The following is a 50,818-nucleotide window of genomic DNA, read 5'->3' as shown; positions in this document are numbered from 1 at the left end:
GGCATCTGGGCATGAGCGTTCATCGGCGAACCGTGGCTCACATTGGGCTGTGCGACATGCGGCATCGCGGGTCGCGCGGCGGTCACGCGCGGTGCTTCATGGCCGCGCGCCATCGGCTGGGCACGCATCGCGGCAGGGCTCGCGGCCCGTTCGTGCATCATGCGTGCCTGGGCATCGCGCGGAGTCCGCTCATGCGCGATGCGCTCGCTTCTTTCAACACGCGTGCGGTCGGCGGTAACAGCCGCGTCGCGTTTGGTGATCGCTGCGTCGCGCTTGGTGATCGCTGCGTCGCGCTTCGCGATCGCGGCGTCGCGCTTTGCGAGAGCGGCATCGGGCCGCGCGTTTGCGGCGTTACGTCCGGAGATCGCAGCGGCGCCCTTACCCCGCACGCCTTCCCGCTCAAGAGCAACCGCTCCATCGCGTGTGGCCGCTCGGCCGATGCGAGCGGCTCGCGGATCGATCGTCATTCGCGTCGCGATACTCCGATGCGAGGTCCAGTAATTATTCCAGTAAGCGTGGCGGTGGTACCACGGCCGGCCTGCATAGTAGCTGGACCAGTATGAGGTCAGCACGAACGGAACGACGGGCACATCGATCTCGTCGACATAGTCGGGCAGATAGACGTAGTGATTGCGATAGAGATATTCGAGATATTGCGACGACACCCAGCCGCGATCGTCGGAGAAGCTGACGTCGCACCAGGCATTGCCGCGCAGGCAGCCATGGATGTTGACGCGGGCGCCTTCGGGGACGCGATCGACGATTGGAAAACCCGGACCCGGTCCGGCGCGCAGGCCGGTCGAGACGGTGACGATGCCCGGCGCGGCCAGCGCGGCCGTCGGGGCCAGCAATAAAGCTGCAACTAAAGCGGTTCTGAGCCTCATGGCGTAGTCCTCCTTTGAGAGGCGGAACGCGCCAACGGAGCGGGCGTTCCGTGCACGAGGGGCTCATCCGTCGAAAGATTGAAACGCGCGTTGCGCGCGGTTCAATATTCATCCGCTGTTCATCGGCGCGGCGTGCAAGCGACGCGGCTGCAGCGTCAGCCGACCGGCAACATGAACGCTTCGAAATACGCCGCAAGCCCGACGAAGTCATCCAGCGGCAGCACGTTCGCGACATACTGGTCAGGCCGCACCACGACCATGCAGCCGGCCGCCCGATTGATGCCGCGCATGGCGAAGACGTCGTAGCCGCTCTTGAGATCCGGGCAGAACATCTTCTCGTAATCGAGCAAACCATAGCGGCCCTTGCGCGGGAGTAGCAGTGGCGGCATCGCCGCGATGGCGAGCTCGCGATGGCCCTGCTGAAACACCGCGCGCAGGTCGATCACGCCGTCGGTATCGGAGCCGTCGGGCGTATATCGCCGGACCGGCGACTCCCGGGACTCCGCGAGAAAGTTGCAGAGTGCGCGAATGGCCGAGCCTTCGGCGGCAGGATCTTCAGCGGGCGAAAACGCGTAGATTCGGAAGCGACCGTCAGCCTGTGCGGCATGACCGAGATGCACCGGCTTCGCATCCGCAAGCCGGATCACAGGTGCCGAGTGGAAACGCTTGCCGATTGTGAAGCCCTTTGCGAGATGCTGATGCGAACCTACGCCGGTGAGGATCGACGGCGTGTAATGCGTGGCCGTGCCCGCAGTGTAGCGGCCGTGCCGGACGAAATAGTCCTGCGTCCTCGCGGCATCGGCGCCCCCGGCCTTGGCAGCGGAGGCGAGAATGCCCGCCCATTCGCGGTCGAAATCGATCAGCTCCTTGGCGACGGCCTGGCGCTCGGCCGAATAGGAATGCAACAGGCTTGGCGCACATTGCTGCCGCAGCACCGCGGCGAGCTTCCAGCCGAGATTGAAGGCGTCCTGCATCGAGACGTTCATGCCCTGGCCCGCCTTTGGGCTGTGGGTATGGCAGGCATCGCCGGCGATGAAGATGCGCGGCAAACGCGCTGCGATCTCCGCCTCCGGCACGTCGTCGAACTTGTCGGTCAGGCGCTGGCCGATCTCGTAGACCGACCACCAGGCAATCTCCTTCACCTCAAGCGTATGCGGCTTCAGGATCCGTTGCGCCTTCGCAATCACGTCACCGGCGGTGATGTTGCGGTTGGCGACGCGTTCGCCGACATCGAGCTTGGCGAGCTCGACATAGATGCGGACCATGTAGCCGCCCTCCCTGGGAATGATCAGCAGGCTGCCGTCCTTGGCCGACTGGATCAGGGACTTGAAGCGGATGTCCGGAAAATCGGTCACCGCCAGCACGTCCATCACGCCCCAGGCGTGATTGGCGGAGTCGCCGTGCAGCTCGCGGCCGATCGATTTGCGCACCGTGCTGCGCGCACCGTCGCAGCCGACCACGTAGCGCGCCTTGACCGTCTCAACCTTGCCTTCGTTCCCCGCATCGAGGCGTTCGAGGCGGACGGTCACGGCGCCGTCGGCAGGCCCCGCGGCGGGATCAACCTCGAGATCGAGCAGGCGGCGGCTGTAATGGGGTTCGAGCCTGGCCGGCGATTTGCGCATGATGTCGAGAAAGCCGTCATGGATTCGCGCCTGGTTGAGGATGACATGCGGGAATTCCGACAGCCCGTCCTCGACGTCCTGCACCCGGCCGCTGCGGATGATGGTCTCGGGCGAGCGCTCGTCCGGCTTCCAGAACGTCGTCTCGTTGACCCAATAGGCCTCCTTCAGCACGCGCTCGCTGAAGCCATAGGCGTGAAACATCTCCATGGTGCGGCAGGCGATGCCGTCGGCCTGCCCGACCAGCAAGCGGTCCGGCTTCTGCTCGACGATGCAGGTCTTGATGTCTCCGAATTGCGCGAGCTGGGCCGCGAGCGTGAGGCCCGCAGGGCCACAGCCGACGATGAGGACATCGACCTCGTCGGGCACGGCGCCCACTGCGCCGGAAGCCTGAACGCGCTCGGCGGGATCGGCAATCTCCGGATCGCCCGGCTGAAATCCATTCAAATGGAATTGCATGGAAGCTTCTCCCGTCAACGTTCTCTTTGAGATTGATCAGTATGCTGACTATCAGTATACTTGTCAACGATCGCGCATCCGGCCCTGTCTCCCTGCTCGAGGAGGAGAATTCGGTGAAAGACAACAACGACATGCCCGGGCATCTGGCGCGCCGCTTCCAGCAGATCGCAGTCGCGGTCTTCCTGGCCGAGGTCGAAGACGCCGGCTTCGACCTGACGCCGGTGCAATACGCCGCGCTCGCCACCATCAAGGCCAATCCGCGGCTCGACCAGGTGACGCTCGCAGGATTGATCGCCTTTGACCGCACCACCATCACCGGCGTGATCGACCGCCTGGTGCAGAAGGGGCTGGTCGAGCGCCGCGCCTCCAGCCGCGACCGCCGGGCCCGGGAGCTCGAGATCACCGACGAGGGCCGGCGCACGCTGCGCAAAGTCACGCCGGCCGTGGAATCGGCCCAGCGCATCATGCTGCGCGGCCTCAGCGCGAAAGAGGGCGAAGAGTTGATGCGGCTGCTGCGCAAGGCGATCGCCGCCGGCAACGATTTGAGCCGCGCGCCCCTGCGCGACATGCAGGCGTAGAGCCCTCTGCCTCCGTATTTCTATGGAGTGCTTTTCGCAACGCCGCGAAACCTGGAACTAACCTTCAGCTGCTACGGTCCGCAACATTCTGCGTTTAACGCGCGATTAACTTTACGGTTCGGGGGTTTTCCGATGTTCAGGTGTCTCATCGCGGCGGCAGCTATCGCGTTATCGAGCGCTCCAGCGCTCGCGAACGGCCATGGCGGCGGCGAACCGCCTCCGCCGAAGCCCGAGGCGACGACCGCGCCGGCGAAGGTGGTCATCACCAAGCAGGGTCCCAAGCTCGTCGATCTCAAGGGCATGACGCTCTATTATTACGAGCACGACACCACCGGGAAGACGTCGAACTGCAACGGCAAGTGCACCGAGAGCTGGGTGCCACTCGCCGCAACGGCCGACGCCAAGGCGATCGGTGACTTCACCGTGATCAGCCGCAACGACGGCAGCAAGATGTGGGCCTATCGTTATCGTCCGCTCTACACCTCGCCCGCCGACAAGGCGCCGGGCGACGCCAACGGCAATGCCACGACGCTACAGTGGCGGATCGCCCGGCCCGCCGACTAGGGCGAGATCACCTTTCCGTCCCCGCAGATCAGTTGCTGAGGATGACGCCGTGCTGGTGCCGCGACGGATGATCGGCATCGACCAGCGCGTTCGGATCGGTTGCGATCACCGCTTCCGGTAGCGGCATCGGCTCGAGGCCGGCGAAGCGGCGATAGATCGCGCCCATGACAGCCCCGCAGAATGCCGCCGGCATCACGAGAAAGGCAAGCAGCGGCACCGCAAACGCAAGCAACAGCGTACAGGCGAATGCCGCACCGCCGCCAATCGCCGCGTATTCCCAGGCGTTACCGCGGCTCATGGCTCGCGCGACGTGGTGAACACAGAGCATGAAGATGCTCGAAGGGATGACCGAGATCACCATCATGACCATGAAGGTCTGCGCCGGGATCACCGCCGCGAAGATATGCGCGGTGCTCTTGTCCGCAAAGCCGTTCATCAGCAGCGGCAGCAGCGTGTAGGGCAGCAGGGTTGCGAGCACCGTCGGGATCAGCGCGGCAATGACGATACCTGCGAACGACGTGCGGACGCGGACCGGCCCGTTGAACACCAGTTGTGGCGACACCGGCGCAACGGCCCCGGCAGCCGCCCCGGCTGCGCGCGCAACCGGGCTCAGCCCGGCGAACTGACCGTAGAGGAATCCGCCGATCATGCCCGCGATGGTCGGCAACAGGCCGATCGTCACCACCGTCCCGTCGCCGGGCGCTGCCAGCTGGATGTGATGACGGATCGCAATGCCGTAGCTCACCGCCGCCATGACGCCGCCCATCGAGCCATAGGCGAGCCGGCTCGAGATCGTCCACTGACGCAGCAGAAGATGTCCCGTGAACAGCAAGGCGGCGTTCATTGCCATGCGGCCGGCATAGAACACCAGCATCTGATCCGGCGCCGGCACACCGACCGGATCGGTCACCTGCCCGCCCGCGATCGCGAAGACCAGCAGCACGGCTTCGACGATGGCCAGCGGAATCAGCGCGGCGAACAGCGCGCGCGCCGAATTCTTCACGAGATACATGCGAGCAACCCCTTGCTCGCTGCACGCTAGACGCGAAGCGTTACGGCGCGCGCAACACAATGGATAAAATTGTCCACAGGCGCACGCCAGTAATGTCGCACCGTCTTCGCGTGCGAGCTTACCCGCGCCAGCGCGAGCCCGTCTCGGCCTGCGCGTTCTGTCCGGGCGGCAGCACCACGACCATCGAATTCAGCTTCACCCGGTCGTAGAGATCGATCACGTCCTCGTTGCGCATCCGGATGCAACCCGACGAGATCGCCTGCCCGATATATTCCGGCTGGTTGGTGCCGTGGATGCGATAGAGCGTGTCCTTGTTGCCGGCATAGAGATAGATGCCCCGCGCGCCCAACGGATTGGCGGGACCGCCGGGAACCCGCGCCGGATACGGGCCGAGTCGCGCCTGGATGTCCGCCGTCGGAACCCAGTCCGGCCATTCCGCCAAGCGGCCGACCCGCGCGACGCCGGAGAACGCCATGGCTTCCTCGCCGACCGCAACGCCGTAGCGGATCGCCTTGCCTTCCGGCAGCACATAATAGAGGTAGCGCGCGTCGGTATCGACCAGGATGGTGCCCGGCTGCTCCTTGCGCTGGTAGTCGACGATGTGGCGGAGATATTGCTCAGGCACGTTCGCCTGGGCGTAAGGCGTGTGCGCGAGCAACTGACGGTCGCGCGGCGTCATGCTCGCATCCGTCGATGGCGAGAGTGTCGTCTGCATACAGCCGCCGAGCGGCAGCAAGGCAAGGACGAATAAAGCGAATAAAGATCTTGGCACCGCCGGCCCCCCGATAGCGGAAGCAGCGCCCCCAGCTTCCCCAGATGCTGCCAAAATCGTGCTGAAAACAAGGCCGCGCGGAACACATGCGCGTGTTCGACAACGTGGGTTCCATCACCACAAACGGCGGAAGAGCGTCGCATCATCTCCATCCCCTCGCCTTGCTTTGGTCAAACCCGGCTGGACTCGTGCGTCATCGGCCGGGCTCATCAGGTTTAGGGCTCGCCTCATAGATCGGCTCGCGCCAATGCGGACGACCAGGAATTAACATCCGGGCTTCAGACGCCTGGGCTTCAGAGGAGCTGCGATGCTCGCGACGCTGAACCCTAAGCAAATCGTCGATGAGATCGTGAAGGACACGGTCAAGGACAACGATCCGCACGACGCGATTCAGATTGCGCCCGACATTGTGTTGGCCTCCCGCCCCGTCAGCATTGCGCCCGCGCTGGCGCCCGACGTGGCGCCGCGTCCAGAGCCGAAATTCGCGCCGGAGCCCAAAATCTCGCTGGACCGCAAAATCTCTCTGGAGCCCAAATTCAGTCCTGTCGCGGAGCCGTCGGCCGCAACCCCACCTTCCGTCGACACCGCCATACGCGTCGCCGCGAGCGACGGTCACGCCCCGCGGAAACGATCTGCCATTGGCAGATGGCTGCGCGGTGCGTCCGTCGCGTTCCTGTTTGCGGGAGCAAGCGTCGCGGCCACCATCGCCTGGGAGCAGCACGGCGACAAAGCCAGGCAGGTGCTTGCCGAATGGACCCCGGCCTTGGTGTCGCTGCTGCCGTCGACATCGCAGAGCGCGCCGGTCGCTGCTGCGCAGGCCGCTCCGCCCGCAGAGCAGGCTGCCCCGCTTGCGGCACAAGTGGCCGTCGACCAGACGGCCGCTCAACCGCCTGCGACCCAGGTTGCGGCCACCACGCCTGCGGCAACACCTTCCGATGCAGCTCAGTCGGTGCAATCGATGACGCGCGACCTCGCCGCGATGGCGCAGCAGATCGAGCAGCTCAAGGCCAACATCGCAGAGTTGAAGGCCGGACAGGAGCAGATGGCGCGCGAGATGGCGAAGCCGCCCGCGCCGAAGCCGACAGCCGAGGCCAGGCCCGTCGATCCGCGCGCGCGCGCCGCTGCGGTCGCGCCACGAGCTCCGTCACCGCCGCCGGCTCACAAACCGAAACCGGTGGTGTCGCGGACTTACATGCCGGCTTCTTCGCTGGCGCCGCCCGCGCCTCCGCCGCCGCCCACGCAAGCTGCAGCGATGCCGCCGCCACCGGCCGCACCGGTCGCCACCACTCAAGCTGTCGCTGACGACGACGGACCCGTCGTGCGTCCGCCGATGCCGTTGCGCTAGACGCGCGCAACAGTCCTGCGCGACGACGTCGCACACGCTGTCCGAGTCGATGTGAAGCGTTGAGTCCGGGCAACTACGGAAAGCGATATTTCGCTCAAGAGAAAAGGCCGTCGGGATCTATGCCGGCGGCCTTCTCTTGCAACTGCCGGTTCCCGGAGCCCGGTTCTGTTGCAATTCCATGCTTCATGTTCGCGCCACGTATTTAATAAACTCTTAATGGCCCCACATGCTGCACATCATTTCTGCGCCTTAAGCACAGAGATTGCGCGGCCTGTTCATCCGTTGGATATCGACTCAGTGGTAGCATCCGACATGTGTTGAGACTTCCACCGAAGCTCAGCTCCTCACATCGGGGAATTCGGATGCCTTACTACTCCTTCGATCTTGTGGTTGGTGAAGAGTTCAGGAACCAGGGCGGAATCATTCTCGAGGACATCGAGGTTGCCTCCGATCGCGCCGATCAACTGGCGACCGAGCTGTCGCAGGTGAAGCCGGAGCTGCAGCAGAAGGGTTGCGCGGTGCGCGTCACCGATCGCGACGACAACGAGCTCTATCGCACGCCGCTCGATCCGGTGCCGGCCTGGCGCCGCTGACTATTCGTCGAACGACGGCGCCTCGAACCAGTTCGTCAGCGCCAAGCCGCCATCGACGACGAAGGAAGCGCCGGTGACGTAACCGGAGAGCTTGTTCGACAGCACCGCGAGCGCCATCGGTGCGAGGTCGCCCGCCTCGCCGAGACGCCCGAGCGGAATGTGCCGCGCCAGCGCGGGATCCGCAACGAACCCGCCGGCCGCGATCGCACCTGGCACCAGCGCGTTGACGCGGATGCCATGGCGGCCGAACGTCTTGGCCAGCTCCTTCACCAGCATCGCCATCCCCGCCTTCGCCGTCGAATAATGCGGAAGGTTGCGCGGCGTGCCCGCATGCAGCGAGGTGAGAAACAGGAACGAGCCCGGCCGCTTCGCCGCGATCAGCCGCTTGGCGAGCTCGCGCGCCAGATGAAAGCCGGCATCGAGATTGACGGCGTGCATCTGCTGCCAGGTCCTGCGATCGACCGCGAGCGCATGATCGGCCTCCCGCCGCGGCGGCGATGCGGCGTGGACCAAATGCGTGATCTCGCCCAATGCTGCGTGCGCGGCGGCAAGCAGCGCGTCGCACGCATCCAGTTCGGCGAGATCGCCGACCCAGGGTAATGCCAGTTCAGGCTTCGCGCTGGCGCTGATCGCAGCTGTCACGCGCTCGGCGTTCACATCGGCGAACACGGTCCGGACGCCCTCGCCGACCAGGGCCTGCGCGATCGCGCGGCCGATGCCGTTGCCTGCGCCGGTGACGAGCGCCATGTCACGGGCAGGGTCGAACGGCGTGCTGAACAGGCTCATGTCGTTCTCCGGATCTCGGGTGACGATAGCGCATCGCAGTGGCAAGCGACAAATTCGCCTCCGGCACCATTGCGGAGCCGCCCGCCGGACGCTAGCCTCCCAAAAAACGGAGGAGATATCCAAGGATGCGCACCGGTTTTCTGATCGCTGGCCTGTTGCTGATCGCAGCCCCCGCCCAGGCCGAAGACCACCCGCGATCGACCTACGTGACGCTGGTCTTGCAGGCCTTCGCCGCCAAGGTCGAATGCCCGGGCACGGATGTGGTCTACCAGGACCTGGTCCAGAAGGCGGAGCAGATGCACCTGCCCGAAGGCACCACCGAGAAGGTGCGCAAGGCCATCGCCTGGATGCACACCGGCGGCAAGATGGGCGAGAAGCAGGATGACGATTTGATGGCTGAGGTTGCGGTGGCGACCCAGGCGACCGATCTCAACCAGCGCCGCCTTGGCATGCCCAACTGGTGCGAGGCCCAGAAGACTAACCTCGCCGGCCTGATCCGCGCCAAGGGCGGCTAGCGGACCGGCAGTCGCTCCGTTAAGCACGCCGCGGCGAAGTTTGTCGCCGGCAAAAAATTGTCACAATTCTGGAAAGCATGCGGGGCCTCTTCGAATTCGAACAGGAACCTCTCATGCGGATGATCCATGTCGTTTTCGCCGGCACGCTCGCGGCCGCCACGGTGCTGACCGGCCCTGTGCTGGCGAAGAATACAGACAGCCAAAAAGCCGAGGGCAATTCGCCCTCCTCGGCCTGCAGCGCATATCAGCAAGCGCCTGATGGGACTTGGGAGCCGCTTCCATGCAAGGAGGCAGGCGACCGCAACCAATCGCAAACCCGCAGATCCCCATCGCAGGGAACCGAGCGCGACGGTCGTTGAGGCCGCTGTAGTTACGGCGATCAGCTGTGATGAGGCCCGCGCATGATCTTCATGGCGTCGGCGATGTGACGCCATTCCCTGGCCTCGTCGGCCTCGCCGCGGCCCTCGCAAGCCTGGGCCTGCTCGGCGGCCTTCGCGATCGCAGCAAAACCGTGCTGCTCGAGCATCTGCCGCGCGACGGTGTGGACCTGGACCTCGGACATCATGGGCGCTCTCCGTCTGATGAGGCCGCGGGGTCTGGCTCGACTCTCCCGCGGTCTTCAACAACGAATTCCCCTCCGATGGCGTTCCGCTTGCCGTCGATCACATCGGCGGACCCGAGAATGTGAGTGACCCAAACGACAAAGGCGGCCCGCCATGCCCGGCGGACCGCCTTCACCCACCCCAAAAGCTGGGAGTCGTCGGCCGCGTTGCCCCTACGCGACCGCCGCTTTCTTGCGCTCGAAATCGTTGGGCACCTCGATATCGACCTCGAGGGTCGAGACCTCGTCGCCGCGCTCGAGCCGCACGATGACCTTGGTCGGATCCAGCGTCACATGCTTGGAGACGACAGCGAGAATTTCCTCACGCAGCACACCGAGCAGATCGGGCTGGCCGCGCATTCCGCGCTCATGGGCCAACAGGATCTGCAGCCGTTCGCGAGCGACGGGTGCAGAGGCCTTGTTGCCGCGGAGAAGCCGAAGCAGACCCATGCTCATGCAGCCCTCCGACGCAGCAGGCGATCCATGAAACCCTTGCGCTCGGTCGGCACCTGCATCGGCACCGTGTCGCCGCACAGGCGGCGGGCCGCGTCGATATAGGCCCGCGCCGGTGCGCCGTCCGCGTTCGACAGCGTCACGGGCGTGCCGACGTTAGAGGCGCGCAGCACGTCCTGGCTCTCGGGAATGATGCCGAGCAAGGGGGTTGCGAGGATCTCGAGGATGTCCTCGATGGTCAGCATCTCGCCGCGCGCGGCGCGCGAGGGATCGTAGCGGGTGATGAGAATGTGCTTCTCGACCCGCTCGCCCTTTTCGGCCCGCACGGTCTTGGAATCGAGCATGCCGATGATGCGGTCGGAATCGCGCACGGATGACACTTCTGGATTGGTGACGACGACGGCTTCGTCGGCAAAGCGCATCGCCATGGAGGCGCCGCGCTCGATGCCGGCCGGGCTGTCGCAGATCACCCAGTCGAAGCGGGCGCGCAGCTCGTCGATGACCTTGCCGACGCCCTCTTCCGTCAGCGCGTCCTTGTCGCGGGTTTGCGAGGCCGGCAGCAGCCACAAATTCTCCAGCCGCTTGTCCTTGATCAGCGCTTGCGGGAGCTTTGCAACGCCCTGCACCACGTTGATGAGGTCGAACACGACGCGGCGCTCGGCCCCCATCACCAGGTCGAGGTTGCGCAGGCCGACGTCGAAATCGACGACGACGACCTTGTCGCCGCGTTGCGCCAGCGCCGCTCCCAAGGCGGCAGTCGTCGTGGTCTTGCCGACGCCTCCCTTGCCCGATGTCACGACCAGTACCTTGGCCATCTCTAAAATCTCCTTCTGGTCAGTTCAGCGCGGTAATTCGCATGGTGTTGCCCTGCAGGAACGCCTGGGCCGGCTTGCCGCGCAAAGCGGCGTCGATATCGTCGGCGGTCTGATAAAACCCATCGATCGCAAGCAGTTCGGCCTCGATCTTCTGGCAATAGATGCGCGCGCTGGTGTGACCGTTCACGCCCGCCATGGCGCGGCCGCGCAGCGCGCCATAGACGTGAATCGAGCCACCGGCGACGACTTCCGCGCCGGAGCCGACCGAACCGAGGATGGTGACGTCGCCTTCCGGGAAGATCACGGTCTGACCGGAACGCACGGGGTTTTCCAGCAACAGCGAGGTCGGCTTGGCCTTCGCTTCGGCCTTCTTCGGCGCGCTCGGCTCGACCACGCAGCTGCGGCCGCCCGAGAGCAGCGGCGGCATCATCGCCGTCAGCCTTGCCTCCTCCACGCCCTCGATGCCGAGCACGCGGATGTTGCGGTCCTGCAGGCTGGTGAGCAGATGGCCGATGCCGGACTGGCTGAGGTCGACCGAGGACAGGTCGATCACCACGGGCCGGCCGGCAAAGAAGCCCGGCGAGCGGGCGATGGTGGCGTCGATCTCGTGCAGCCAGTCCTGGACCGGAACCGTCGGCGTAAACACGAAGGCCACATAGGAGCGCCCGCGCAGGCGCACCATTTGGCGTTGAGGTTTGACTGCAGCCTCCATAGCGGCCGACTCGTTCCCTGTTATTGAATGGTTAACGATGCGGCGGATATGGTTAACGGCCGGTTAATTCTCCGTGGGATTACGTGGGGGAATGGGCGGTTGGCTGCCGCTCTCGTGTCCCGGACGCGCTGCAGCGTGCAGCGCTGCTGCGCAGAGCCGGGACCCAGGCCGCCCGGATCATGCTCTCGGCACAATGGGCCCCGGCTCTGCAGCGCACCGTCAAAGGACGCTGCGCTGCGTCCGGGGCACCAGAGGAGCGCGCGGCGCCCCTCTATTTCTTCACCTTGCTCGCATCCATCTTGATTGAAGGATCCAGCATCTTGGTCGTGAACGCTGTCGTCACGTCGAACGGCTTCTCCATGCCGAGATAGCTCTGGACCAGTTCGTAGTCCTTCTTCATCCGCTCGCCGTCGATCCAGCCGAGCCCCTTGGTGGTGGTGAACTCGTCCGTCATTAGGAACTTGATGCGCTCCCACTGGCGCTCCTGGTTCTCCTTGTCGAGACCGGAGACCTGGTCGAGCAGCGCCTTCAGGCACGGCGTGGCGTCGGCAACGCAGGCGGCAAAGGCTTTCTGCGTGACGCGCACAAAGTCTTCGACGACCTTCGGATTCTTCTGCAAATACGCGCCGTTGACGATCAGCGAATTGCCGTACGGGTTGAGCCCGATGTCCTTCCAGTTGACGTAGCCGAGGTCGGGCCCGAACTCGATCACCTTGAGATCATGCTCGTTGTAGAAGTCGCTGATGATGTCGACGGTGTGGCTCTTCAGCGCCGCGATCTTCGCGGTCGGTCCGACATTGACGAAACCGACGGAGTCCGGCGCAAGGCCCGCGGCCTTGGCGAAGGCCGGCCACATCACGCGCGAGGCATCGCCGGGCGGATTGCCGATCTTGTGGCCGGCAAAGTCCTTCACCCCGTTCACGCCGTAGCTCTTCAGCCAGTAGAAGGTCTGCCCGGTATTGGCGTAGACGCTCATCACGGCCACCGTGTCGGCGCCCTTGCTCTTGGCCACCAGCATGGTGGCGAGATCGGCGACGCCGAACGGCGAGCCGCCGGAGCCGACCTTGGCGGCGGAGACGCCTGAGCCCTTGCCGGTCTCGATCGTGAGGTCGATGCCCGCTTTCTCGTACCAGCCCTGCGCCTTGGCATAATAATACGGCGAGTGATCGGCCGTCGGCGTCCAGTTCAGGATCAGGTTCACCGCCTCGCCCGCGCTCGCCGGCACCGCCGGCAAACCGAGTGCCAAAGCCACAACAGCCGCCTGCAAACGCTTCATCGCATCTCTCCTCATGCCAAGCGACCCGGCTTGTCGCTCTCCCCTTGTGAGGCTACCAATGCAACAAGCCCGCCCTCAACTTGTCAACTGTTTGGTTGGAAATGCCCGCAAAACGATCTGGCGACACCGTGCCGCAGCGCCGCGACCCCGTCGCCACCCGCAAGAAGCTGCTCACCGCGGCGCGCCTGGAATTCGCCCGGCACGGCTTCGCCGGCGCCCGCGTCGACGAGATCGCCGAGCGCGCCGGCGTCAACAAGCAGCTCGTCTACCACTATTTCGGCGACAAGGACGCGCTCTACCTCGCCGTGCTCGAATGGGTCTATGAAGACATCCGCGAGCAGGAGCGCAAGCTCAATCTCGAGGGCCTGCCGCCGGAGAAGGCGATCCGCAAGCTGATCGAGGCCTCGTTCGACCATCTGGCCGCAAACCCTGATTTCATCGTGCTTTTGAACGACGAGAACCGCGGCGGCGCCCGCCATGTCCGCGGCTCGACCCGGCTGGAGGCGATGCATTCCCCGCTGGTCAAGAGCGTCTCCCACATCCTCAACGAGGGCGTGCGCGCGGGTGTGTTCCGCAAGGGGATCGACCCGGTCCAGCTCTACATCTCCATTGCCGGGCTCAGCTATTTCTTCTTCTCCAACACCCCGACGCTGTCGGCGATCTTCGGCAAGGACCTGTCGAGCCGTACCCAGCGCCGCGCCCGCCGCCGGCACGTCGCCGACCTGGTGCTGCAGTCGCTCCGCCCCTAATCAACCAACTGGTTGAAACTTTGTCCAAGGGCGGTTAGGCTTGCAACTGCTTGGGCTGAAAATTTGCGGCATCGTCGCCGCGGCAACAGGGAGCAACCGGTGGCAGGAGACGGCGCACGCACGGCACGCAGCTTTGCGGTCATCCTGATCGTGCACCTCGCCGTGCTTGTGCTCTGGCAGGTCGCGGTCGACGCCTTCCACGTCCCGAAATTCATCCTGCCCTCACCGCTGGCCACCGTGCAGACGCTGGGAACCGCGAACTACGCCTGGAGCAGCAACACGCTGGTGACGGCAGTCGAGATCCTCGGCGGCTTCGCGCTCGGCGCCTTCGTCGGCGTCGCCCTTGCCGTGATCTTCAGCTGGGCGCCGCTGCTGAGCCTCATGCTGCTGCCGCTGTTCGTGACGCTGAACATGATCCCGAAGGTCGCGCTCGGCCCCCTCTTCATCGTCTGGTTCTCCTACGGCATCGTGCCGAACATCCTGATCGCCTTCAGCATCTGCTTCTTCCCGATCCTGCTCACCACCGCGCGGGGCTTGCGTGAGGTCGAGCCTGATCTGCTCGATCTCGTCAAATCGCTGCGCGGCTCGCGCTGGACGCTGTTCCGCAAGATCCAGCTGCCGGGATCGCTGCCTTACATCTTCTCCGGCATGAAGGTCGGCGCCATCCTGGCCGTCGCCGGCGCCATCGTCGGCGAGTTCATCGCCTCCGAGCGCGGGCTCGGCTACCTCATGATCCAGGTGCAGTCCTCGCTCGACACGCCCGCGATGGTGATGGCGGTCGTGCTGCTGACACTGCTCGGGGTCGCGCTCTACGGCCTGGTCCTCGTCCTCGAACGCATGTTCGTGGTCGGCGATGCCAGGCAGTCTTAGCTTAAGGAACGATCCATGCTGCTCACCCGCGAGACCCTGCCGAAGACCATTCCCGATATCGCGGCGCTCGACGATCTGCTGTGCCGGCCGACGCAAGCGCTGATCGACGACCTCGCCAAGGTCGAGGGCGACATCATGATCCTCGGCGTCGGCGGCAAGATGGGGCCTACGCTGGCGGGCCTTGCCAAGGCCGCAGTGCCCGATCGCCGCGTCATCGGCGTCGCCCGCTTCAGCGAAGCAGGCGTGAAGGACTGGCTGCACACGCGCGGCGTCGAAACCATCAATTGCGATCTGATGGACGAAAAGGCGATCCAGTCGCTACCGAAAGCGCCCAACATCGTCTTCATGGCCGGCCGCAAGTTCGGCGCCGAGGGCGATCTGTCGCTGACCTGGGCGATGAACGCGCACGTGCCCGCCCTGGTCGCACAGGCCTTCCCGTCCTCGCGCATCGTGGCGTTCTCGACCGGCTGCGTCTATCCGTTCGTGCCCGTCGACGGCAAAGGCTCGGCCGAGGACATGGCGCCGAACCCGCCCGGCGAATACGCGCAATCCTGCGTCGGTCGCGAGCGCATGTTCGAATATTTCTCGCACAAATTCGCAACGCCCGGGCGCCTGTTCCGCCTCAATTACGCGATCGACATGCGCTACGGCGTGCTGCACGACATCGCGACGAAGGTGCTCACGGGTTCGCCGATCGACGTCAGCCTCGGCCACGTCAACTTCATCTGGCAGGGCGATGCCTCCGCGCAGGCGCTGCGCTGCCTTGCCCACTGCACCACACCGACCTCGCCGATCAATGTCAGCGGCCACGAGATCCTGGCGGTGCGCGATCTCGCGCAGAAATTCGGCGCCAGGTTCGGCCGCGCACCGGTGCTGACGGGCAAGGAGGAGCCGACCGCATGGCTGACCGACACCTCCAAGGCGGTCGCGCTGTTCGGCCTTCCCGTCGTCGACACCGAGCAGTTGATCGCCTGGACCGCGGACTGGGTCTCGCGCGCCATGCCGAGCCTCGGCAAGCCCACCAAATACGAGGTGCGCGATGGCCGTTACTGACGCCCCGCCCCTCCTCAAGCTCGGCATCGAGGACGCGATCGCCGGGCTGGCGCTCTCGACGGAAGCGCACTGGAACCAGACCGAGGACGACTGGCGCATCTTCCTGCGCGACGGAATCGTCTTCGGCATTCGCGACGGCATGCGGCTGGTCGCCACGGCGGCCCTGCTGCCTTATTCCGGCAACAACGCCTGGATCAGCATGGTGCTGGTCTCAGCGACGCATCGCCGCCGCGGCTACGCCACCCGTCTCGTCGATGCCTGCCTGGAGACGGCGCGTCGGAACGGCCTGACCAGCTGGCTCGACGCTACGCCTGACGGCGCGGCCGTCTACGGGCCGTTGGGGTTCACGCCGACGCTGCAATTGCGTCGCTTGAAGCTGGCGAGGCCTGCGGGCCCCGCCGCGCCGCCATCGTCATCCGCGACGCTCGATGCGCTTCGCGCACGAGATCAGCGGGCCACCGGTTTCGATCGGACCGCCCTCCTCGAAGCCTTCGCCCAACGTCCCGGCTCGCGCATCGTCGCCGAAAATGGCGCCATCGCACTGGTGCGCGACGGCCGCACCGCCCGCCATGTCGGCCCGTTGTTGGCCGACGACGCCGCGGCAGCGCTGGGCTTGGTCGACGCGATCGTGCGCTCCGAGACCAGCCCGCTGCTGCTCGACGCCATCGCCTCGCAGGGAGCATTCCTGGACGGACTGACCGCCTCCGGCTGGACCATCGAGCGGCCGTTCCAGCGCATGCGCTTCGGCCCCGCCACCGTCACGGGTGAAGACATGCCATTCGCCGTCGCCGGCCCCGAATTCGGATAGGACATCATGCATCACAGCCAGATCAACCGCGACGTCCGCCAGCTGATTGCCGACGGCACCGTGCTGCCGGCCCATCCCCTCGCGCTCACCGCCGAGCGCCAGCTCGACAAGACGCATCAGCGCGCGTTGACGCGCTATTACATCGACGCGGGCTCAGGCGGCCTTGCGGTCGGCGTGCACACCACGCAATTCGCGATCCGCGATGTCGGCCTCTACCGGCCCGTGCTCGAGCTTGCCGCCGAGACCGCGGCCAACTGGACCAAGCGTCCGCTGGCGATGGTCGCGGGGCTTGCAGGTCCGACCGCGCAGGCGGTCACCGAAGCCCGCACCGCCCGTGACATCGGCTATCACGCCGGCCTTCTCAGCCTTGCCGCGATGAAGAGCGCCTCCGAGGACGAAATCATCGCGCATTGCACGGCGGTCGCCGCGGAAATCCCGCTGGTCGGCTTCTACCTGCAGCCCGCCGTCGGCGGCGTCATCCTGTCGAGCCGGTTCTGGCAGCGCTTTGCGTCGATCGACAATGTCATCGCGATCAAGATTGCGCCGTTCAACCGCTATCGGACCCTCGATGTGCTGCGCGGCGTCGCGGCCGCCGGCGCGCTCGACCGCGTCGCGCTCTACACTGGCAATGACGATCACATCCTGCTCGACCTGGTGCTGCCGTTCGACCTGCGCGACAAGGGCGTCACCACGCGCACCTATTTCAAGGGCGGCCTGCTCGGCCATTGGTCGGTGTGGACCGCGAGCGCCATCAAGCAGTTCGAGCGTTGCAAGGCGGCGCGGCACAAGGACAGCGTCCCGGCCGACCTGCTCGCCCTCGATGCCCGCGTCACCGATTGCAACAGCGCCTTCTTCGACGTCGCCAACAATTTTCACGGCTGCATCGCCGGCTGCCACGAAATCCTGCGCCGCCAGGGCCTGATGCAGGGCCTGTGGTGCCTCGATCCGAACGAAGGCCTCAGTCCCGGCCAAAAGGAGGAGATCGATCGCGTCACGCGCGAGCACGCCGACCTCAGCGACGATACTTTTGTCGCCGCGAACCTGGACAAATGGCTGGCATGAGTCCACCCCCCTTCATCAGCCTGCAGGGCGTCCGCAAGGTTTATCGCAGCGGCGGCGCCGAATTCCTGGCGGTGTCCGACGTCACCATGGACGTGCAGGAAGGTGAGCTGGTCTCGCTGGTCGGGCCGTCCGGCTGCGGCAAGACCACGGTGATGAAGATCCTGGCCGGCCTGCACGGTGCCGATGGCGGCAGCGTGAAGATCGGCAATGCCGACAGCCCGTTCGATCCGACCCGCGACATCGGCATGGTTTTCCAGCAGGCCCTGCTGCTGAAATGGCGCACCATTCTCGACAACGTGCTGCTGCCGGCCGAGATCGTCGGCTTGCCGATGAAGGCCGCGCGCGAACGGGCGCGCGACCTGCTCAACCTCGTCGGGCTCGCCGGCTATGAGCAGAAATATCCGCGGGAGCTCTCCGGCGGCATGCAGCAGCGCACCGCGATCGCGCGCGCCTTCATCCACGATCCCAAGCTGATCCTGATGGACGAGCCGTTCGGCGCGCTGGATGCGCTGACGCGCGAGCAGATGAACCTGGAGATGCTGCGTATCTGGCGCGAGAGCGGCAAGACCATCATCTTCGTCACGCATTCGATCCAGGAAGCGGTGTTCCTGTCGTCGCATTGCGCCGTGCTGACCGCGGGCCCGGCGAAGATGGCCGATTATTTCCCGATCGACCTGCCCTTCCCGCGCGACCTTCCGCTGAAGACCACGGATGCCTTCGGCGCGTATGCACGGCGGATCTATGCAAAGCTTGGGCTGGGCGCGGCGCAATAGGGTCACGCCGTACCGACGCAATCAGTCTCGTAGCCCGGATGGAGCGAAGCGTAATCCGGGACGGTGCCGTTGGACGTGCGGGATTCCGGATTGCGCTACGCTCCATCCGGGCTACGGAGCTGGGCGCGGCGTCAACACCGCGCCCTCTTCTTCCGATCAGGTCTTGTTGCGCATCTTGCTGAGCAAATAGTTGTCGTAGAAGTTTTCCGCGATCTGCGTATAGAACAGCAGCTCCTTCATATACGCGTCGTGGCTCTCCTTGGTCCGCTTGAACAGATCGCTCTTGGCGGCGAGCTCGTTCAGATGGTCCTGGGTCGCGTTGTAGCAGGCCTCCAGCACCGGCTGCGGGAACGCTTTCAGCTCCGCGCCATTGGCGATCAGACGCTTCAGCGCCGCCGGATTCACGCTGTCGTATTTCTCGAGCATCCAGGCGCCGGCGGCCGCACCCGCCTGATTGACGATCGCCTGGTACTGCTTGGGCAGCGAGGCCCATTTCTCGTCATTGACGATCATGTGCAGCATCGCGCCGCCTTCCCACCAGCCGGGGAAGTAATAGTATTTGGCGACCTTCTGGAAGCCGAGCTTCTCGTCGTCATAGGGACCGACGAACTCGACCGCGTCGATCGTGCCCTTCTCCAGCGCCGGATAGATGTCGCCGCCCGCGATCTGCTGCGGCACGACGCCGAGCTTGGCCAGCACGTGGCCGCCCATGCCGGCGATGCGGAATTTGAGGCCTTTGAGATCGTCGACGGTCTTGATCTCCTTGCGGAACCAGCCGCCCATCTGGGTGCCGGAATTGCCGCAGAGGATGGCGTGCGCCTTGAACGGTTTCAGCGCCTCATTGGTGAGATCGGCGCCGCCGCCGAAGTGCCACCAGGATTCCTGATGGCGATGGTTCATGCCGAACGGCGCGCCGGTGGCATAGGCCAGCGCGGGCTCCTTGCCGATGTAGAAATAGAGCGGGGTCTGCGCCATCTCCACCGAACCGGTGCTGACGGCGTCGAGCGCCTGCAAGCCCGGAACGATCTCGCCGGCGCCAAAGGTCTGGATCTGGAATTTGTTGTCGGTGGCCTCGGCAACATATTTCGCGAAGGTCTGCGCCGTGCCGTAGATGGTATCGAGCGACTTCGGGAAGCTCGAGGTCAAACGCCATTTGATCTCGGGCGCGCTCTGCGCGATCGCAGGTGCAGCAACCAGCGTCGTCGCGCCGGCGACAGCACCACCCTTGAGGAATGTACGGCGTTTCATGATGGGCTCTCCCCTGAATCCAATTTTCAAACGTATGGGTTTTTCGGCGACGGTCTTGGCGGACCGTTTGCCTGTTCCGAGAGCAGAGTTCAAGATGCGTGAAGGCTTGTAGCCCGGATGGAGCGCAGCGCAATCCGGGACAGTGCCGCCGACGCACGCAATCCCGGATTACGCTTCCGCTCCATCCGGACTACGAGCGGTCCTCAGAGCAGCTTCGCGCTGACGAACAGCGCGCGCACGGCATTGGTCGCCTGCACCGCCAGCATCGCGTTACCGGCCGCGCCTTCCAGTGCGGCGACGGCGTCCTCATGCAGGGAACGGAATTCCATCCATTCGACCGACTTGAAGTTGGTCAGAAATTGATAGGCCTGGCCGACAGTCGCGATCGCCAGCGTGTCACCGTTCAACTTGATCTTGAACGTCGTACGCAGCGGGGTCTCGGAACTTGATGGATCACTACTCATGGGCTGCTTCTGGACGATGACGGCTTAACGAAGGGGAAACGGCAGCCCCACAGCAAGCAGGCAAATATCAGGAGTCGGTGCTCGCGCGCTGCGAGGCGGTCGCCGATCCGCTCAGGCTCGGCACCACGACGAGACGGTTGAACTCGCCGTTGTCCCAAGCCTTGAGGAAACGATCATAGTCCTTGATCGAGACGCAGCCGTTGGAATCACCACGCGGGCCCAGCATGTAGCTGTGGGTCAAAAGGCCGACGCGGCCGAGCGCGCTGGTGCCCTCGGTCGGCGTCAGGCGCAGCGCCCGAATGCCGTGGAACAGCTTTTCGCGCGGCTTCAGGTCGTAGATCGCGGGCGGGGTCGCACCGACCATGCGCTGATCGACATGATCGGGGTCGTCCATCAGCGCGCCCATGCCCGAATGGGCTTCCAGCGCGACGCCGCTCGGCAGGTACAGCGCCTTGGCCTTGATGTCATAGACCGCCGTCCGCGAATCGTAGCCGAGCGCGGCGAGATCCGGCGCCCTGCCGAGCAGGCCGTCGCCGGGCGTCAGCGACGCCAGCCTGATCTTGTCGGTGAATTTTTCGAAGAAGTTGCGGTTGTCGACCCTGGGGTTGGTCTCGGCATAGGCCTGGCTGGACGCGATCTGGGCGGAGAAGTCCGCCTGCGCCGGGCGCGAGCGCGGCATGGGAACGGCGTCGGCGCGCTGCGTGGCGGGCCTGGTCTCGTCGACCGTCTGCCGGTCGTCTTCGGTCAAGGTCGAGCGCCACTCGTCGCCCTGGAGCTTCTGGGCCAGCATCGCCTTGGCGTCGCGCAGCTTGAGTTGGACCGCGTTCAACGCGGAACGCTCCATCGTTCGCAGGCCAAGCTCCCGGGCAGACGGATTGCCGGACGCCGAAGCAAAGCGGTCCTCGAAAGACGGGCCATTGCCCGGCGGCAGTGCGGCAGTGACCAGCGAACTGGAATCGCCGATATCGGCAACCCAGGCCGCAGCCCCCAGTGCCAGCGCGACGGCGGCCAAAGACAGCAATATCGTCTCCGCTCGCCCGATACGGCGGCGCGACAACAGCCTCTCGGCGCTTGCGCGGTCGGAAACCATCAGATCCCCAAATCGACCCCCGGGGGGACCCACCCCCACCCAGAGACTCTATACCAGCTACCACATTGGGAGCCAAAAGTTAGGCATAATCGCGGCCGGCAAGGGCCCGACCAGGCATCCTAAGGTATCAAATGACCGATCCGTTCGATCTCCAGCGCTTTGTCCGGGCCCAGGACCCGGTCTATCGCGACGTTCAGGCGGAGCTGACCCGGGGGCGGAAACAGAGCCACTGGATGTGGTTTGTCTTCCCGCAAATCGCAGGTCTCGGCTTCAGCGTCATGTCGCAGCGCTACGCCATCGGCTCCCGCGCGGAGGCCCGGGCCTATCTCGCCCACCCGGTGCTCGGGGCGCGCCTGGTCGAATGCACCGGGCTCGTCCTCGCCGTCGAGGGCCGGAGCATCAACGCGATCCTCGGCGCGCCGGATGATGCCAAATTCCACTCGTCGATGACGCTGTTCGGCGCGGTGTCCGATCAGCCCATTTTCGGTGACGCACTCGCCCGGTATTTCGCAGGCGAACGCGACAGCGCCACGCTGGAGATCCTGTCGAAATTGGATCGGCAAGTTTAGCGCGTCTGATCAACGCCCCTGGAAGACTGCGGCACGACGCTCGATGAAGGATTGAATGCCTTCCTTCGCATCCGCGCTGCCGAGCACGCGGGCGCGAATTTCCGGGATGTAGGCGATCGCCGCCGCCTCGCCGCCTTCGACATATTTCGCCGCCGCTTCCTTGGTGACCTGGACGCCGAGCGGCGCATTGCCCGCGATGATCGCAGCGAGCGTCATCGCACGCTCGACCTGCTCGCCTGCCGGCACGACCTCCTGGACGAGGCCGATCGCATGGGCGCGCGCGGCCGAAAACTCGTCGCACAGGAGCAGATGGTACATCGCATCGCCCCAGCCCGCGCGCGAAAGGTAGCGGAAATGCGCGCCGCCAAGCGGCGCGATGCCGCGCTTGGATTCCATCTGGCAGAAGCGCGCGTCCGCAGCGGCCACCACGATGTCGCCGGCGAGCATCAGCTCGATGCCGATCGTGAACACGATGCCTTGCACGGCGGTCACGATCGGCTTGCGACAGCGCTTGGCAAGGCCGAACGGATCGACATTGCCTTCCCTGATGTTGCGCTTCTCCGCGGTCGGCCCGAAGAATTTCGGCATGTCGAGACCCGCGGTGAAATCCCTGCCCTCGGCGCAGATCACGCCGACGCGATAGGCCTCATTGTCGTGCAGCTCGGTCAGCGCATCGGACAATTGCTCCATCATCGCCGGCGTGAACGCGTTCTTCTTCGCGGCGTTGTCGATGATGATCTTGAGAACGTGGCCGTGCACTTCGGTCCGAATGTGTCCTTCGCTCATGCGCCTTCTCCATGATCGTGATGATGGTCAAAGGGTGCCCTTCCCGAAACTATGACATACGTCATATCTCAGCCTCGCTTGATTATGTCAATCGTCATAGTCTAGATAGCGGATGCCAATTACGGACCCCCGATGACCACCACACGCGACAAGATGATCGCCGGCGCCGCCGATTTGATGAGCCGACGCGGCGTCAATGCCACCAGCATGCGCGACGTCGTTCGACACACGGCGACCCCGCGCGGCTCGATTGGTCACCACTTTCCGGACGGCAAGCGGCAGTTGATCGCCGAAGCCGTGATCTTCGCGGGCACCCAGGTGTCCACTCCCCTGGAGAAGGCCATGCGCGACCGCGGTGTGATCGACGGCTTGCGGGCCTTTGTGGCTTCCTGGCGCCGCCGGCTGGAGGCAACCGGCTTCGAGGCCGGATGCCCGGTGCTCGCCGTCGCCGTCGACCGCTATGTCGGCGAGGTCTCCGACAAGGACGATGACGCCGCGCAGCAGCAACTGCTCGACCTCGCCGATGGCGTGTTCGCAGAGTGGCGGCAGATCATGCACGCAGCCTTGCTGCGTGAAGGGCTGGCCGCGGAACGCGCGGAGCGACTTGCAACGCTCGTCGTGGCTTCGATCGAAGGCACGGTTGCGATGTGCCGTGCCAGCCGCCGCGCGGACGCGCTCGATCAGGTCCAGGAAGAGCTGGAGATCGTGCTGACCGCCGCCCTCACCCGAGTCACCAGATAGATTTGGATACGCAACGATGGATTTGTCCCGATCAGGCGCGTCTCGGCGCCGACCTGCCGCCGCGCGCAGGACCTTATACGGTGGAGATGCCGCTGGCCTGGCTTGCCAATGAGCTGTCGCGGACCGGCATCGGCCTCAAGGCCGGCCAGACCATCAGCACGGGCACGCTGACCGGCATGCTGCGACCGAAGGCTGGCGAAACCTACCTTGCCGATTTTGGTCCGCTGGGATCGGTCAGCGCGACCTATAGCTGAGGCGGCTTCGTCGACCCGGAGCGTAAACCCGGGATTAACACGGGCAAACTATCGTCCGGGCAAAATAATTCTCCGTTATTTGCCGGACAGATCATGAAAATCGGTACGCTCCTGACCACCGCCATCGTCTCGCTCTCGACCGTGGGCGGCGGCCTCGCCGTCTACGTCGCCGTCACCAAGTACCAGACGATGGAGCGGATCACCGAAGCGGAAGGCCGGCTTTCGATCGCCCGCGCCGTCAGCGACATCCCGCGCTACCTCAATCCCGAGCGCGGCTTTTCCACCAACATCCTCTACGGGCCGGCGGCGGTGGACCCGGCGCTCCTGACCGAGCAGGACAAGCTGCGCAAGCAGACCGACGGCGCGCGCGACAAGATGAACGCGCTGCGCAAGGAGCTGCCCGGCTCTTTCGACGACGGCAACACCATCGGTGGCAATATCGACGGCATCAATTCGAAATTCACCGCACTCCGCGCGGCCATCGACAAGGCGCTCACCGGACCTGCGGAGGCGCGCAAGGACGCAGCCAAGAAGATCGTCGCCGACAACGCCGTGCTCAACGCCAGCGTGACCGCGCTGCTCAACGAGCAGGTCCGCCGCATGGCGATCCTGAACGGCGACGCCTACCGGCAGGCAAGCTACGCCAACACGGCCATGACGCTGCGCGACGTCGGCGGTTTCAACTCCAGCCTGCACAAGAACCTCGTCGGCGGCAAGAAGCCGGCGACCGACACCGAGAAGGCCGACATCGGTCGCTCCCAGGGCCGCAACGACCAGCTCGTGATGGCGCTGCTGGAACTGCGCGGCAATCCGGCTACTCCGGCGAACGTCGCCGCGGCCCTGGAGAAGTTCAATTCGATCTATGTCGAGGAGTTCGGCCGCGAGCTCAAGCTGGTCAAGGACGGTGCCATCAGCGGCAAGTACGAACACGACATGGAGACCTATTACGCCGCCACCCAGCGCGGCCTCAGCACCATCATCGAGGTCCGCGACGCCTTCTACGACAACGCCGAGCAGATCCTCGCCGGCGCCTCCTCTGCCGCGCGCACCAGCTTCATCATCGCGCTTGCCGGCCTTGCCGCCGTGTTGATCGCGAGCGCCGGTCTCATCGTGATGGTTCGCCGCCGCGTCTGCGCACCGATCGTCCACCTGACGAGCCGGATGTCGCGGCTCGCCGAGGGCGAGGTTGCGGACAGCATCCCCGGCGCCGAGCGCTCCGACGAGATCGGGGCGATGGCTGCGGCCGTTCAGGTCTTCAAGGACAACATGATCCGGGCCGACCGGCTGGCGGCCGAGAAGCAGGCCGAAAACGACGGCAAGATGCGCCGCGCCCAGGCGCTCGACGAGCTCACCCGCGCGTTCGAGGCCAAGGTCACCGAGCTCGTCGGCGGCCTTTCGCGGGCGTCCTCGACCATGGAAACCACCGCGCAGTCGATGACCTCGACGGCGGCCCAGACCAACAGCCAGGCCGCGGTGGTCGCGGCTGCCTCCGAGCAGACCTCGACCAATGTGCAAACCGTCGCCAGCGCCACCGAGGAGCTGACCTCCTCGATCTCCGAGATCGGCCGTCAGGTCGCGCAGAGCACCGAGATCGCGGCCCGCGCCGTCGACAACGCCCGCCGCACCGGCGACACCGCGCGCATGCTCGCTGAGGGCGCCCAGAAGATCGGCGACGTCGTCACGCTGATCCAGAGCATCGCCGAGCAGACCAATCTTCTCGCACTCAACGCCACGATCGAGGCCGCGCGCGCCGGCGATGCCGGTCGCGGCTTTGCCGTGGTCGCCTCGGAAGTGAAGTCACTGGCCGGCCAGACCGCCAAGGCCACCACCGAGATCTCCGAGCAGATCACGGCGATCCAGACCGCGAGCGACGAGACCGTGGCCGCGATCCGCAACGTCGCCGACGTCATCGGCGAGATCGACCAGATCGGCACCGCGATTGCCGCGGCGATCGAGGAGCAGGGCTCGGCCACCAAGGAGATCTCCCGCAGCGTCCAGGAGGCCGCCCGCGGCACCCAGGAGGTCAACACCAACATATCGGGCGTGCAGCGCGCCGCCGACGACACCGGCGCTGCCGCACGGGAAGTGCTGGTCGCCGCCGAGCAGCTCTCGACCCAGTCGCGCGATCTCGCCGGACAGTTCGACCGTTTCCTCGGCGAGGTCCGGGCGGCTTAAAGGCATGAACTCGTAGCCCGGATAAAGCGCAGCGAAATCCGGGATTCGAACGTCATCGGCACTGCCCCGGATTACGCTTTCGCTCCATCCGGGCTACGCAGCCGGGCCTAGTACGGCGGCGCCTTGCGCGCCCGCTGCGCCTTGGCGGCCTCGATCCACCACTGCAGATCGTCGGCAAAGCGCGGGAACGAGCGTTCCAGCGCTTTGCCGCCGTCGCCGATCGGTTCGCCGTCCTCGGACAGCGTCTGCGCGATCGGGCCGACGCCGATGGTGCTCGACACCACCACCATGCCCATCTCCGACAGCGTGCCGTGCCAGGCCGTAGACGCACGCGCGCCCGAGAGCCGGCCGGCCGAATAGCTCACGATCGCGGCCGGGCGCCAGAACCACTCCTCGAGGAAATGGTCGGTGAGGTTCTTCAGGCCCGGCTGAATGCCCCAATTGTACTCACCGGTGACAAAGACAAAACCGTCGGCGCCGCGGATCTGCGCGGCCAGCTTTTCCAGCGCCTCGGGCGCCGCGCCCTTGGGATATTCCTTGTACATGCGGTCGAGCATCGGCAGGCCGATCGCCTTGGCGTCGATGAACTCGACGTCGTCGCCGCGCCCGCGCAGCCGATTGATGACGAAATTCGCAAGGCGGATGCCCATGCGGTCGGAACGGTAGGAACCGTAGAGGACGAGAATGCGATTGCTCATGGCCGGGACGGTAGCACGAAACCGCCATGTGATCCTACCCCATTTGCCAGCTAGCGACCGCGCCCGCCTTCCAAAGTCTGCGACGGCGTCTCGCCAAATTGCTCGCGGTAACTCCGGGAGAAGTCGCTCAGATGCCAGAAGCCGAACGCCAGCGCGACGGTCTTGACGCTATCGGCGCCCGCCAGCAGCCGCCGGCGCACCAGCCACAACCGGCGCAGGCGCAAGTACCGGTGCAGGCTCATGCCGCGATAGCGGGGGATGACGTCGTGCATGGTGCGGACGGACAGCCCGAGCTTGCGCGCAATCTCCTCGCTGTAGATCGGCTGCGAGAGATCATCGGACAAAAGCGCACTGATCTCCCGGAATATCCTGAAGTTTCGCTCGTCATTGGGGCGCAGGGTCCAGCGCACCGAGACAACGTCTTCAAGTGCGTGGTCGACAGCTGCGAGCAAAGACTCCTTCATTGCTCTTGCCTTGAGGGGAATATCTGAGGCCCGCACGGGGTCCGAAGCCGCGGCTAGCACCTCACGTACGATGACGCGCAAACGATCCAAGCCCGCGGCGCTCGTCTCGAAAATCTTGAAGCTCTGCGCCGGTCTTGGCCAGCCGCGGTCCGCCACCTCCGGCCTGAAAACCACCGAAGCAATTTGCCGCTGCACCTCCTCGATGATGGTGTAGCCCGCGCCGCCGCTGCCGACGACGATGGCCGGGCGCGCACGCTGGGAGCCGTTGAAACGGATGGGAACGTCAAGCTCGTCCATGGTGAAGCCGACCGCCGTGCAATTCTCGACGAGCTGCGCGTCGACCACGCGCGGAAATGCGGTCGTCAGATTCACGTCGCAGCCGGGCAACGACAGAATGATCTGCTCGGCCGAAATCCTCCGCACGAACGGCGTGAATTCGAAGTTCAGGCCCCGGATGGCATTCCGAAATTCATCGACTCTGAAAAGCGAAATACTTTGGGTGCCAACCCGGGCACGTCATCAATACTGTTCATGGTGCCAGGAAATGCTGCGCCGCAATTGACGCGGGTCCGGCAGTGCCGGGTCCCTTCCCGCTTCGGTTTTTGCGTCAAACTGCGAGAATCAATCTCAACGTGTCCTGTCAAGTTGAGGAGGGTAAGACCGAAAGGACAAGCCGCGACTTCAGATCTCGCCGAATTTCGATAGCGTTTTTCGGGAATTCGTCGCGCAACCGGTACTGCGATACTCGACGTTTAAAATGCCATTAACGCGCTTAAGGCGCAATGAAGCTCGTTAGATTGTCAAATTCATTTCATTCAGGCTCCTGCCATGACGGCAAATTCGCCTGCCGATATTTTGGGTGAGTTGGAGGATGCGGTCGCAACCTGCCCGCTGGACCGTTGCGCCCGCATCCTCGAAGGCATTTTGCAGCTGCTGGCGGGCAGCCGCGACCGCTCCCAGGAATTGCTCGCCAATGTGGTCGATGGCGTCCTGCTGCGATTGACGGAGCGGGTCGAAGCCAGCGCATTGGTTCAGCTCGGCGTGGAGCTTGCGGAGCTCAAGGTGGCTCCGCCGGAGACGTTGCGACGTCTCGCCTCACACGACGATCCCGACGTGGCCTGTCCCGTTCTGCTCAAATCACAGGCGCTGTCTATGTCCGATCTCGAAACGATCGCGACGTCGAGCAGCGAACGACAACAACTGGCGATCGCTGCACGCGAGCATATCGAACCGGCGTTAGCTGACACGCTTGTCAGGCGCGGCGGCCGCGCCGTCCACCTTGCACTGATCGGCAATGCAGGGGCACAGCTCTCCGATGCCGCCTACCTTGCTCTCGTTGCGATGTGCGCAGGTGATGACGAACTCACAAAGGCCCTGGCACTCAGACCGGGGACGCCCGACCCGGTCCTTCGGAAGCTGCTGTCGGCCTCCCCCATCCCCAACGTGCGCGCGGAGCCAAGAGCTCCCTCCGCCCCGCCTACGCAAGCGGCCGCGCCAATTGTGCCCAAGCTGCCGGGTTCCGCCGCCTATGCAAGTGCGCGGCCGGAGATCGTCGCGCTCAACCGCATCGGCAAGCTCAACGATTCCACCGTGAACCGCTTCGCGATCCGCGGCGAGACCGCCAATTTGTTCGTGGCGTTGTCGGTGCTTTCAGGAGCGCCGATCGAGATTGTGGAACATGTCATGACCGACGACGATTGCGAAGGCCTGGTCATGGCCTGTCGGGCTTCGCGGCTTAACTGGCAGACCACGCTTGCCATCCTGAGCAACCGCAGCGGGTCTCGGCTTTCCTATGCCGAGCGCGTGCGCGCGCAACACCATTTCGAAGCACTGCTCTTGTCGACCAGCCAATGGACGGTGCGGTGGGGGGAAATCGCGGCGCGCACAGGTACGGGCGATCCGGGACATCGCAGCGTAAAAGCGGGGGTCAACCGATGAAGTTCGATGGTCGCAAGGCGTCGCGCGTGAAGATGGATCACCGCCAGCCTGTCAACCTGATGGGCTCGGACGGCACATGGCGGCGCAGTTGCTTCCTGCTCGACGTGTCGCAGACCGGGGCGAAAGTCGAGGTCGAGGGCACGCTGGACGTGCTCCAGGCCAAGGAATTTTTCCTGGTGTTGTCGTCGACCGGGCTAGCTTATCGGCGCTGCGAACTGGTCTGGATCGACGGCACCACCGCCGGCGTTCATTTCGTCACAACGGATGGAAAGAAGAAGTCCGTGAGCGCACCGCCGGCAAAGACACAAACTGCCACAGGATGATTTAGCCGATCGTACATCCCGCCATCCGAGACATCGCAGGTCAAGCCGTGCAGAACGCGCGAACCATCGTCGGCCTTGCCAACCCAGACAGCCTCCGCGAGAGGGACTCGGGCCGCTCCTTCGTGCATGTGCTTGCCGACACATCCGACAAGCTGGCCGGCATCTGCTCAATTCTCGAGGAGCGCTTCGCCGTCGCCGGAGAACGCCTGGATGCCGAAGCCAAGTTGACGCGGGTGCCCTCCGCCATCGTCATCCGCGCGGACCTGCGCGACATCGACAATATCGCGGCGATCAAGAAGCGGGCCGGCAAGCTCGCCAAGGCAGGGAAACGAATATTTCTGCTCGAACACAGCTCTCACGTCGGCATCTCGCAAGCCTACGCGCTCGGGGCGACGCTCGTCTTGCCCGGTACGGTCAACCGGTCCAGACTGCTGGCGGCCCTGTCCGGTCCGGCGGATCCTTCTGTCTCATCGAGCGCGACCACACAATCCGACAACGCGGTCGAGGCCGCGGCAACCGCGATCGCCTCGATGTTTACGGCGGTCACCCTCGGCGCGCCTCTCGACGTCGACGGCACCAAGGAGGCTGGCCGTCAGATCGCAGATCGCATCACCCAACGGGGGCTATCGGAATGGCTCACGACGGTACGGCGCCACCACGAGGGAACCTATCAACACTGCCTGCTCGTGACCGGCGTCGCCATCGACTTCGGCCTGAGCCTCGGCGTTGGAAGAGCCGATCTGGAGCGCCTTTACTCGGCTGCCATGTTCCACGACGTCGGCAAGGCGCAGATCCCGCTCGCCATCCTCGACAAGCCCGGCCGCCTCGATGCGGAGGAACGCGCCCTGATTGAAACCCATCCGGCTGCGGGTTTCGAATTTCTGAAGGGACACGACAAGATTTCACCGGAAATTCTAGATGCCGTTCGGCATCATCACGAGTATCTCGACGGCAGCGGCTATCCCGATGGTCTGTCTGCCGAGAGCATTGGCGACATCGTGAGGATTCTCACCATCTCCGATATTTTTGCAGCCCTCATCGAGCACCGGCATTACAAGCCGACCATGCCGCGTGAGGAGGCCTACGACGTCTTGTGCGGGATGAATGGCAAGCTGGAAAAGGCTCTGCTCCATTCATTCAAGCAGGTCGCGCTCACGCGGTGAGCGCGACTGCGCTGTGTCGAACGCGCCCTAATGGGTCGCGCGATAGCTGGCGCGGCGCGGAATCGACCGGCAGGCCAGCCCCTCGGCCAGCAGCTTCATATCCTCGTGCCGGCCGCTGCGTATCAGCCGTCCGAACTCCTCGGATGTGAAAGGAAGAGATGGATCACCATCATCAATGGGGCGCCGCATTCGCGGGCCGAAGAAACGTCGAACCAGGCTAGCCAGCCGCCGCATGTCAATTCCCTCGCGCCAGCAACAAACCTCACAGTCAGCACATTGTTCCTCCCGCACCTTCGAGATTGCAAGAGGCCGCTGACGGCTCCGCACCAAAAAAATGCGGAGAATAATCTCCTCTCCGGCACGCTAATCGGCAAAACCGACGTAACGCACAAACTCCTGATTGTGCTCGCGATCCGAGCGCACCGCGTTCGCGGCAAAGCCGTCGTCGGGATAACCCATCGCGACGCAGGTCATGATGACCTCGTCTTCCGGAATCTTCGCGACCTCGCGCACGATGTCGGAGCGCATGATGCCCTGCCCGTTGATGACGGAGCCGAGGCCGCGGTCCCACGCGGCGAGCACGATGCCGTAGCAGAGCGCGCCCAGATCGAAATGGCAGACCGCGCCGGGATCGAGCACGCGGTCGTAAGTCAGGACCAGCGAGACCGGCGCGTCGAACTGGCGGAAGCCGCGCAGCACCCAGTCCTGCCGCATCGGCTTGTCGTCACGCTCGATCCCCATCGCGCCGAACAATTTCTTGGCGATGTCGACCTGCCGCGTGCGGTGAACGCCCTGGTACTCGCCATGACTGATGATGTCGCGCTTGACCTTGGCCCCGCCAACCATCTCCTCCATGTTGCGGCGGCGCACCTCTTCCAGTGGGCCGCCTGTGAGCACGTGCACATGCCAGGGCTGGGTGTTCATCGACGACGGCGCGCGCTTGGCGCTCTCGATGATCGCCTCGATCACCGCGCGCGGCACCGGCTCGTTCTTGAAGCCGCGCACGCTGCGGCGCGACTGGACCAGCGTTTCGAATTCCACCTCGAAGAACCTCCCTGCCCGTTCGTCGCCGGCATTACGACATGATGCGGTTGCCGACGCGGCGCGCAAAATCTATGCTAACCCGCAAGCAAGACCAAGAACCCTGTGAGGAAGCCCATGGCCGCGCCGCTCGACCCCGTCATCGCCCAGATCATTCCGCTCATGCCGATGCGCGACCTCGCTGTCATGACGCCACAGAGCGCCCGCGATTCCTTGCGCGCACTGGCTGCCTCCCGCGCCGCCATCCCGCCCCCGCCCGTCGATCACGTCGAGGATATCAAGGTGAAGGGCGGCGCCGGCCCGCTTCCTGCGCGTGTCTACCGGGTCGGCACCACGCCCGCTCCGACCGTGGTGTTCTTCCACGGCGGCGGCTGGGTTGCGGGCGACATCGAGACCCACGACCGGCAGGCCCGCAACATCGCGATCGAGACCGGCGCCGTCGTTATCTCCGTCGACTATCGACGCCCGCCGGAAACGCGCTTTCCCGGCGCCTTTGAGGACGCCTTCGCCGCCGTGAGCGATGTGTTTGACCGCGTCGCGGAATTTGGCGGCGATGCAAAACGCCTCGGCGTTGCCGGCGACAGTGCCGGCGGCAATCTCGCGGCAACCACGGCAATCGCCTGCCGCGATGCCGGCCTCAAGCTCGCCGCGCAATTGCTGGTCTACCCTGTCACCGACGTCCTCGGCGGCTACGCCGACGCGCGCGAGAACGCGCGCTATCCCTCGCGCGCTGAAAATGCCGACGGCTACTTCCTGACGCGTGCCACGATGGAATGGTTTTGCGGCCATTATCTCGCCGATCCCGGCCATGCTTCGGACTGGCGCGTCTCGCCGCTGCGCGCGGCATCCCTCGCTGGCGTCGCACCGGCGGTCGTCACCACCGCCTGGTTCGATCCCCTGCGCGACGAGGGCGCGGCCTATGCGCGGGCACTGGAGGCCGCTGGCGTGCGGGTCAAGCACCATGAGGGCCCCGGCCTGATCCACGGCTATTTCGGCATGGGCGATGCCTCGGACGTCGCACGCGCCGAGGCGCAGCGCGCCCGGGCCGACTTCAAGGCGCTGCTGATGCGTGGCGCGTAGCTTGCCACGAAACCGGTAGTCGGTAGCCCGGATGGAGCGTAGCGCAATCCGGGTTTCTTGCGACCCGGACGGTCGAGAGATGCGAGTGGCCTGGCCCCGGATTACGCTGCGCTCCATCCGGGCTACAGGACTCACTCAACGCTGCGCATCGGTATGCCCCCACGTCTCGTCCCAATCCTGACCGGCGGCATCGACGACGCGGCCGTCGGCTTCGAAGAACTTGTTCGGCACCTGGAAGATCGCGAGGATCAGTGCGCCCTCCGGACACCAGGCGGCGTGCCGGCTCCCCGCCTCGCGCCAGATGAACTCACCGGCCTTGCAGACGATGCCCTGAGCAGGCCCCTCCTTGTCGACGAGGGTGCCTTCGATCACCCAGCTCTGCTCGATGCCGACATGCTCGTGGTCGGGGAGCACCGCCCCCGGCGCAAAGCGCATCAAGGCGGTCATCAGGCCCGTACGGCGGTCGAACAGCAGGGTCTTGGCTTCGCAGCCGGGAAAGCGCGTTGTCTGCCAGTCCATGTCTTGCGGCCGAACCAGGTGAGAATGCTGATCGGCGGCGTCCTGGTGTTTCGGGATCATTGCGTCCATCACGATGCTCCGTCCGGCTCAACTGGCCAAGCCTAGCAGGATCGCCCACCGCCGTCAGCGAGCAGTGCAGCAGGCCGGCCGACGCGCGCCAAAAATCGCGGGCGGATCGGACGACAGGCCGTCATCCAGCTTGATTGCGCCACGATTCCCGGCTCCAATCTCTCCGCCATTTCTGGTTTAGGGAGACACCCATGATGAAACGGATTTTCCTCGCTGCGATCGTTGCCACCTTTGCAGCCGGCTCGGCCCTCGCGGACGACACCTGCGAGAGCAAGGCCGTCGGCAAGGACGGCAAGGCGCTCGCCGGCGCCGCCAAGACCTCGTTCCTGAAGAAGTGCAAGCAGGAGGCCTGCACACCCAAGGCCGTCAGCGCCGACGGCAAGCCGCTCGCCGGCGCCGCCAAGAACAGCTTCATGAAGAAGTGCGAAGTCAGCGCGTAAGAGCAGTGGCACTCCGGTGCCCCGGACGCAGCGCAGCGCTACCCTGGCGATGCGAAGCATCGTCCAGTAGCGATGCGCTGCAGAGCCGGGGCCCATGCCGCCGCGAGTATCGCCCGAGAGATGGGTCCCGGCTCAGCGGAGCGGCACTGCGCACCGCACCGCGTCCGGGACACGAGCCTGGCGATTAGTTCGCAGCTTCATTCCCGCCTGAACTTGTAATCGAACGCCCCTTCCCGCGGCCTGATCCATCCCACCGTCGGCGCCGGAAAATGCACCGGCAGGATCAGCGTGTCGGTGTCTGCCACGGACGCGAAGAACTTTCGCCGCGACGCAGCCGACTGCTTCGGATCCCAGTCCGGCCGCGCCGACCAGTCCGGCTCGCGACACTGGATCTGGTGATGCATGAGATCACCTGCGACCACCGCGCGCTGGTCCTTCGAAAAGATATTTACGCAGCAATGACACGGCGAATGTCCCGGCGTCGGCGTCAGCGTGACGGTATCGTCGAGCGCGTAATCGTCGTCGACCAAGAGCGCCTGTCCGGCCTCGACGATCGGCAGGCAATTGTCGCGAAACACGGTACCGGGCGGATTGTTGCCCTTGGCGTGCTCGACCTCCCATGCCGCATACTCGCCCTTGTGGAAGACGTATTTCGCATTCGGAAACGTCGGCACCCAGCGACCGTCGCGCAGGGTCGTATTCCAGCCGGTGTGGTCGATATGCAGATGCGTGCAGAACACGTAGTCGATCTCTTCGAAAGAGATGCCGAGCGCGAACAATTCGTTGCGCCAGCGCTCCTTGCCGGGGAAATCGAACGGCGGCGGATGGCCCTTGTCCTCACCGGTGCAGGTGTCGACCAGAATGGTGTAACGCGGCGTGCGCACCACAAAAGTCTGGTAGGTGATCACCATCATGCCGCGCGCGGCGTCGAACACCTCCGGCTCCATCGTCGGCAGATGGCGCTTGAAGACCGCTTCGTCATAGGCCGGGAAGAAATCCTGCGGCCGCCGCCACGGCCCCTCCCGCTCGATCACCGCATCGATGGTGATGTCGCCGATCCGGATTTGCTTCATGGTTATTCGCTCCCTTTTTGAGGGAGCGTAGTGAGCGCACGGTGCCTGATCAAGTAAGCGAATGGATTGCAAATTTCTCGATCTGGTTGTAGCCCGGATGGAGCGAAGCGTAATCCGGGAAGGTGCTTGCTTGGTTCGCTATCGGCGCAACGTCGTCCCTGGCGGGACCTTCTTTTTCACCGCGACGCTGTATGATCGAAGATCATCTGCGCTGCTAGACCATGTTGACAAGCTCCGCGGCGCATTCCGTGTGACACGCCTCGAAAGCCCATTCACGGTCGATGCAATCGTTATCCTGCCCGATCATCTGCATGTCATCATGACACTCCCGGAAGGTGACTCGGATTACTCGGGTCGATGGAGGCGCATCAAGAGCGTATTCACGCATCGAGTGGTCGCTTCTGGTACATCGGTCCCTCACAATCATCGCGGCGAGTTCGCTCTCTGGCAACGACGATTCTGGGAGCACACAATTCGCAACGACACTGATTTCGAGCGCTGCGCCGACTACATCCATTTCAATCCCGTCAAGCACGGGCTCGTCGCATCGCCGTCCGACTGGCCATACTCGTCACTGCACCGCTACGTTCGCGCGGGCATATTGCCTGCCGATTGGGGTGGCGTCGGCCAGATCAGCGGCAACTTTGGCGAACGCTGAGAGTGATTCCCGGATGGCGCTGCGCTCCATCCGGGCTACGAACCTCTCTGGTGCCCTGTAGCCCGGATGGAGCGCAGCGTCATCCGGGGCCGGACCATCCGCATCGCACCACCGCCAGCGCGGCCACCAACCCCGGATTACGCTATCGCTCCATCCGGGCTACGAAACTCTCTGCTGCCCTGTAGCCCGGATGGAGCGAAGCGTCATCCGGGGCCGGACCATCCGCATCGCGCCACCGCCAGCGCGGCCACGAACCCCGGATTACGCTTCGCTCCATCCAGGCTACGGGCCTCACCGCATCCTTATCGCTCCATCCGGGCTACCGATCGCAACTACGACCGCAACCCCGGCGCTTCCTGCCCGGTGCGCGCGACGTATTCCGTGTAGCCGCCGCCGAACTGGTGGATGCCGTCCGGCGTCAGCTCCAGCACGCGGTTCGACAGCGTCGCCAGAAAGTGGCGGTCATGCGAGACGAACAGCATGGTGCCTTCGAAATCCGACAGCGCATTGATCAGCATTTCCTTGGTGGCGAGGTCGAGATGGTTGGTCGGCTCGTCCAGCACCAGGAAGTTCGGCGGGTCGAACAGCATCTTGGCCATCACAAGGCGCGCCTTCTCCCCGCCCGAGAGCACGCGGCAACGCTTCTCGACATCGTCGCCGGAGAAGCCGAAGCAGCCCGCCAGCGCACGCAAGCTTCCCTGCCCCGCGGTCGGAAACGCGTATTCCAGCGACTCGAACACCGTCTGCTCGCCGTCGAGCAGATCCATCGCGTGCTGGGCGAAATAGCCCATCTTGACGCTGCCGCCGACCGCGACCGTCCCCTCATCAGGCTCGCTCGCGCCCGCGACGAGCTTGAGCAGCGTCGACTTGCCGGCGCCGTTGACGCCCATCACGCACCAGCGCTCCCTGCGGCGGATCATGAAATCCAGCCCGTCATAGATGCGCTTTGAGCCATAGCCCTTGTGGACGTTCTTGAGCGCCACGACGTCCTCGCCCGAGCGCGGCGCCGGCGGAAAATCGAACGCGATTGACTGGCGGCGGCGCGGCGGCTCGACCCGCTCGATCTTGTCGAGCTTCTTGACCCGGCTCTGCACCTGGGCCGCGTGCGAGGCGCGCGCCTTGAAGCGTTCGATGAACTTGATCTCCTTGGCGAGCATGGCCTGCTGGCGCTCGAACTGCGCCTGCTGCTGCTTCTCGTTCTGCGCGCGCTGCTGCTCGTAGAACTCGTAATCGCCGGTATAGGTCGTGAGCGAGCCGCTATCGATCTCGATCACCTTGGAGATCACGCGGTTGATGAACTCGCGGTCATGCGAGGTCATCAGCAACGTGCCTTCGTAGTCGTGCAGGAATTTTTCCAGCCAGATCAGGCTTTCGAGATCGAGATGGTTGCTCGGCTCGTCGAGCAGCATCACGTCGGGGCGCATCAAAAGAATCCGCGCCAGCGCCACGCGCATCTTCCAGCCGCCCGAGAGCTTGCCGACGTCGCCGTCCATCATCTCCTGGCTGAAGCCGAGGCCGGACAAAGCCTCGCGCGCCCGACCGTCGAGCGCGTAGCCGTCGAGCTCCTCGAAGGCGTGCTGCACCTCGCCGTACCGCGCGATGATCTCGTCCATCTGGTCGGCCTTGTCGGGGTCGGCCATCGCAACCTCGAGCTGATGCAACTCGGCCGCGACCTCGCTGACAGGCCCTGCGCCATTCATCACCTCGGCCACGGCGCTACGGCCAGACATTTCGCCGACGTCCTGGTTGAAATAGCCGATGGTAATACCGCGATCGGTCGAGACCTGCCCCTCGTCGGGCAGTTCCTCGCCGGCGATCATCCGGAAGAGCGTGGTCTTGCCCGCGCCATTCGGGCCGACAAGCCCGATCTTCTCGCCCTTGTTGAGGGCGGCGGAAGCTTCGATGAACAGGATCTGGTGGCCGGCTTGCTTGCTGACGTTGTCGAGGCGGATCATGAGGTCTTTTTTGGGGGATTTTTGCGTTGCAGCGTCATAGGCCATACGGCCCCCAAGGGGAAGCCCGGCGGGGTACGGATTCGACCCCACCGGCCCTTCCCGCCGCTCCACCGCGTCGCGTTCGTCCAGGCGGCCTCGACAATCGCTGAGACCATCGCCTCCGCTAGCCGCTACCTCACAGCGAACGGCGCCTGATAAGGCCGGCCGAACGGCACGCCGTTGATGACGGTCTGGATCGGCTTGAGCTGGACCGTCCCGTCCCTCTTGTTGTTGCGGGTGTCGAGGAAGCTGACCGGCCCCTCCACCAGTTCCATGATGGCGACATCGCCGGGTGCGCCGACTTGCAGCGTGCCGATCTTGGGCGCGCGGCTGATGATTTTCGCCGGAGCGATCGTGGCCATTGCGACCACCTGCTCCAGCGAGAAGCCCAGCGTCATGAACTTGCTCATCACGTTGGGCAGGAAGGGGATGCCCGGCGAATTGCCGGAGAAGACGTGGATGTCGGAAGAGATCGTGTCCGGCGTGCATCCGCCGGGGATCGCCACTTCCGCCACGGTGAAATCAAAGCTGCCGCCGCCATGGCCGACGTCGAACAGGACGCCGCGCTGCTTGGCCGCCAGGGCCGCAGGCAGCAGCTTGCCGTCCTGGACGATATTGGTGAAGACGTTCGACATGTTCGGGGCGCCCGAATAGGCGTGCGTCAGCACGTCGCCCGGACGGAGCAAGTCGAGGATCTGCGACATCAGCTCCTTGGACTCGACGCCGCCGATATGCACCATCATTTTCGCCGGCCAGCCGCACATCTCGCATGCCTGGATCCCGCGCTTCAGCGGCTCGAGCCCGTGCTTGTAGATCACGTTCTCTGACATCCGCACTTTGACCCCGAGCAGGAAATCGGCGTTTTCGGCGAGCGCCATCGCGCAGGCCTCGGTCTGTGCGACGTCGATATTGTAGAGCTCGGCGGCCGGGAACGCCGACAGGCCGTTGTTGGCGATATGGACGAAGGCGTACATCCGCGCCCGCGTCTGGGCCACGATGAACCGGCGCAACGCCGCCAGATTATTGACGCCGGCATCGCCTGCCGAGACGACGGTCGTCGTGGCCTGGAATTGCACGAGCTCGTCAGCGGGGATGCCGATCGCCGAGCCGTAAGGATAGACGTGGCAATGCAGATCGATGAGGCCGGGCATCACGAGCTTGCCCGACGCGTCGATGCTCTTCAGCGCGCGTTCGGCGGAGATCGCCTCCTGCACCGTTTCGATCACGCCCCAGCGGATGCCGATATCGCGCCTGGCGCGCAGCGACTGGCTGGGGTCGAGGATCTCACCGCCGCGGATCACCAGATCGTATTTGTCGTTCGGCCCCATCGCGGCGCGCGCGGGCGCGGCGAGACTGATGGCTGCGGCTGATGTCGAGAGTGCGAGGAAATCGCGGCGTGACAACGCGGACATGATGGCTTCCCCCTGTGCTTTTATTTACGGCTACCGCCGGTTTTGACCAGCAAATCCCCTTCCCGCGCCAAAGTCGAGTTCAGAATGAGATACAGTCCGCCCAACAGAGCGATCTCCCAGCTTTCCCTGCCAGCAGCGCGTCGCCAAGACTGAAGCAAGCCTGCGCCGCAGTGCCCCCGCCAGCAAAGCAGTGGGGCTGTTGCGGCGACGTCCGCGCCGTACTGGAGGCCAGGGACGCCGCACACCGGCGAGATTGTCCTCGCCGTGACCAAGTCTACAACGCTTGTCTGAACCCGCCCTACGCCCGCCGCATCAGCTTGAGCGAGGCTGCCAGCCGCAGGCTCCGCTTGCCGGCCAGCGCAATGCCCTCGAGCTCGCCGCTGTCCTCGTTGCAGGTCCCGGAGAATCCGATCCCGACCTCGAAGCCGCCGAACACGGGATTCTCGCCCTTCGCAGGCGTGTGCTCCTGGTTGAGCATCTCGCCCTTCCAGCGGCCGTCCGCCGAGGAATAGGAGCCGAGATAGTAGAAGAAGGCATCGCCGCCGAGGATGCGCCCGTCGATCAGCAGCATCACGCCGGAGAGGCTGGCCTCGACGCCGTCGAGCGCCCTCAGGCTCATGCCGTAGAGCCCGTTGGCGATGCCGCCCGGCCCGATCGTGCCGCGCGGCGGCAACGCCCCGTCGTCGAGCCGCGTGAGATTGGCCCAGAAATGGGCGCCGGGCATGGTGTTCGCGCCGCCCTGCAGACGGATCTCGTTGCCATGGAGCCGGCCGCGCGCGCCGATCGAGGCGACGTCGGCGCCCATCAGCGGCTTGTAGTTGGGATCGAGATTATGTCGCTCGGTGATCACCTCGGCGACGATCTCGTCGCCCTGCTCGGCATAGGTGCCAAGATGCGCGAAGCCCGAATTGCCGCCCAGCATCTTGCCGTCATGCAGGCACATGATGCTGCGTCCGAACGCATCGTTGACGCCGTATTCAACCTTGTACAGTCCGTCCAGCAACGCACCAAGCCCACAACATCGGAAAGGAACGCGGGCTACCTAGCATTGCCGCCGCTGCCAGGCCATCCGGCTTTTGCGCGCAGGGCCCTTGCGGAGCGCCTCCCTGCCGCGATGCCATCATGCTCCTGTTTTGCCCGACCGGTCAAAGCGGATTTCGCAAAATCCGTGGCTCGCAATTCCGCTGCGATTTCAAGGCCCCGGCTACTGTGCATGGGGTTGTTTTCGAGATTTCTGTTTTGGCGGTCGGCTCGCGCGTCAGTGACGCTTGAAATACTGCACCTCGCGCTCGTGCTTTTCGGCGGCCGCACGGCTCCTGAAGGTGCCGAGGTTGCGGCGCTTGCCGGTCTTGGGGTTCACCTTGCGTGAATAGAGGCGGTATTCGCCCGACGCCAGCTTGCGGATCATGATCGCGCTCCGTTGTGTCCGGACGTCAACAGCGGACGCACAAGCCAGGTTCCGCCAAATGCCGGCTCTGTTCAGAAGCACAGCGTGGTGACGAGCTTGCCTTGCTTGTCCTTGATCGCGTAGGGGCAGCGCAGCCGCTCCAGCGCCTTCTTGGCGTCCTCGTCGCCGAGCGCTGAGGCGCGCTCGTAATAGGCTTTCGCGGCGTCCTTGTCCTTGGGCCCGCCGCGACCGCCTTCCGCAAAGGCGCCCATCCGTTCCAGCGCGCCGGGATGGTTTTGCGCGGCCGCCTTCTCGAACAGCGCACGGGCCGCGACGTCGTCCTTCGCACCGCCCGAACCTTCGGAGAGCATCAGGCCGAGCTGGTACTGCGCTTCCGCGTTGGTCTCGGCAGCCTTGCCGAGCAGCGCGCGCGCCTGCGCGGGATCGGCCGGCGCAGCGCCACCTGCGCCGCCGAGCGCAGCGAGATTGCTGATGCCGCGGGGATTGCCGGATTGCGCCGCCTTCTCGAAGAGTTTTCGCGCCTGGGCTTCGTCCTTGGCGATCCCGGAGCCGGTTCCGTAGGCGACGCCGAGCTCGACCATGGCCGCGCTCGATCCCTTGTCGGCCGCCTTGCGCCAGGCGGCGAGCGCCTCCGCCGTCTGCCGGTTGGCCGCATAGGCGCGGCCGAGCGCGAACATTGCACGGCGCGAGGACGGCGCGGCCTGTTTGCAGAACTTGATCGCGGTCGCGATGTCGGCGGATGCGATCTCGGCGACGCCCCTCACGTCGGCCGGCTTGTCGGGATCGCTGGGATCAGCCGCCACGCGGTCGCACAGCACAAGATCAGCCGATTGCGCATGCGCAGTCAGCGGCGCGGCGAGCAAAAGGAGCATTGCAAAAAGACAAGTCCGCATGAACACCACGTTGCGCTCCGGCTCCGGCAAATTCATGGCTCAAGTCCCGATTGGCGCAACACGGGCACGACCTCAGGCGAGGCCAGATAGCGCAGCAACTGGTCGGCAGCGTCGGCATGTCTTGCGTTCGCCATGCGGCCGGCAGAGAACACCGCCGGCGTCTGCAATTCGTGCGGGATCGGTCCCACCACCTCGATTCCTTCGACCTGCTTCAGCTCGCTGATCTGCTGCACGGCGAGATCAGCCTCGCCATTGACGAGACGCAGCGCCGTGAAGCCCTGCTCGACGATGGTGGCCCTGGCGTTGATCTCGGCCGCGATCCCCATCCGGACGATCAACTGGCCGAAGTAGACGCCGCTCGCGCCCAGCCGCGAATAAGCGACGGACCGGGCCGCAACCAGCGTCCGGCGCAGCGCCGCTTCACTACCGATGTCGGGATGCGCCTGCCCTGCCCGCACGGCAATGCCGACATAGGAGCGCGCCAGATCGACCGCGCCCTTCGCGAGCACGCGGCCCTCCGCGATGATCTCGTCCAGCCCCTCGCGTGTGAGGATCACGAGATCGGCGGCCTCGCCGCCGCGCAAGCGCTTCAGCAGCGCCAGCGTTGGCGCGAAGTCCGCATCGACCTGGATGCCTGCTTCAGCCTCGAAGGCGGAGGACAGGCTGCGCATCGCGCCCATCAGGCCGAGCGTCGAGAGCATGCGAATTGTTTCCATGAGCTATTCCCGTCGTGATCAGGCCCGATGCATCAGCTTGAGCGCGGCGGTCAGGCGCAGCGAGCGCTTGCCGGCGAGCGCGGTCGCCTCCAGCACCGCCTCCTCCGCGTCGTAGCGGCCGGAGAAGCCGATGCCGACTTCATGGCCACCGAAGATCGGATCGTCCTTGGCCGGCGTGTGCTCCTGGTTGAGGATCTGGCCCTTCCAGCGCCCGTTCGCGGCGGCGTAGCTGCCGAGATAGTAGAACGCCGCATCGCCGCCGAGGATGCGGCCCTGGTTGAGCAGCATCACGCCGGTGAGGCCGCCGTCGAGACCGTCGAGCATGCGCAGATGGATGGAGTAGAGGCCGTCGGCAATGCCGTCCGCGCCGACGCTGCCGGCAATCGGCACCTCGTCGTCGGTGATCGGCGTCATCAGCGACTGGAACGGAACGCCGGGCAGCTCCTTCAACTCCCCCGTTAAGCGATAGAGGTCGCCGTCGGCCCAGCCCTTCGCGATCAAGGTCGCATCATCCGTTCCGGCCATGGCACGGTAATTCGGATCCGGGTTGTGTCGAACGGTCTTAATGACAATGTCGACGCCGGCGTCGGTTGGTTCATAGGTGCCGATATGGGCGAAAGCCGAATTGCCGCCCAGCAGCTTGCCGTTCGCCACATGCATCACGCTCCGGCCGACTGCGTTGCCGAGCTGAAATCTCGTCTTGTAGAAACCCTCAAACACCAGCCGTCCCCGGCCCCGCGCATATTCTGGGGGCACTCTATCCCGCTTTGGGTGGCGATGGACAGGCTTCGGGTCGGCATGGCCGCCAGACTCACAACAACGGCTGTCACCAGAACGCAAAAATCCGCCGGAGCCTTGCAGCTCCGGCGGATTGAGCACCAACCCGGGCCAGCCCCCCAGCCCGGGCCGGGAGGATCTTAGGCCGCGGCCTTCTTGTCGGCGGGCACGGACGCGATCGTCTTCAGGATCTGCGAAGCGATCTGGTATGGGTCGCCCTGCGAGTTCGGACGGCGGTCTTCCAGATAGCCCTTATAACCGTTGTTGACGAAGGAGTGCGGAACGCGGATCGAGGCGCCGCGATCAGCCACGCCGTAGCTGAACTTGTTCCACGGCGCAGTCTCGTGCTTGCCGGTCAGACGCTTGTCGTTGTCCGGGCCGTAGACGGCGATGTGGTCCATCAGGTTCTTGTCGAAGGCAGCCATCAGCGCCTCGAAATACTCCTTGCCGCCCACGGTGCGCATGTACTCGGTCGAGAAGTTGGCGTGCATGCCGGAGCCGTTCCAGTCGGTGTCGCCGAGCGGCTTGCAGTGGAATTCGATGTCGATGCCGTACTTCTCGGTGAGGCGCAGCATCAGGTAGCGGGCCATCCACATTTCGTCAGCGGCCTTCTTGGAGCCCTTGCCGAAGATCTGGAATTCCCACTGGCCCTTGGCGACTTCCGCGTTGATGCCTTCATGGTTGATGCCGGCAGCCAGGCAGAGGTCGAGATGCTCTTCGACGATCTTGCGGGCGACGTCGCCGACATTCGAGTAGCCGACGCCGGTGTAGTACGGACCCTGCGGAGCCGGATAGCCCGAAGCCGGGAATCCGAGCGGACGGCCATCCTTGTAGAAGAAGTATTCCTGCTCGAAGCCGAACCAGGCGCCGGCGTCGTCGAGAATGGTGGCGCGCTTGTTGGAGGCGTGCGGGGTCTTGCCGTCGGGCATCATGACTTCGCACATCACCAGTACGCCGTTGGTGCGCGCGGCGTCCGGGAACACGGCGACCGGCTTCAGCACGCAATCGGAGCTGTGGCCTTCGGCCTGCTGGGTGGAGGAGCCATCGAAGCCCCAGAGCGGAAGCTGCTCGAGCGTCGGGAACGACGCGAATTCCTTGATCTGAGTTTTGCCGCGCAAATTCGGAGTCGGCGTATATCCGTCGAGCCAGATGTACTCGAGCTTATACTTGGTCATTGAGCCTCTCTGTAGATGATGCGAAAGGTTGGGGGCCTGGAGGCCCCCGAACGTTTTGTACCCGGCCACCATCGGCCGGCCCTTTACAAGCATTTAACGTGCCAAAAGGCCGCACTGCGGGAGGTTTTCCACCGCGGCCAAAGTCGCTTTGCGGTGACCAGACTGCCGCCTGCGATATGCGTCATAGCCGCGCACCTTTGCGTGTAGCTGCAACGCAAAAACTCCGGGGAAATCGCCCGATTCTGAAGCAGACGGCGCGGCAACGGAGGTTGCCGATGAAACGCGCATCAACCGCCAGCAATTTTCGCAAAGTCGCCCGGCCCTGCCCAGCAACCTTTGGAATGGCCCAGGCGTTGGTCATCACCCCCCTGCCTTAGGGGATGCAGACCTTCGTCTGCCTACATATTGGGCGGCAACTGATTTCCTTTTCAGCACTTCCCATCTCGGGGGACGCGGCCGATATGGGGATTCCAGTAACCACAATCGAACGAGTCGGGCGCACCATGGAGGCTAATGCGCTTCGACCAAGGAGAATCGCAATGATGAACAATGGTCTGAGTCACGGATCGGCAACGATCTACCAATTCCCGGTCGGGGGCCGCGCAGCTCTCGCTGGACGCCGCTATGGCGAGACCCGCCTTCCTGCCGATCACGCGTCGCTTCCCGCCAACGCCTCGATCTGCAGCGACAGCTGGTATCACCAGGACGCAGTCGACGACGCCAAGCCGAAATGGGATCGCTGATGCCCGTGCTTGGTTTGAAACCACCGCGCTCGCGCAAGCGTCCGGCGGCAGCTCCAAAAGGGTCGAAACAACGATGTTTCGGCCCTTTTTGATTCTCGCGTGAACGCCGCCATTCAGATCACCGCGCAGGCCGTCGCCGGCCGCTTCAGATGCTTGACCGTGGTGGTCCCGGACTTGCCGAGAGTCAGCGTGATACCGGCCCCCGAATAGCGTATGCCGGAGACCGTCAGCCGCTTTGCGAGCGTGACCGGCTCGCCGTCGATCTGGAGAAACGCCCGCTTGTCATACTCATAGAACCCGACGATGAACTGCGTCCCGTCGGTGCAGCGATAGGTCTTGAACGTCTGCGCTTCAGTCTGCCGCGCGCCGGAGATTGCGGCGGCCAGCATGGTGGCCCCCAAAAGAATGGCCTTGTGCCGGACCATGTTCGCCCCCTGTAATAGACCTCAAGAACGCCGCCTCGCGCGTGGAACCATAGCCGAAGCCGATCCGATGCAAGACTCTTCTCTGAGAGACTCCCCTGCCCGCCACCTCGCCTTGCAAGGCGCCAGCAATTTTCGCGATCTCGGCGGCTATCGCACCTCCGATGGCCGCACCACCCGCTGGCGGCACATCTTCCGCTCCAACCATCTTGGCCAGCTCACCGCCGCCGATGTCGAGATCGTCCGTGCGCTGGGCGTGCGCAGCGCGTTCGATTTCCGTGGGGTCGAGGAGCGCGCGTCCGGCGTCTGCGTCGTCAACGAGATCACGGTGCATTCGCTGCCGATCGAGCCGAGCGTGGTGGCTGCGCTGCGTACCGAACTCGCGCAGGGCACGCTGACCGCGTCGGTCGCGCTGGAGCTGATGCGCGAATCCTATCGCAACTATGTTCGCCACCACACGAGCAGCTTTCGCAGCCTGTTCGGCCACCTCCTCGAAGACCGCGCGCCGCTGGTGATTCACTGCACCGCCGGCAAGGATCGCACCGGCTTTGCCAGCGCGCTGATCCTGCACGCGCTCGGCGTGCCCGATGACGTTATCGCCGAGGACTACCTGCTCACCAACCAGCACTACAAGCGCGATGCGACGGCGGCCACCGAGCTGCCGGAAGACGTGCGGAGCGCCATTGGCAGCGTCGAAGCCTCTTACCTTGCCGCGGCGTTCGAAGCCGTCGGCGAGGAATACGGCGACATCGAAACCTATTTGCGCGACGGGCTCAGCCTCGGCACGGCGGAGCGAGCCGCGCTGAAGGCGCGCTATCTGCAATCATAGGCGGCCCGCGCCGGGAGAACGACGATGCAAGGCAAGGTTCTGGTCGTGACAGGCGCGCGCGGCGCGCTCGGCAAGGTCGTCGTAGACATCGCACAGGCGCGCGGCGCGCGCGTTGCCTGCATCGATCATGCGCCTTCGCAAACCCCTGCAACGCCTGACAGCCTCGCGATCGGCGGCATCGACCTCTCCGACGTGGCGCAAGCGAAGACGGCGGTCGAAGCGGCAGCAAAGCATTTCGGTCGGCTCGATACGCTGATCAACATCGCCGGCGGCTTCGCGTTCGAAACTGTCGGCGACGGCGACATCGAGAGTTGGCAGCGCATGTACGCACTCAATGTCCTGACCGCGCTCCATGCTTCGCGCGCGGCGCTGCCGCATCTCGCCGCGTCCAAGGCCGGCCGCATCGTCAATATCGGCGCCATGGGCGCGCTCCAGGCCGGCAGCGGCATGGGACCTTACGCGGCCTCGAAGGCAGGCGTGCATCGCCTGACCGAAGCCCTCGCGAACGAGTGGAAGGGCAAGGTCACAGTCAACGCGGTGCTGCCGTCGATCATGGACACCGCGGCCAACCGCGCCGACATGCCGAAGGCAGACTTCTCCAAATGGGTGACGCCGCAGGAACTCGCCGAGGTCATCCTGTTCCTTGCCAGCGACGCCGCAAGCGGCATCACGGGCGCGCTGATCCCGGTCGGCGGACGGGTGTGATCAATCCGGCACCAGCAGCCGCAGATTACCCTTGAAACGGATGCTCTGCTTGCCGGCGAGCGCGATGCCTTCGCCATAGGCCGTGTCGTCGGTATAGGTGCCGCTGAAACCGATGGTCACGACCTTGCGGCCCCACACCGGGCGCTCGTCGAACGAAGGCGAGTGCTCCTCGTTGGTCAATTCGCCCTTCCATTTGCCGTCGGCCGAGGTGTAGCTGCCGTAGGCGAAGAAGAATGAATCGCCGCCCCGCATGGTGCCGTCGCGCAGCACCATGACGCCCTGATTGCCGCCCTGCACAGCATCGAGCATTTCGATACGGATGTGATAGAGCCCGTTCCTGATTGTCATCTTCGTCAAGCGCCCGGCCGTCCCGGTCGCAGGATAATCGCACCGCCCGTTCCCGATCAAATGGCGCGGAGGCCGTGGTCCGGATCCAGGCTAGACTGCCGCAACTGATTCTCCGATCGGATACCCCTTGGAAACCGCGCTTTACCTGCCCGTCAAACGTTTCCTCGAAGAGCTCGGCTTCACGGTGAAGGGCGAGATCGGCGGCTGCGATCTCGTGGGGCTCAGCGCCGGCGATCCGCCGGTCGTGATCATCGGCGAGCTGAAGCTCGCCTTCAATCTCGAGCTGATCCTGCAGGCGGTCGATCGCGCATCGGCGGCCGACGAGGTCTGGATCGCCGCGAAGATGTCGATCCGGGGCAAGGGGCGCGAGAGCGACGCACGCTATCGCAATCTCTGCCGCCGCCTCGGCTTCGGCATGCTCGGCGTCACCGATCGCGGCCAGGTCGAGGTGCTGGTGAAGCCGCCGACGGCAGCGCCGCGCCGCGAGCCGAAGCTGCGCTCGCGCCTCGTCGCCGAGCATCAGCGCCGCCAGGGCGATCCCGCGCTCGGTGGCAGCACCCGTTCGCCGATCATGACGGCCTATCGGCAGCAGGCCTTGGCCTGCGCCTCGGCGCTCGCTGACGGGCCGCGGCGCGTACGCGAATTGCGCGAACGCTGTCCTGATGCCGGCAAGATCTTGCTTAACAATGTGTATGGCTGGTTCGAGCGGGCCGACCGGGGAATCTACGGGCTCACCGAGGCCGGACGGGCGGCCCTGAAACGCTGGCCACAGCAGCGGATCGAGGTCGATACCGGTGGTGCGTCACTGCTGCGACACCCGACCGGTGCATAGCTGAGATGCCACACCAATTTCATATTGCAATGCAACATTGGTGGCACTAGGTATCCCGGCATCAAAACGAGGCCGTTATGAGCGCAGACTGGAATACCAAATATGGCACGCGGCGCGTCCGCCATGATCCGCCCACGCTGGACGAGGCGATCTTCGCCGCCATCGGCATCACGGACGATCACGAGCAGCAGGCCGAGATCGCCGCGGCCTTGATGGGGATGCCGCTCGATGTCGTGCAGGCCGAGGTGAAGAAGCAGGCGCGCACCAACAGCCGCATCACCGCGACGCGCGTGATCGCGGGCGAACAGGGTGCACAGCGCTCCGTGGTGGTCGAACGCCGCGTGGTCCGCCGATTCGGCACGCGCACGGGAACCTAAGCTCTCTTCACGCCCTCCGAAACGCAAAAGCGGACCGGCCACGCCGGTCCGCTTTTTGATTCAACGCGCCATTCGAACTCAGGCGGCGCGATTGCCATACATGCTGGAGATGATCTTCCAGCATGTCGAATTGAGGCTCAGAAGCGCGCGCCCGGCCGTGAAGGGCGACGCCGCGAGATCGGCGAGTTCGGCTTCGGGCGTCTTGGCGAGTTCGATCGTGCCGGTCGATTCGCCGTGACGGAACGCCAGGTGCGCCCCGAACTTCCTGGCGAGTGCCCGCATCGCGTGGTTCTCGGCGCCCGTGGTGATGCGCAGGGTCTTGTAGCCCTTCCAGCGCGCCTCCGCGATCAGGCGGCGGAACAGCACGGTGCCGACGCCCTGGCGGCGCGCCGAGGCTTCCACGCTGAAAGCGACTTCAGGCAAGGCTTCGCCTTCCGGCGGATGCAGCTCGGCAGCACCGCGGACCATGCCGTCGACGATATAGGCAACGATCACGGTGCCGTCCTCGGCACAGCGGGCGGCGTAACGCTCGATGAAACTGTCGTCGAGAAAGCCGTTGAAACGGTCGTGCCGGCTTGCGGCATCGAGCCTTAGCAGGTGATCCCGCAGCAGCGGTAATTCTTCCTGCTGGATCAGGGTCCGCACGTAGCCCGGGGCGGTGCGGACAGTCTCTTCAAGTACCACGTCAAAACTCCTCTTGGTGTCCCTCGAGGAGGCGTTCGAATCCCTAGGCCCCCTATATTGTGCATCGCAGCATCTTTTGCAAGACGAGGACCTGCCCAAGTTAGAGGCACCGCAAACGACTAATTCGTTAACAAAATCAAAGCCCCGTAGTCTTACAGGACCAGCTGGGTCTGGGTGACCACGGCAACCAGCTTGCCATCCTCGGTTTCCAGCCGGGTCGTCCAGACCTGGGTCCGCCGGCCCCGATGGACCGGGGTTGCGGTGGCAATCACCGTGGTTCCCTCCTTGGCCCCGCCGATGAAATTGGTCTTGCTCTCCAGTGTGGTGGTACCCTTGGCATCCTCCGGCAGGTTGATCACGGTCGCGGCCGCCCCGACGGAATCGGCCAGCGCCATCACCGCCCCGCCATGGATGGTGTGGTGGAGCGTACAGAGATCAGGCCGGACCATCATGCGCGCCACCACGCGATCCTTGCCGGCCTCGATGAACTCGACGCCCTTGAGCTCGGCGAACGGCATCTTCATCGCTTTAAGCTTTTCGAGCGGCGTCATCAGATGTCCTCCCAATTGATTGTTGTCCCAGCGTGAATTGCTTCGTGCAGCAAAGCAATGACGTCGGAGGTCATGAGCGTGCTGACATCGGCGCGCACATTGTGCATAGGCTCCAGCCCATGCGCCATTTCCCGCCCCGCCGGATCGTTTGCCTGACCGAGGAGACCGTCGAAACGCTGTACCTGCTCGGCGAGCAGGACCGCATCGTCGGCGTCTCCGGCTACGCGGTTCGTCCGCCGCAGGTGCGGCGCGAGAAACCGCGGGTCTCGGCGTTCGTCTCGGCCGACATCCCGAAGGTCCTGGCGCTGGAACCCGATCTGGTGCTGGCCTTCTCCGACCTCCAGGCCGGGATCGTCGCCGACCTCGTTCGCGCCGGCGTCGACGTCCATGTCTTCAACCAGCGCGACGTCGCCGGCATCCTGGCGATGATCCGCACGCTCGGCGCCCTGGTCGGTGCGACGGAACGCGCCGAGACCCTCGCGCAAGGTCTGGAGCGGCGTCTGGCAGACGTCGCCGCAACGCCCCGCCCCTCGCCGCGACCAAAAGTGTATTTCGAGGAATGGGACGATCCCTTGATCTCCGGCATCGGCTGGGTCTCCGAGTTGAGATCGCCGGCGGTGAGGATGCATTCCCGGAGCTGCGCCATCGGCAGGCCGCAAAGGATCGCATCCTCTCGGCAGAGGCGGTGCGCGAGGCCGGCCCCGACATCATCCTTGCCTCGTGGTGCGGCAAGAAGGTCGTCCCGGCCCGCATCTGCGCACGCGATGGCTGGGACGAGATCCCCGCCGTGCGCGACAACCGCATCGTCGAGATCAAGTCACCGATCATCCTGCAGCCGGGACCGGCGGCGCTGACGGATGGGCTGGATGCGATCGTGGCGGCGTTGTGGGGCGAGCGCGAATAGCGAGGCCGCCACCGCTATCGTGTCCCGGACGCGCTGCAACGCCATAGCGCGTCGAAGACGCGCGTAAACGCGCTTGTGGCGTCACGGCTCGATCACGTCACCGCGTTCACGACCTGATATTCCGGCTGCCGCCACACCTCGCCGATGATCACCTCCTCGATGATCTCCGCCGCCCGCACGATGTCGCTCTCGCCGATGTACAGCGGGGTGATCCCGAACCTCATGATGTCAGGCGCGCGGAAATCGCCGATCAAGCCGCGGGCGATCAGCGCCTGCATCGCAGCGTAGCCGCCGTCGAAGGCGAAGGAGACCTGTGAGCCGCGCTGGTCGTGCGCGCGCGGGGTGACCAGCCTCAAGGACGGGCAGCGGCGCTCGACCTCGGCGATCAGGAGATCACCGAGCGCCAGCGAGCGTGCCCGCACCTCGGCCATATCGACTCGGTCCCAGATATCGAGCGAGGCCTCCAGCGCCGCCATCGCAAGCACCGGCGGTGTGCCGACGCGCATGCGTTCGACGCCGCCCGCAGCCGCATAGCCCAACTCGAACGCAAATGGCTTCGCATGCCCCATCCACCCCGACAGCGCAGCACGTGCATCGTCGGCGTGGCGCGGCGCGACGTAGAGGAAAGCCGGCGCGCCGGGGCCGCCGTTGAGATATTTGTAGGTGCAGCCCGCCGCGAAATCCGCGCCGCACCCGGCAAGATCGACCGGCAGCGCGCCGGCGGAGTGCGCGAGATCCCAGACCGTGACAATGCCGAGCGCATGCGCCTTTGCCGTGAGCTTCGTCATGTCGTGGCGGCGGCCGGTGCGATAGTCGACCTCGGTGACGTAGAGCACCGCGACCTCCTCCGACAGGGCGGCCTCGATCTCCTCCGGCGCCACCAGGCGCAATTGATGGCCGCGCCCGAGCGTCGCGATCAGGCCTTCGGCCATGTAAAGGTCGGTCGGGAAGTTGCC

The 50,818-nt window shown here is 64.9% G+C and carries 60 protein-coding genes and 1 pseudogene; 28 read left to right on the top strand and 33 right to left on the bottom strand.

Annotation, left to right across the window (positions count from 1 at the left end; all coding sequences use genetic code 11):
- Nucleotides 1-884: SH3 domain-containing protein (locus tag SE92_RS02050; RefSeq protein ID WP_063203297.1), on the bottom strand; the 884-nt coding region annotated here is incomplete at its 3' end.
- Between the two features lie 155 nt (nucleotides 885-1,039).
- The gene (locus SE92_RS02045; RefSeq protein WP_063194242.1) at nucleotides 1,040-2,962 is read right to left on the bottom strand and encodes an FAD-binding monooxygenase; all 1,923 of its coding nucleotides are present in this window, start codon (nucleotides 2,960-2,962) and stop codon (nucleotides 1,040-1,042) included.
- Nucleotides 2,963-3,075: 113 nt separating this feature from the next.
- Between SE92_RS02045 and SE92_RS02040 the strand changes: the two genes are divergently transcribed.
- Together SE92_RS02040 and SE92_RS02035 are read left to right on the top strand one after the other, a co-directional pair.
- Nucleotides 3,076-3,540: a MarR family winged helix-turn-helix transcriptional regulator gene (locus SE92_RS02040; RefSeq protein WP_063203296.1), complete on the top strand. Its 465-nt coding sequence runs from the start codon at nucleotides 3,076-3,078 to the stop codon at nucleotides 3,538-3,540.
- A gap of 132 nt (nucleotides 3,541-3,672) precedes the next feature.
- Complete coding sequence (locus SE92_RS02035; RefSeq protein ID WP_063194241.1) at nucleotides 3,673-4,104, top strand: COG4315 family predicted lipoprotein; 432 nt, start codon at nucleotides 3,673-3,675, stop codon at nucleotides 4,102-4,104.
- Between the two features lie 28 nt (nucleotides 4,105-4,132).
- On the opposite strand, the gene SE92_RS02030 is transcribed toward SE92_RS02035, so the two are convergent.
- On the bottom strand, nucleotides 4,133-5,116 hold the full coding sequence (locus tag SE92_RS02030; protein ID WP_063194240.1) for a hypothetical protein: 984 nt from the start codon (nucleotides 5,114-5,116) through the stop codon (nucleotides 4,133-4,135).
- Nucleotides 5,117-5,234: 118 nt separating this feature from the next.
- The gene (locus tag SE92_RS02025; RefSeq protein WP_063203295.1) at nucleotides 5,235-5,831 is read right to left on the bottom strand and encodes a L,D-transpeptidase; all 597 of its coding nucleotides are present in this window, start codon (nucleotides 5,829-5,831) and stop codon (nucleotides 5,235-5,237) included.
- 364 nt (nucleotides 5,832-6,195) lie between these two features.
- Between SE92_RS02025 and SE92_RS02020 the strand changes: the two genes are divergently transcribed.
- Together SE92_RS02020 and SE92_RS02015 are read left to right on the top strand one after the other, a co-directional pair.
- Complete coding sequence (locus SE92_RS02020) at nucleotides 6,196-7,233, top strand: hypothetical protein (protein ID WP_063194239.1); 1,038 nt, start codon at nucleotides 6,196-6,198, stop codon at nucleotides 7,231-7,233.
- A gap of 362 nt (nucleotides 7,234-7,595) precedes the next feature.
- The gene (locus SE92_RS02015) at nucleotides 7,596-7,826 is read left to right on the top strand and encodes a DUF6894 family protein (RefSeq protein ID WP_063194238.1); all 231 of its coding nucleotides are present in this window, start codon (nucleotides 7,596-7,598) and stop codon (nucleotides 7,824-7,826) included.
- On the opposite strand, the gene SE92_RS02010 is transcribed toward SE92_RS02015, so the two are convergent.
- Nucleotides 7,827-8,612: an SDR family NAD(P)-dependent oxidoreductase gene (locus tag SE92_RS02010; RefSeq protein ID WP_063194237.1), complete on the bottom strand. Its 786-nt coding sequence runs from the start codon at nucleotides 8,610-8,612 to the stop codon at nucleotides 7,827-7,829. It lies immediately after the preceding gene.
- Between the two features lie 125 nt (nucleotides 8,613-8,737).
- On the opposite strand from SE92_RS02010, the gene SE92_RS02005 reads away from it, so the two are divergent.
- Both SE92_RS02005 and SE92_RS02000 read left to right on the top strand, forming a co-directional pair.
- The gene (locus SE92_RS02005; protein ID WP_063194236.1) at nucleotides 8,738-9,127 is read left to right on the top strand and encodes a hypothetical protein; all 390 of its coding nucleotides are present in this window, start codon (nucleotides 8,738-8,740) and stop codon (nucleotides 9,125-9,127) included.
- Nucleotides 9,128-9,240: 113 nt separating this feature from the next.
- Nucleotides 9,241-9,486, top strand: coding sequence for a hypothetical protein (locus SE92_RS02000; protein WP_063203294.1), 246 nt, complete (start codon nucleotides 9,241-9,243; stop codon nucleotides 9,484-9,486).
- A gap of 20 nt (nucleotides 9,487-9,506) precedes the next feature.
- On the opposite strand, the gene SE92_RS01995 is transcribed toward SE92_RS02000, so the two are convergent.
- The 5 genes from SE92_RS01995 to SE92_RS01975 all read right to left on the bottom strand — a co-directional run bounded on the left by SE92_RS01995 (nucleotide 9,507) and on the right by SE92_RS01975 (nucleotide 12,984).
- Nucleotides 9,507-9,692, bottom strand: coding sequence for a hypothetical protein (locus tag SE92_RS01995; protein ID WP_063194235.1), 186 nt, complete (start codon nucleotides 9,690-9,692; stop codon nucleotides 9,507-9,509).
- Nucleotides 9,693-9,902: 210 nt separating this feature from the next.
- On the bottom strand, nucleotides 9,903-10,184 hold the full coding sequence (gene minE, locus SE92_RS01990; protein WP_028136732.1) for a cell division topological specificity factor MinE: 282 nt from the start codon (nucleotides 10,182-10,184) through the stop codon (nucleotides 9,903-9,905).
- Nucleotides 10,181-10,996 carry a septum site-determining protein MinD gene (gene minD, locus SE92_RS01985; protein ID WP_063194234.1) on the bottom strand — a complete coding sequence of 272 codons (816 nt, stop codon included), beginning with the start codon at nucleotides 10,994-10,996 and terminating at the stop codon, nucleotides 10,181-10,183. The genes minE and minD overlap by 4 nt, the downstream gene beginning before the upstream one ends.
- 19 nt (nucleotides 10,997-11,015) lie before the next feature.
- A complete protein-coding gene (gene minC, locus SE92_RS01980) occupies nucleotides 11,016-11,708 on the bottom strand; it encodes a septum site-determining protein MinC (RefSeq protein ID WP_063194233.1) in 693 nt (230 codons plus the stop codon).
- A gap of 271 nt (nucleotides 11,709-11,979) precedes the next feature.
- Nucleotides 11,980-12,984 (bottom strand): ABC transporter substrate-binding protein, encoded by a 1,005-nt coding sequence (locus SE92_RS01975; protein WP_063194232.1) that lies wholly within the window; start codon nucleotides 12,982-12,984, stop codon nucleotides 11,980-11,982.
- 101 nt (nucleotides 12,985-13,085) lie between these two features.
- Between SE92_RS01975 and SE92_RS01970 the strand changes: the two genes are divergently transcribed.
- From SE92_RS01970 to SE92_RS01945, 6 genes are all read left to right on the top strand, one after another.
- Nucleotides 13,086-13,733 (top strand): TetR/AcrR family transcriptional regulator, encoded by a 648-nt coding sequence (locus SE92_RS01970; RefSeq protein WP_063194231.1) that lies wholly within the window; start codon nucleotides 13,086-13,088, stop codon nucleotides 13,731-13,733.
- A gap of 99 nt (nucleotides 13,734-13,832) precedes the next feature.
- On the top strand, nucleotides 13,833-14,603 hold the full coding sequence (locus SE92_RS01965) for an ABC transporter permease (RefSeq protein WP_063194230.1): 771 nt from the start codon (nucleotides 13,833-13,835) through the stop codon (nucleotides 14,601-14,603).
- 15 nt (nucleotides 14,604-14,618) lie between these two features.
- Nucleotides 14,619-15,656 carry an NAD-dependent epimerase/dehydratase family protein gene (locus SE92_RS01960; RefSeq protein ID WP_063194229.1) on the top strand — a complete coding sequence of 346 codons (1,038 nt, stop codon included), beginning with the start codon at nucleotides 14,619-14,621 and terminating at the stop codon, nucleotides 15,654-15,656.
- Nucleotides 15,643-16,464: a GNAT family N-acetyltransferase gene (locus SE92_RS01955; protein WP_063194228.1), complete on the top strand. Its 822-nt coding sequence runs from the start codon at nucleotides 15,643-15,645 to the stop codon at nucleotides 16,462-16,464. Before SE92_RS01960 ends, SE92_RS01955 begins: the two co-directional genes overlap by 14 nt.
- A gap of 6 nt (nucleotides 16,465-16,470) precedes the next feature.
- Entirely contained in the window at nucleotides 16,471-17,526 is a 1,056-nt protein-coding gene (locus tag SE92_RS01950) for a dihydrodipicolinate synthase family protein (protein WP_063194227.1), read from the top strand.
- The gene (locus SE92_RS01945) at nucleotides 17,514-18,299 is read left to right on the top strand and encodes an ABC transporter ATP-binding protein (protein WP_063194226.1); all 786 of its coding nucleotides are present in this window, start codon (nucleotides 17,514-17,516) and stop codon (nucleotides 18,297-18,299) included. Before SE92_RS01950 ends, SE92_RS01945 begins: the two co-directional genes overlap by 13 nt.
- A 156-nt stretch (nucleotides 18,300-18,455) precedes the next feature.
- On the opposite strand, the gene SE92_RS01940 is transcribed toward SE92_RS01945, so the two are convergent.
- The 3 genes from SE92_RS01940 to SE92_RS01930 all read right to left on the bottom strand — a co-directional run bounded on the left by SE92_RS01940 (nucleotide 18,456) and on the right by SE92_RS01930 (nucleotide 21,032).
- Nucleotides 18,456-19,547, bottom strand: coding sequence for a TRAP transporter substrate-binding protein (locus SE92_RS01940; RefSeq protein WP_063194225.1), 1,092 nt, complete (start codon nucleotides 19,545-19,547; stop codon nucleotides 18,456-18,458).
- Between the two features lie 203 nt (nucleotides 19,548-19,750).
- Complete coding sequence (locus tag SE92_RS01935; RefSeq protein ID WP_063194224.1) at nucleotides 19,751-20,011, bottom strand: hypothetical protein; 261 nt, start codon at nucleotides 20,009-20,011, stop codon at nucleotides 19,751-19,753.
- 67 nt (nucleotides 20,012-20,078) lie between these two features.
- The gene (locus SE92_RS01930) at nucleotides 20,079-21,032 is read right to left on the bottom strand and encodes a DUF2778 domain-containing protein (RefSeq protein WP_063203293.1); all 954 of its coding nucleotides are present in this window, start codon (nucleotides 21,030-21,032) and stop codon (nucleotides 20,079-20,081) included.
- 200 nt (nucleotides 21,033-21,232) lie between these two features.
- Here SE92_RS01930 and SE92_RS01925 point away from each other — a divergent pair, with 200 nt between their 5' ends.
- A complete protein-coding gene (locus SE92_RS01925) occupies nucleotides 21,233-21,670 on the top strand; it encodes a DUF1810 domain-containing protein (RefSeq protein WP_063194223.1) in 438 nt (145 codons plus the stop codon).
- Between the two features lie 9 nt (nucleotides 21,671-21,679).
- On the opposite strand, the gene SE92_RS01920 is transcribed toward SE92_RS01925, so the two are convergent.
- Nucleotides 21,680-22,456: a crotonase/enoyl-CoA hydratase family protein gene (locus SE92_RS01920; RefSeq protein ID WP_063194222.1), complete on the bottom strand. Its 777-nt coding sequence runs from the start codon at nucleotides 22,454-22,456 to the stop codon at nucleotides 21,680-21,682.
- Nucleotides 22,457-22,609: 153 nt separating this feature from the next.
- Between SE92_RS01920 and SE92_RS01915 the strand changes: the two genes are divergently transcribed.
- The 3 genes from SE92_RS01915 (at nucleotide 22,610) to SE92_RS01905 (ending at nucleotide 25,626) form a co-directional block, all read left to right on the top strand.
- The gene (locus tag SE92_RS01915) at nucleotides 22,610-23,197 is read left to right on the top strand and encodes a TetR/AcrR family transcriptional regulator (RefSeq protein ID WP_245324419.1); all 588 of its coding nucleotides are present in this window, start codon (nucleotides 22,610-22,612) and stop codon (nucleotides 23,195-23,197) included.
- A 2-nt stretch (nucleotides 23,198-23,199) separates the two neighbouring features.
- Nucleotides 23,200-23,451, top strand: a complete 252-nt coding sequence (locus SE92_RS01910; protein WP_063194220.1) for a hypothetical protein — start codon at nucleotides 23,200-23,202, stop codon at nucleotides 23,449-23,451.
- Nucleotides 23,452-23,544: 93 nt separating this feature from the next.
- Nucleotides 23,545-25,626, top strand: coding sequence for a methyl-accepting chemotaxis protein (locus SE92_RS01905; RefSeq protein WP_063194219.1), 2,082 nt, complete (start codon nucleotides 23,545-23,547; stop codon nucleotides 25,624-25,626).
- 107 nt (nucleotides 25,627-25,733) lie between these two features.
- Here SE92_RS01905 and SE92_RS01900 read toward each other — a convergent pair whose 3' ends face one another.
- A complete protein-coding gene (locus tag SE92_RS01900; RefSeq protein ID WP_063194218.1) occupies nucleotides 25,734-26,324 on the bottom strand; it encodes an NADPH-dependent FMN reductase in 591 nt (196 codons plus the stop codon).
- 50 nt (nucleotides 26,325-26,374) lie between these two features.
- On the bottom strand, nucleotides 26,375-27,160 hold the full coding sequence (locus SE92_RS01895; RefSeq protein WP_245324418.1) for an AraC family transcriptional regulator: 786 nt from the start codon (nucleotides 27,158-27,160) through the stop codon (nucleotides 26,375-26,377).
- Between the two features lie 456 nt (nucleotides 27,161-27,616).
- Here SE92_RS01895 and SE92_RS01890 point away from each other — a divergent pair, with 456 nt between their 5' ends.
- The 3 genes from SE92_RS01890 to SE92_RS01880 are packed head-to-tail and all read left to right on the top strand — an operon-like array spanning nucleotide 27,617 to nucleotide 30,212.
- Nucleotides 27,617-28,726, top strand: a complete 1,110-nt coding sequence (locus tag SE92_RS01890; RefSeq protein ID WP_063194217.1) for a DUF2336 domain-containing protein — start codon at nucleotides 27,617-27,619, stop codon at nucleotides 28,724-28,726.
- Nucleotides 28,723-29,049 (top strand): PilZ domain-containing protein, encoded by a 327-nt coding sequence (locus tag SE92_RS01885; protein ID WP_063194216.1) that lies wholly within the window; start codon nucleotides 28,723-28,725, stop codon nucleotides 29,047-29,049. Before SE92_RS01890 ends, SE92_RS01885 begins: the two co-directional genes overlap by 4 nt.
- Nucleotides 29,050-29,096: 47 nt before the next feature.
- Nucleotides 29,097-30,212, top strand: a complete 1,116-nt coding sequence (locus SE92_RS01880) for an HD-GYP domain-containing protein (protein ID WP_063194215.1) — start codon at nucleotides 29,097-29,099, stop codon at nucleotides 30,210-30,212.
- 27 nt (nucleotides 30,213-30,239) lie between these two features.
- On the opposite strand, the gene SE92_RS34745 is transcribed toward SE92_RS01880, so the two are convergent.
- Together SE92_RS34745 and SE92_RS01875 are read right to left on the bottom strand one after the other, a co-directional pair.
- Complete coding sequence (locus SE92_RS34745; protein ID WP_084251728.1) at nucleotides 30,240-30,446, bottom strand: hypothetical protein; 207 nt, start codon at nucleotides 30,444-30,446, stop codon at nucleotides 30,240-30,242.
- A 129-nt stretch (nucleotides 30,447-30,575) separates the two neighbouring features.
- Nucleotides 30,576-31,253, bottom strand: a complete 678-nt coding sequence (locus SE92_RS01875; protein WP_063194214.1) for a nitroreductase — start codon at nucleotides 31,251-31,253, stop codon at nucleotides 30,576-30,578.
- A gap of 117 nt (nucleotides 31,254-31,370) precedes the next feature.
- Between SE92_RS01875 and SE92_RS01870 the strand changes: the two genes are divergently transcribed.
- On the top strand, nucleotides 31,371-32,333 hold the full coding sequence (locus SE92_RS01870; protein WP_063194213.1) for an alpha/beta hydrolase: 963 nt from the start codon (nucleotides 31,371-31,373) through the stop codon (nucleotides 32,331-32,333).
- A 135-nt stretch (nucleotides 32,334-32,468) separates the two neighbouring features.
- Here the strand turns inward: SE92_RS01870 and SE92_RS01865 are convergent, their stop codons facing one another.
- Nucleotides 32,469-32,921, bottom strand: coding sequence for a cupin domain-containing protein (locus tag SE92_RS01865; protein ID WP_063194212.1), 453 nt, complete (start codon nucleotides 32,919-32,921; stop codon nucleotides 32,469-32,471).
- 191 nt (nucleotides 32,922-33,112) lie between these two features.
- Between SE92_RS01865 and SE92_RS01860 the strand changes: the two genes are divergently transcribed.
- Nucleotides 33,113-33,361, top strand: coding sequence for a hypothetical protein (locus tag SE92_RS01860; protein ID WP_063194211.1), 249 nt, complete (start codon nucleotides 33,113-33,115; stop codon nucleotides 33,359-33,361).
- A gap of 197 nt (nucleotides 33,362-33,558) precedes the next feature.
- Here SE92_RS01860 and SE92_RS01855 read toward each other — a convergent pair whose 3' ends face one another.
- Entirely contained in the window at nucleotides 33,559-34,434 is an 876-nt protein-coding gene (locus SE92_RS01855; RefSeq protein WP_063194210.1) for an MBL fold metallo-hydrolase, read from the bottom strand.
- A gap of 130 nt (nucleotides 34,435-34,564) precedes the next feature.
- Between SE92_RS01855 and SE92_RS34740 the strand changes: the two genes are divergently transcribed.
- Nucleotides 34,565-35,092: an REP-associated tyrosine transposase gene (locus SE92_RS34740; protein WP_084251727.1), complete on the top strand. Its 528-nt coding sequence runs from the start codon at nucleotides 34,565-34,567 to the stop codon at nucleotides 35,090-35,092.
- 332 nt (nucleotides 35,093-35,424) lie between these two features.
- On the opposite strand, the gene SE92_RS01845 is transcribed toward SE92_RS34740, so the two are convergent.
- The 8 genes from SE92_RS01845 to SE92_RS01815 form a co-directional block, all read right to left on the bottom strand.
- Nucleotides 35,425-37,047 (bottom strand): ABC-F family ATP-binding cassette domain-containing protein, encoded by a 1,623-nt coding sequence (locus tag SE92_RS01845; protein WP_063194208.1) that lies wholly within the window; start codon nucleotides 37,045-37,047, stop codon nucleotides 35,425-35,427.
- Nucleotides 37,048-37,217: 170 nt separating this feature from the next.
- Nucleotides 37,218-38,498 carry an amidohydrolase family protein gene (locus tag SE92_RS01840; RefSeq protein WP_063194207.1) on the bottom strand — a complete coding sequence of 427 codons (1,281 nt, stop codon included), beginning with the start codon at nucleotides 38,496-38,498 and terminating at the stop codon, nucleotides 37,218-37,220.
- Nucleotides 38,499-38,796: 298 nt separating this feature from the next.
- Nucleotides 38,797-39,501 (bottom strand): hypothetical protein, encoded by a 705-nt coding sequence (locus tag SE92_RS01835; protein WP_063194206.1) that lies wholly within the window; start codon nucleotides 39,499-39,501, stop codon nucleotides 38,797-38,799.
- Between the two features lie 255 nt (nucleotides 39,502-39,756).
- A complete protein-coding gene (locus SE92_RS35495) occupies nucleotides 39,757-39,906 on the bottom strand; it encodes a hypothetical protein (protein WP_007591825.1) in 150 nt (49 codons plus the stop codon).
- Between the two features lie 71 nt (nucleotides 39,907-39,977).
- A complete protein-coding gene (locus SE92_RS01830; RefSeq protein ID WP_063203292.1) occupies nucleotides 39,978-40,799 on the bottom strand; it encodes a tetratricopeptide repeat protein in 822 nt (273 codons plus the stop codon).
- A gap of 32 nt (nucleotides 40,800-40,831) precedes the next feature.
- Nucleotides 40,832-41,515 (bottom strand): substrate-binding domain-containing protein, encoded by a 684-nt coding sequence (locus tag SE92_RS01825; protein WP_063194205.1) that lies wholly within the window; start codon nucleotides 41,513-41,515, stop codon nucleotides 40,832-40,834.
- Between the two features lie 18 nt (nucleotides 41,516-41,533).
- Nucleotides 41,534-42,235 (bottom strand): GrlR family regulatory protein, encoded by a 702-nt coding sequence (locus SE92_RS01820; RefSeq protein WP_063194204.1) that lies wholly within the window; start codon nucleotides 42,233-42,235, stop codon nucleotides 41,534-41,536.
- Between the two features lie 197 nt (nucleotides 42,236-42,432).
- Nucleotides 42,433-43,467, bottom strand: a complete 1,035-nt coding sequence (locus SE92_RS01815) for a glutamine synthetase beta-grasp domain-containing protein (RefSeq protein ID WP_063194203.1) — start codon at nucleotides 43,465-43,467, stop codon at nucleotides 42,433-42,435.
- Between the two features lie 539 nt (nucleotides 43,468-44,006).
- On the opposite strand from SE92_RS01815, the gene SE92_RS01810 reads away from it, so the two are divergent.
- Entirely contained in the window at nucleotides 44,007-44,210 is a 204-nt protein-coding gene (locus SE92_RS01810) for a DUF2735 domain-containing protein (protein WP_063194202.1), read from the top strand.
- A 113-nt stretch (nucleotides 44,211-44,323) separates the two neighbouring features.
- On the opposite strand, the gene SE92_RS01805 is transcribed toward SE92_RS01810, so the two are convergent.
- Nucleotides 44,324-44,635 carry an MliC family protein gene (locus SE92_RS01805; RefSeq protein WP_063194201.1) on the bottom strand — a complete coding sequence of 104 codons (312 nt, stop codon included), beginning with the start codon at nucleotides 44,633-44,635 and terminating at the stop codon, nucleotides 44,324-44,326.
- Nucleotides 44,636-44,717: 82 nt separating this feature from the next.
- Between SE92_RS01805 and SE92_RS01800 the strand changes: the two genes are divergently transcribed.
- Together SE92_RS01800 and SE92_RS01795 are read left to right on the top strand one after the other, a co-directional pair.
- Nucleotides 44,718-45,461 (top strand): tyrosine-protein phosphatase, encoded by a 744-nt coding sequence (locus SE92_RS01800; protein WP_063203291.1) that lies wholly within the window; start codon nucleotides 44,718-44,720, stop codon nucleotides 45,459-45,461.
- A 24-nt stretch (nucleotides 45,462-45,485) separates the two neighbouring features.
- Nucleotides 45,486-46,166 carry an SDR family oxidoreductase gene (locus SE92_RS01795; protein WP_063194200.1) on the top strand — a complete coding sequence of 227 codons (681 nt, stop codon included), beginning with the start codon at nucleotides 45,486-45,488 and terminating at the stop codon, nucleotides 46,164-46,166.
- Here SE92_RS01795 and SE92_RS01790 read toward each other — a convergent pair whose 3' ends face one another.
- On the bottom strand, nucleotides 46,167-46,514 hold the full coding sequence (locus SE92_RS01790; RefSeq protein ID WP_063203290.1) for a GrlR family regulatory protein: 348 nt from the start codon (nucleotides 46,512-46,514) through the stop codon (nucleotides 46,167-46,169).
- A gap of 127 nt (nucleotides 46,515-46,641) precedes the next feature.
- On the opposite strand from SE92_RS01790, the gene SE92_RS01785 reads away from it, so the two are divergent.
- Together SE92_RS01785 and SE92_RS01780 are read left to right on the top strand one after the other, a co-directional pair.
- Nucleotides 46,642-47,346, top strand: a complete 705-nt coding sequence (locus SE92_RS01785) for a DUF2161 domain-containing phosphodiesterase (protein ID WP_063194199.1) — start codon at nucleotides 46,642-46,644, stop codon at nucleotides 47,344-47,346.
- 77 nt (nucleotides 47,347-47,423) lie between these two features.
- Nucleotides 47,424-47,723, top strand: a complete 300-nt coding sequence (locus tag SE92_RS01780; protein WP_063194198.1) for a hypothetical protein — start codon at nucleotides 47,424-47,426, stop codon at nucleotides 47,721-47,723.
- A gap of 78 nt (nucleotides 47,724-47,801) precedes the next feature.
- Here SE92_RS01780 and SE92_RS01775 read toward each other — a convergent pair whose 3' ends face one another.
- Both SE92_RS01775 and SE92_RS01770 read right to left on the bottom strand, forming a co-directional pair.
- On the bottom strand, nucleotides 47,802-48,407 hold the full coding sequence (locus SE92_RS01775; protein ID WP_063194197.1) for a GNAT family N-acetyltransferase: 606 nt from the start codon (nucleotides 48,405-48,407) through the stop codon (nucleotides 47,802-47,804).
- Nucleotides 48,408-48,559: 152 nt separating this feature from the next.
- The gene (locus SE92_RS01770) at nucleotides 48,560-48,958 is read right to left on the bottom strand and encodes a PaaI family thioesterase (protein WP_063194196.1); all 399 of its coding nucleotides are present in this window, start codon (nucleotides 48,956-48,958) and stop codon (nucleotides 48,560-48,562) included.
- Between the two features lie 119 nt (nucleotides 48,959-49,077).
- On the opposite strand from SE92_RS01770, the pseudogene SE92_RS01765 reads away from it, so the two are divergent.
- Nucleotides 49,078-49,862, top strand: a pseudogene (locus SE92_RS01765) (cobalamin-binding protein).
- A gap of 92 nt (nucleotides 49,863-49,954) precedes the next feature.
- Here the strand turns inward: SE92_RS01765 and SE92_RS01760 are convergent.
- The coding region (locus SE92_RS01760) for an aminotransferase class V-fold PLP-dependent enzyme (RefSeq protein WP_063194195.1) at nucleotides 49,955-50,818 on the bottom strand (864 nt) is incomplete at its 5' end.

It is taken from the genome of Bradyrhizobium sp. AT1 (genome assembly GCF_001590795.1).
Taxonomy (GTDB): Bacteria; Pseudomonadota; Alphaproteobacteria; order Rhizobiales; family Xanthobacteraceae; genus Bradyrhizobium.
The sequence above is the reverse complement of the archived record's forward strand: the minus strand, read 5'-3'. Positions and strand labels throughout refer to the sequence as shown.

Excerpts from the sequence above, each read along its gene's own strand:
- SE92_RS02045 (WP_063194242.1), bottom strand. The coding sequence starts at position 2,962 with ATGCAATTCCATTTGAATGGATTTCAGCCGGGCGATCCGGAGATTGCC.
- SE92_RS02035 (WP_063194241.1), top strand. The coding sequence starts at position 3,673 with ATGTTCAGGTGTCTCATCGCGGCGGCAGCTATCGCGTTATCGAGCGCT.
- SE92_RS02030 (WP_063194240.1), bottom strand. The coding sequence starts at position 5,116 with ATGTATCTCGTGAAGAATTCGGCGCGCGCGCTGTTCGCCGCGCTGATT.
- SE92_RS02025 (WP_063203295.1), bottom strand. The coding sequence starts at position 5,831 with ATGCAGACGACACTCTCGCCATCGACGGATGCGAGCATGACGCCGCGC.
- SE92_RS02020 (WP_063194239.1), top strand. The coding sequence starts at position 6,196 with ATGCTCGCGACGCTGAACCCTAAGCAAATCGTCGATGAGATCGTGAAG.
- SE92_RS02015 (WP_063194238.1), top strand. The coding sequence starts at position 7,596 with ATGCCTTACTACTCCTTCGATCTTGTGGTTGGTGAAGAGTTCAGGAAC.
- SE92_RS02010 (WP_063194237.1), bottom strand. The coding sequence starts at position 8,612 with ATGAGCCTGTTCAGCACGCCGTTCGACCCTGCCCGTGACATGGCGCTC.
- SE92_RS02005 (WP_063194236.1), top strand. The coding sequence starts at position 8,738 with ATGCGCACCGGTTTTCTGATCGCTGGCCTGTTGCTGATCGCAGCCCCC.
- SE92_RS02000 (WP_063203294.1), top strand. The coding sequence starts at position 9,241 with ATGCGGATGATCCATGTCGTTTTCGCCGGCACGCTCGCGGCCGCCACG.
- SE92_RS01995 (WP_063194235.1), bottom strand. The coding sequence starts at position 9,692 with ATGATGTCCGAGGTCCAGGTCCACACCGTCGCGCGGCAGATGCTCGAG.
- minE (WP_028136732.1), bottom strand. The coding sequence starts at position 10,184 with ATGAGCATGGGTCTGCTTCGGCTTCTCCGCGGCAACAAGGCCTCTGCA.
- minD (WP_063194234.1), bottom strand. The coding sequence starts at position 10,996 with ATGGCCAAGGTACTGGTCGTGACATCGGGCAAGGGAGGCGTCGGCAAG.
- minC (WP_063194233.1), bottom strand. The coding sequence starts at position 11,708 with ATGGAGGCTGCAGTCAAACCTCAACGCCAAATGGTGCGCCTGCGCGGG.
- SE92_RS01975 (WP_063194232.1), bottom strand. The coding sequence starts at position 12,984 with ATGAAGCGTTTGCAGGCGGCTGTTGTGGCTTTGGCACTCGGTTTGCCG.
- SE92_RS01970 (WP_063194231.1), top strand. The coding sequence starts at position 13,086 with ATGCCCGCAAAACGATCTGGCGACACCGTGCCGCAGCGCCGCGACCCC.
- SE92_RS01960 (WP_063194229.1), top strand. The coding sequence starts at position 14,619 with ATGCTGCTCACCCGCGAGACCCTGCCGAAGACCATTCCCGATATCGCG.
- SE92_RS01955 (WP_063194228.1), top strand. The coding sequence starts at position 15,643 with ATGGCCGTTACTGACGCCCCGCCCCTCCTCAAGCTCGGCATCGAGGAC.
- SE92_RS01950 (WP_063194227.1), top strand. The coding sequence starts at position 16,471 with ATGCATCACAGCCAGATCAACCGCGACGTCCGCCAGCTGATTGCCGAC.
- SE92_RS01945 (WP_063194226.1), top strand. The coding sequence starts at position 17,514 with ATGGCTGGCATGAGTCCACCCCCCTTCATCAGCCTGCAGGGCGTCCGC.
- SE92_RS01940 (WP_063194225.1), bottom strand. The coding sequence starts at position 19,547 with ATGAAACGCCGTACATTCCTCAAGGGTGGTGCTGTCGCCGGCGCGACG.
- SE92_RS01935 (WP_063194224.1), bottom strand. The coding sequence starts at position 20,011 with ATGAGTAGTGATCCATCAAGTTCCGAGACCCCGCTGCGTACGACGTTC.
- SE92_RS01925 (WP_063194223.1), top strand. The coding sequence starts at position 21,233 with ATGACCGATCCGTTCGATCTCCAGCGCTTTGTCCGGGCCCAGGACCCG.
- SE92_RS01920 (WP_063194222.1), bottom strand. The coding sequence starts at position 22,456 with ATGAGCGAAGGACACATTCGGACCGAAGTGCACGGCCACGTTCTCAAG.
- SE92_RS01915 (WP_245324419.1), top strand. The coding sequence starts at position 22,610 with ATGATCGCCGGCGCCGCCGATTTGATGAGCCGACGCGGCGTCAATGCC.
- SE92_RS01905 (WP_063194219.1), top strand. The coding sequence starts at position 23,545 with ATGAAAATCGGTACGCTCCTGACCACCGCCATCGTCTCGCTCTCGACC.
- SE92_RS01900 (WP_063194218.1), bottom strand. The coding sequence starts at position 26,324 with ATGAGCAATCGCATTCTCGTCCTCTACGGTTCCTACCGTTCCGACCGC.
- SE92_RS01890 (WP_063194217.1), top strand. The coding sequence starts at position 27,617 with ATGACGGCAAATTCGCCTGCCGATATTTTGGGTGAGTTGGAGGATGCG.
- SE92_RS01885 (WP_063194216.1), top strand. The coding sequence starts at position 28,723 with ATGAAGTTCGATGGTCGCAAGGCGTCGCGCGTGAAGATGGATCACCGC.
- SE92_RS34745 (WP_084251728.1), bottom strand. The coding sequence starts at position 30,446 with ATGCGGCGGCTGGCTAGCCTGGTTCGACGTTTCTTCGGCCCGCGAATG.
- SE92_RS01870 (WP_063194213.1), top strand. The coding sequence starts at position 31,371 with ATGGCCGCGCCGCTCGACCCCGTCATCGCCCAGATCATTCCGCTCATG.
- SE92_RS01865 (WP_063194212.1), bottom strand. The coding sequence starts at position 32,921 with ATGGACGCAATGATCCCGAAACACCAGGACGCCGCCGATCAGCATTCT.
- SE92_RS01860 (WP_063194211.1), top strand. The coding sequence starts at position 33,113 with ATGATGAAACGGATTTTCCTCGCTGCGATCGTTGCCACCTTTGCAGCC.
- SE92_RS01855 (WP_063194210.1), bottom strand. The coding sequence starts at position 34,434 with ATGAAGCAAATCCGGATCGGCGACATCACCATCGATGCGGTGATCGAG.
- SE92_RS01845 (WP_063194208.1), bottom strand. The coding sequence starts at position 37,047 with ATGATCCGCCTCGACAACGTCAGCAAGCAAGCCGGCCACCAGATCCTG.
- SE92_RS01840 (WP_063194207.1), bottom strand. The coding sequence starts at position 38,498 with ATGTCCGCGTTGTCACGCCGCGATTTCCTCGCACTCTCGACATCAGCC.
- SE92_RS35495 (WP_007591825.1), bottom strand. The coding sequence starts at position 39,906 with ATGATCCGCAAGCTGGCGTCGGGCGAATACCGCCTCTATTCACGCAAG.
- SE92_RS01830 (WP_063203292.1), bottom strand. The coding sequence starts at position 40,799 with ATGCGGACTTGTCTTTTTGCAATGCTCCTTTTGCTCGCCGCGCCGCTG.
- SE92_RS01825 (WP_063194205.1), bottom strand. The coding sequence starts at position 41,515 with ATGGAAACAATTCGCATGCTCTCGACGCTCGGCCTGATGGGCGCGATG.
- SE92_RS01815 (WP_063194203.1), bottom strand. The coding sequence starts at position 43,467 with ATGACCAAGTATAAGCTCGAGTACATCTGGCTCGACGGATATACGCCG.
- SE92_RS01810 (WP_063194202.1), top strand. The coding sequence starts at position 44,007 with ATGATGAACAATGGTCTGAGTCACGGATCGGCAACGATCTACCAATTC.
- SE92_RS01805 (WP_063194201.1), bottom strand. The coding sequence starts at position 44,635 with ATGGTCCGGCACAAGGCCATTCTTTTGGGGGCCACCATGCTGGCCGCC.
- SE92_RS01795 (WP_063194200.1), top strand. The coding sequence starts at position 45,486 with ATGCAAGGCAAGGTTCTGGTCGTGACAGGCGCGCGCGGCGCGCTCGGC.
- SE92_RS01790 (WP_063203290.1), bottom strand. The coding sequence starts at position 46,514 with ATGACAATCAGGAACGGGCTCTATCACATCCGTATCGAAATGCTCGAT.
- SE92_RS01780 (WP_063194198.1), top strand. The coding sequence starts at position 47,424 with ATGAGCGCAGACTGGAATACCAAATATGGCACGCGGCGCGTCCGCCAT.
- SE92_RS01770 (WP_063194196.1), bottom strand. The coding sequence starts at position 48,958 with ATGACGCCGCTCGAAAAGCTTAAAGCGATGAAGATGCCGTTCGCCGAG.